The organism is Bacillus sp. HMSC036E02, from assembly GCF_001836235.1.
Taxonomy (GTDB): Bacteria; Bacillota; Bacilli; order Bacillales; family Bacillaceae_G; genus Bacillus_A; species Bacillus_A cereus.
The window spans coordinates 37,808-95,478 of the sequence record NZ_KV827874.1 but is presented as its reverse complement, the minus strand read 5'-3'; the positions used below and the strand labels follow the sequence as shown (position 1 = coordinate 95,478).

Genomic DNA, 57,671 nt, shown 5'->3' with positions numbered 1-57,671 from the left:
CTCTTCGTTGCGAGATTTAAAGTTAGCATTAGATGAGTCTTCAATTGTTGCAATTACAGACCGAGAAGGTCTTATTACATATGTAAATGATAAATTTTGTGAAATCTCTAAATACAAAAGGGAAGAATTAATTGGAAAAGATCACCGTATTTTAAATTCAGGTCATCATCCGAAAACCTTTTTTCAAAACTTATGGAAACGTATTTTGAATGGGAAAGTATGGACAGGTGAGATTCGGAATCGAGCGAAAGATGGTACATATTATTGGGTCAAAACAACAATTGTTCCATTTTTAAATGAAAAAGGAGAGCCTTACCAGTTTATCGCAATACGAAATGATATTAGTAGTAGAAAAGAAGCGGAACAGAGGTTGCGGCTAAGTGAAAGTCGTTATAGGGAACTTGCCTATCATGATGCTTTAACGAGTTTGCCGAACCGTTTGCAATTAATAACGACCGTTAATAAATTGATTGCAGATAAAAAAGAATTTGGTATGATTTACTTTGATTTGGACCGTTTTAAATTAGTAAATGATACGTTAGGTCATATGATAGGGGACTTACTTTTAAGCGAAGTCGCTTCAAGGTTGCATTATGTACTAGGAGAGAAAGATGTTCTGGCTAGGCTAGGTGGCGACGAATTTGTGCTGTTAACAAAAAATCATAGACAAGATGATATGAGGCAGTTAGCGACATCTGTGTTGTCATGTTTCCAGGCACCATTTATTCTTGAAGGCCATGAAGTATATATTTCAGCTAGTCTAGGACTTTGTTCTTATCCACAAGACGGACAAGACGTGGAAACATTATTGAAAAACTCCGACTTAGCTATGTATAGTGCAAAAGAACAGGGGAGAAATGCTGCATGTTTCTTTACAGATGAGCTACGCGCGAAAATAAATCGTAGAATGAAAGTTGAGTTTGCTTTGCAAAAGGCAATTCGTGATGAAGAGTTAGATGTAGTATTGCAGCCTATTATTGATTTGAAAACGAAGAGATATTCTGGTATAGAAGCTCTAGTACGCTGTATGACAGAAGACGGACCTATTTCACCAAACGAATTTATCCCGGTAGCTGAAGAGTCTGGACTTATTATAAAGCTAGGAGACTGGGTATTAGAAAAATCGTGCCGATTGTTTAAAACATTGCCCAATTATCAAGAAGGACTAAAGTTATCAGTGAATTTATCTATACAACAATTAATGCAGAAACGTTTTATTTTCTCTGTACGTAGCATTTTAAAGAGAACTGGTTTTCCTCCGAACCGTTTAATATTAGAAATAACGGAAAGCATAGCAGTCCGCCATTTTGATTATATTATTGCTACATTACAAGAATTAAGAAATATGGGTGTTTTAATTGCTTTGGATGATTTCGGAACTGGCTATTCTTCCTTATATTATTTAAAACAACTACCACTGGATATTGTAAAAATTGATCGTAATTTTATTCGTGAATTTCATTATGATCACGCACAACCAGAACGAACGATTGTAAAATCCGTTATTGAAATTGCTCATAGTTTAAATTTAGCAGTAGTTGCTGAAGGAGTAGAAACAGTAGAGCAAGAGAGTTTGTTACAATCAATGAGCTGTGATTATGTACAGGGATTTTATTATGCGAAACCTTTATCTGTAGGAGAGCTAAAAGAAAAGTTAATTACAGATTTTTAATAAAAAAGAGAAGCCAGCAGCTTCTCTTTATTTAATCCGTTTTTTGTGAGTCTTTCATTAGTACTGGATAAAGAATAAGACCTAATACGAACAATCCAATTCCTAAGAAGAATGTTTTTAAATCAGCAGTTCCCGTTTTGATAACCCAAATAGAGTATACCAACGCTAATGTCGTAATGATTCCATCTTTTACTCGAGATCCGGGCAGTATATCATACGTTTCTCCTGTAATAACTAATTTTAATTGGTACAAGGTAGAAACAAGGTATGGAATTAAATAGGCTAATGTTGCTACGACGATAGCGAAACTATACGCTTCTGAAACAGTACCAGAAATCGTTGAAAATAAGAAAATTTGCGTCATTATATTTGTAATCAATAGTGATTTTGAAGGACTACCTTTTTTATTTGTTTTCCCGAAAAACTTAGGGAAAAGTCCATTTTTTGCTGCCTGGTAAGGTACTTCTGAACTAACAACAATCCAGCCAACTGTAGATCCAAATAAAGATATAAGAGCGAGTAAGGCCATTATATATGCACCTTTATTTCCAATTGCTAAATTTAATGCATCTACTAACGGTTTTTGAGACTCCTTTAAAGCATCTTGCGGAAGAGCTCCCATTGTAAGTAAAGTAATTGACATGTAAATAAGAAGAGCGATAATTAATCCGAAAATCGTAGCTTTTTTTACATCGCGCTGTGATTTTGCACGGTTAGAAAGCATAACCGCTGATTCAATACCGATAAATGCCCAGAGTGTTGCAATAGCAGCTGAATTGATTTGGCCACCTAACGAGATAGATTGTCCTGCTTCATTCATAAAGGTTTGACCGTCTCCGAAATTAGAAGCATTGAAAATGAATAATGTAATTACAATAAACATTGTAAATCCGATAATTTTTGCAATAGTAGCAAGTAGATTCATATTTCCAGCTCGATCAATATTTTGAGAAAGAATATATTGAATTCCCCATAGCATAAGGCTACATACAAGGAAAGTTAACCCTTTTCCGAGTTCTAGTGAAAATCCGTTTATTGAAAAAAGAATTTGCTTACTTTGTAAAACTGGAAAGAATGTTGATAAATATCCAGCAAAGGAAATAATAACAGATGCTGTTGCAGCCCAGTTAGCAGCCCAATATCCCCATGCCATACTATATCCTGCAACTTTACCAGCTTTTTTTGAAGGAAACATCGCTTGAGCATAGCTTTGTGGTCCAGCTTTTAATTCTGGTTTACGAATCGCTAAATTTCCAAATACAAGTGCAATCATAAATACGCCAAGGCCTGTAATACTCCATGCGAGTGTAGAACCCATTGGACCTGATACTTGTGCTAAATTTGCTGGAAGCATAAATACGCCACCGCCAACCATATTCCCGATAACAAATGCTGTTAAAACCCATAATCCCCATTTTTTCGTTTCCATTTTTGTTAACTCCTTTGTAGTAAGTTTTGCTTAAACATCATTTTTTACTAGCTTTTTGACAATAAAAAAAGAGCCATGTAGATAAAAAAATACCTACATGGCTCTTTTGCCAAAGCGTAGGTACAACGGGAATAACCCTTGTACCTACGCGTAATTTTTCCGCTAGGTTTCAAGGGTTACGTATGATGATGATGATGTTTTTGTGCAAATGTAACTACAGTTGTTGTATAAGTAAGCATAGTTCTTTGCTCCCTTTCTCCTCTGATTTTGAAGTTAGTATACTACATGTTTTTTTGAATGAAAAGAAAAATATAAAAATTTTTATAAAAATACGTTTTAAAGATTAAATATTTACCTATATTTTTCTTGTACTGGAAAATAAGTGAGAGATTGGCAGAAGAGTGAAGCATGTTATAATACATATAGAATTAGAAGGTGACAAGGGGCTATTGTAGATGATGAGTAAGTATGAACAAATTTATACAGAAATCAGTAAATCTATTGATAATAAACAATTAAAAGAGGGATGCAAAATCCCATCAGAAACAGAATTAATGAAGCAGTATGAGGCAAGCCGAGGCACGGTGAGAAAAGCTGTAGATTTACTGCAAGAGCGTGGATATGTGCAAAAAATTCATGGAAAAGGTGTTTTTGTTTTAAAGCGAAAAAATATTGAATTTAATTTTGGCGGTATTGTAAGTTTTCAAGAAGAAAATGAACGTTTAGGACGTCATTGTATTACAGAAGTTGTGGAAATGGACAAAGAAAAAGCCACAAAAGAAATTGCAAAATTATTAAATGTAAAAGAAAAAACAGAGATTGACCATATTAAACGTGTACGAAATATTGATGGAGAAAAAGTAATTTTAGATATAAATCATTTTGTATCTGAGTTTGTTCCAGGATTAACGAAAGAAATTGCAACTGCATCGATTTATAAATACATCGAGAAAGAGCTTGGGCTACATATTAGTTATTCGCAGAGGGTAATTGAAGTACAGCCATGTACAGAGGATGACAGAAAGTATTTAGATTTAAATGGAACAGACTATGTTGTCGTTGTGAAAAACTTTACACATTTGTATGATGGAAGTCAGTTTGAATATACAGAATCACGCCACCGTTTAGATATTTTTCACTTTTCGGATGTGGCACGCAGGAAGTAAAGAGGTGGAACAAAATATTGTTTCATCTCTTTTTTTTATAAAAAAAACACAAACTCGTATATACGAGTGTTGACTAACTTATATATACGAGTTAATATGTAATTGTAAACGGTATCAAAAAAAGAAAAGAGGGACGGGAATATGGGGAAAGACTATCGTAAAACAGCAGAGGAAGTGTTGCAGTATATTGGTGGGAAAGACAATATTGAACAAGCTGCACATTGTGTGACGAGGCTCCGTATCGCTTTAAAAGATGAAAGTAAAATAGATAATGATAAATTACAGTCTGTTTCATTAGTGAAAGGAGCGTTTCATAACGCTGGTATATTTCAAGTTGTAATTGGTCCAGGAGATGTAGATCGTGTTTACGCTGAATTGATAACGCTTGCGGGTATGAAAGAATCGACTGTAGCTGACGTAAAAGACTCTGGAAATCAGAAGTTAAATCCAGCTCAAAAGTTTGTAAAAATATTTTCAGATGTATTTATGCCGATATTACCAGCGATCGTAACGGCTGGTTTACTAATGGGTATTAACAATCTATTAGGCGCAAAGGACTTATTTTTTGATGGGAAAAATTTATTAGATGTTTATCCGAACTTAGGCGGGCTTTGGGATTTAATTAATATGATGGCCAATACAGCATTCGTATTCTTACCAGCACTTGTCGGGTGGTCAGCAACGAAGCGTTTTGGTGGTAGTCCAATACTAGGGATTGTTATGGGATTAATGCTTGTGCACCCGGCCTTATTAAACGCTTGGGACTATGGAAAAGCAGCGACTGGTTTAGACGGACAAAAGATTGAGTACTTCGATATTTTAGGACTGTTCCAAATTGAAAAGGTAGGGTATCAAGGTCAAATCTTGCCGGTTTTAGTAGCTGCATTTGTGTTAAGTAAAGTAGAAATTTTCTTAAAGAAACATGTACCAAATGCAATTCAATTATTAGTTGTACCAATTACAACAATCGTTGTGACAGGTGTGTTAGCATTAGGAATTATTGGTCCGGTTACACGTCATATTGGAGATTTATTAACAGTAGGATTAGTAGGTGTATATGAAACAGTACCAGTAGTTGGAGCAGTATTATTTGGAGCGTTATATGCACCACTTGTAATTACAGGTATGCATCATATGTTTATTGCAATTGATTTACAATTGATTGCACAACATGGCGGTACATTTATTTGGCCGATGATTGCTCTTTCTAACATTGCGCAAGGTAGTGCGGCACTTGCGATGTTCTGGATTTCTAAAAATCAAAATGATAGAAGTATGGCATCAACATCAGCCATTTCAGCATACTTCGGTATTACAGAACCAGCGATGTTTGGTGTGAATTTACGAAATAAGTTCCCGTTTTATGCAGCGATTATAGGGTCTGCTGTGGCAGCGATATTCATTACATTAAATGGTGTATTAGCACCTGCTATCGGAATTGGGGGATTGCCAGCATTTATTTCTATCATTCCGAAATCGATTCCGATGTTTATTGTCGGAATGATTATTGCAGTTGTAATCCCATTTACTTTAACATGGTTATTTGCAAAAAGAGTGAAACAGAAGTAGGAGGAAGTTAAACATGAAGGATTGGCATAAAAGTGTAGTATATCAAATTTATCCGAAGAGCTTTAATAGTTATTACAATAGAGAAACCGGTGATATAAAAGGGGTTACAGAGAAACTAGATTATTTAAAAGAACTCGGAGTGGATTATATTTGGTTAACACCGATATACCAATCACCACAAAATGATAATGGATATGATGTAAGTGATTATTACAGCATTGATCCATCTTACGGAACGATGGAAGAGTTTGAAGAACTTTTAGCAGAAGCGAAAGTACGTAACATTGAAATTATGCTTGATATTGTTGTAAATCATAGTTCGACTGAACATAAGTGGTTTAAAGAAGCGAAGGAAGATAAAAATAGTCCATATCGTAATTACTATATTTGGCGTGATGAAAAAAATAATTGGCAGTCTAAGTTTGGTGGATCTGCTTGGAAATATGATGAGAAGACGGAGCAATATTATTTACATCTATTTGATGAAACACAAGCTGATTTAAATTGGGAAAATGAAAAACTGCGTGAAGAAGTATATGATATGATGCGCTTTTGGCTGGATAAAGGGGTAACGGGATTCCGATTAGATGTCATTAACTTAATTTCAAAAGACCAATGCTTTTTAAACGATGAAGGTAGTACTGCGACAAGTGATGGACGCAAGTATTATACAGATGGCCCGCGTGTTCATGAATATTTACAAGAGATGAACCGAAATGTTTTTGCAGGAAAAGATGTCATTACAGTTGGAGAAATGTCATCTACGACAATTGATAATTGTATTAAATATTCTAATCCTGAGCGTAATGAATTAAGCATGACGTTTAGTTTCCATCATTTAAAAGTAGATTATCCGAATGGTGATAAGTGGACGAAAGCAGAGTTTGATTTTATTAAATTAAAAAAGATTATGTCTAACTGGCAAATTGAAATGCAAAAGGGCGGAGGATGGAATGCGTTATTTTGGTGTAATCATGACCAGCCTCGCATCGTGTCACGCTTTGGTGATGATGGAAAGTACCGAAACAAATCTGCAAAAATGTTAGCGACAGCCATGCACATGCTGCAAGGAACGCCTTATATTTATCAAGGGGAAGAAATCGGTATGACGAATCCTAAATTTGAGTCCATCGAGCAATATCGTGATGTAGAATCGTTAAATATATACGATATAAAGCTAAAAGAAGGGCTATCAAAAGAAGAGATTATAGGGATTTTAAAGCAAAAATCTCGTGACAACTCTCGCACTCCGATGCAGTGGAATGAAGAGATGAACAGTGGTTTTACAACAAGTACACCTTGGATTTCAGCGGCTGAAAATTTTAAAGAAATAAACGTAGAGAAGGCATTAGAAGATAAAGAGTCCGTATTTTATTATTATAAAAAGTTAATAGAGCTTAGAAAAACGTATGATGTAATTACAGAAGGAGAATATGCTATTTTGGATAAAAATGATCCTAAAATTTGGGCATATACTCGTACTACAGAAAGTGAAGTACTACTTGTTATAAATAACTTCTATGGAGAAGAAATAACGTATTCAGTACCAGCGCACGTTCAGTTAGATGGAATGAAACAAGAAGTACTACTGTCGAATTATAAAGATGCCAGCAAGGATATTGCAAAACTTAACTTAAGACCATATGAATCAATTGTGTATCGATATACGAAATAAAAAGGTTGTATGCCCGAGCGGCATACAACCTTTTTATTTTAAGACACCACTATACAAAATGCTTACTTCTACTTCAGGTTTGAATTTTACTTTTGCATAATCTTTATTCCAATTTTTTTTCTTCCATAAGTTAGGATGATAAGCGATAAGATGTCTTCCAATACCGAAAGCATCACAATTTGCTTTTTGTAGTTTTCGTGTTATTTTTTTCGCTTCTTTCGTGAGTTGTTTAGAAAGTTCTTTATTTAGTTTTTCTCTATCGTCCATTGTATACATATTATCTCTCGGAGATTCAAGTGCTATAACTTTTAATTGGAGCTTAATGTGAGCATAAACATTTCCTTTTTTATCTGTTGTTATTTTTAAGTTGCGTTTTAATTTTCGATTACTAATTTCCATTGTTAAATAATCAGATGTCTTCTCAGATTCATCACTAGTCAGTTTTTGGGTTATACGGGCACTTGTTCCCATTTTTCCGGTTAATAATACGAATAAAACAGATTGTTGCAAAGGTAAATGCCCAGTTAATTTATCATTGTTAAATAAAGCTAACCCGTTTGTAACTACTTCTTTTCCTTTTATTTTTATAGAAGGAAGGGTAAAGTCTTTACCGGGATCTAACATTTTTGTAGCAGCTGTTTCTAAAGTTTCTTTTGGAAATACACTCATATCTTCTAAGCTTTTCACTTTTTTCTTTAGAAAATCTCCAATTAGTAAATTTCCTATTTTCTTTTTTTCGAGTATCTCCGATGATTCACCATCTACTGCAATAAGTTTTACTAAAGCAGTTGGGTTTGTTGGATCTCGAAAGCTGACATCTAAATAGGGGAGTATACCCTTTTTTAGAATTTTGGTTCCGAGTAATTGAACACCATATTTAAAATAGCGAATATTCCCAGTCACATTTTTTTTTAGGGCATCGCCTGTATCCATTATGTTATGCCCGGTTGCTGAATATATTTCATTCTCAAATGAAGATTGCTCTCCGCTTGAACTTTTTACGAGCTCGATTGTTTGCTGGAGTTTATTCTCTTCCGTAATATCAGCTCCAACGCTATAAGCTAAACTTGCCTCCCTTAATGGTTCTTGATCCCAACAGCCAGAAAGGAGGGAACTAGCACATAATATTAAAAGTAATTTAACTCTTTTTGGGAACATACTGTTCTCCTTTCTTCTTTCTTATTATTGAATAAAGTAGAAATAAAAGAGGGAGAACAACGATGAAAATATAGGTGAACTTATCAGTGAAAGTTGAAATTACTTTTAATTCTTCAGGTGTATCTATAAATAAGGCTACACTAAAAGCAATAATACCAACGATTGGAACAGCCTTTTTATGATTAGCAAGGTTGAATATATGTCCAATTCCGATTGAAGCAGCGCAGTAATAACTAGCAATAGAAGCGACAACTGTTATCATCCAAATTGGGATGAAGATTAGGTCCGTTCGATCTATAATTCCAATATGCAAGGAGCGTAATAAGTAAGCAACTGGCTCTGGAATAAGCTCAATTTGCTTTGGACTAAATACGATAAAGCAAATCCAAACGGTAAAAGTATAAAAAAGAGTTACAAATCCATTGGCGATAGAAATGGCCTTCAGTTTTGCAATAGAACTCCCATTTACTTTTGGAAAAGCGATAAGAATAATTTCAAAACCATACATGGCTGTAATTGTTTCCTTGGATGCTTGAATTATATTCCACCATCCGGCTTCTGTAATAGGAAAAATATAAGAGAAATCAGCTCGTGAAAGCCCTAGGGCAATTAAAAGGGCCATTGGAATAATGAGAATAGAGGCCATGACATAAAATCGTACGATGACTTTAAATGTGTTATAAGCTACATAACAACAAGTTACTGTACATAATATGAGAATTGCAGACCACGGAGTTGCGTGTAAAACCCATACTTTAATGACGTTACAAGCATTCAACATAACCGTCATACCGATAAGGGTAAAATAAAAAACATAAGAAAAGCCCAATAGTTTTCCTAACTTATTACCAAATAGCATACAAACACTTTTATACATATCTGCATCAGGAAATCGTTTTAAGAAAAGCCACATAAGTAAAATAATAAGTTGAATGGCAAGCCCCGCAATGAGCGCAGAAATCCAACCACCACCTTTTGCTATCGGATGAAGCCGGTTAGGTAGAGATAGTATACCGACCCCAATTTGGCATTGAATAACGAAAAAGGTAAATTGAACAAGTGAAATTTTACTTTGCGTGTTTGTCACCGTCCTCATCCTCTCTCGTTACATGTTGGCGCTGCATTTTTTTCGGTTTTGGATCATGTGGTCTTTCCCAAAATGACCAAATTGGTAGTCTTATGAAAGAATCTTTCATATCTTTAATCCGCATCGGGGCAACAGGAGAAAGATATGGTGTATGAAATGAATGAAGCTGACATAAGTGAACGAAAGTTATAATGAGACCGAATGATATTCCTACATATCCGAATATGGCAGCAAGGAGCATTAATGGAAAACGAAGAATCCGAACTGCTGAACTCATATCGTTTGATGGAACGAGAAAAGATGAGATTGCAGTTAAAGCTACAACGATGATCATTGTGTAAGAAACGAGTCCAGCTTTTACAATTGCATCCCCAATTACTAAACCACCTACAATACCGATTGTTTGTCCAACGCGGCTCGGCAAGCGAATACCAGCTTCTCGTAATAACTCGAAAATTAACTCCATTAAGAGAGCTTCAAAAATAGGAGGAAGCGGTACTTTCTCTAATGAAGCTTTAATCGTATACACAAGTTCGAGCGGTAACACATCAGGATGAAAAGCAACAGTTGCAATATATAAAGCTGGTAAGAGAAAGGCAATTAAAAAACTTACTAAGCGAATCATTCGGACGAAAGAACCGACAATCCAACGGTTATTATAATCATCTGGTGATTGATAGAAAGCAAATAACGTAACAGGAACGATGAGTGCTGTTGGATCTCCATCAGATAAAATAGCAACACGCCCTTCCATTAAATTAGCAACAGTTCTATCTGGACGCTCTGTATTTAATTGCTGTGGAAATGGGGAGAAAGACGTATCCTCTATAAATTCTTGTATGTATCCTGGTGGCATAAGTGCATCCGTTTTAATGGTTTCCAATCTTCTTTTCACTTCTATAACTAAATCGTCATTCGCTATATTTTGCATATAAGTAATTGCCACTTTCGTGTGCATTTCTTCACCGAGTGTAAAATACTTAACAACTAAATTTGGACTCTTAATGAGTTTACGAATAGAGGTTAAATTAGTTGCTAGATCCTCTACAAAACCAGTATGTGGACCGCGCACAACTCCTTCATTATCAGGCTCTGCTATATCTCTCTTTAAAGATAAGGTTGTTTCGAAAATACAAAAACTGTCGACGTGTTCATGAAAATATAAGGATTTACCTTGTAATAAAAGTTGTATTCCATAATTTAAATTCGTTTCTTTTTTCATATTTAACGTAGAAAAAGCTTTATCTAAAGATAAATCTGATCGCGTTAATAATGGCTCAAGGACTAACTGATGAATTAGATTTGGATCTGCTAAAGATTCGATATATAAGATTGCTCCTTTTCCGTTTTGAAAAGGGAGATCTAATTTTTTTATATCATCAGAATGAGAAAGTTTATTTTCAATGTAATTAATGTTCTCCGGAAGTGATGGAAACATATGCTTTTGTTTTTTACTCTCTTGTTGTTCTTTTTGCTCTGTCATAATTTCCACCTCTCTTAAAGTGCAATTGTTTCTGTTAATTTTTGTCGTTTGTGAGAAATTTATGCTTAAATTATTTTAAAAAAAGAGGATTGAAGGTTACGTTACATTGTCTTTTGTGCATTATTCAATTTCATAGCAGTACTTCTAACATTTGTGTCGAATTAAGAAGATATATAGGAGGGATATATATGGAAATAGCTGTAGAACGTGTTTTTACGAAAGAGATTTTAAAAAGAGCAGCGAATTTGTTTCATGTAACAGTGGAAGAAAAGCCACTTGGAGATTTTGAGAATTATATTTTTAAGGCGAAGGGTGATAATGATGAAGATTACGTATTACGTTTAACACATTCTTCTCATCGTTCTAAACAAGAGGTAGAGGCTGAACTAGATTTTTTACGATATGTTGCGGAGAATGGGGCAAAGGTAGCAGGACCTCTTTATTCAACGTCTCGAAATCTCGTAGAAGAAATCGTAGCAGAGGATGGAACGTTCTTTTCCGCTTCTTTATTTACATATGCAAAAGGTGAGCAAGTAAAAGGAGAGGAATCGCCTTATTGGGGCGAGCCTCTCTTTGAAGCATGGGGAAAAGCGATTGGGCAACTGCATCGCCTTACAATGGAATATCCTAAAACAGATTACCGTGATACGTGGGAAGAAGACGAAAGTGGAATTGTTAATGAATTAGAAGATGGTCAAGTGAAAAAGATTGCAGCGGTACTAATGGATGAAATTAAGGCCCTTCCAGTTGAAAGAGAAACGTTCGGTCTTATGCACGGTGATATCCATCAAGGTAATTTTCATTATGATGGTAAAGAGCTAACAATCTTTGATTTTGATGATGCGGCTTATAATTACTTTATACATGATTTAGCGATGGTTCTATACTACTCTGTTCTATTTACAACGTGGACAGCAGAAGAGAAGACAGATTTTGCTCGTAAACAGTTACAAGTGTTACGAAAAGGATATGAGTATGAGCACAGGCTGGCGGATAGTTGGTATGAATCGTTGCCACTATTTTTACGTTTACGTGATATAGGTTTATATGGAACGCTTCAGAAGAAGTTTAAAGGGAAAGATATGCCTGATAACTTCTTGAAATTATCAGAAGAGCTATACGAAAGAATTATTAAAAGAGAAGCAATTGTGAATATATAATACATTTAGTTCAAAACAAAGTATATAAAACAAATATATACTTTGTTTTTTTATACAAAAATATGTTTACTTTATTAAAATAATATTGTCCTAGATTCGTTATGCACTTATAATTTTATATATATTCTGAATATTCTTTATAAAGAAGGAGGGGGAATGTTGGAAACTTTCGTAAATTGGTTAAATAATATTGTTTGGAGTCCAGCACTTGTTTATTTATGTTTAGGAGTAGGTTTATATTTTTCTATTCGAACGAAGTTTTTACAAGTAAGGCACGTAGGAGAAATGGTGAAGCTGACATTTCAAGGAGAAAAATCAGAGGCTGGTGTTTCTTCATTCCAAGCGTTAGCACTTTCGTTATCAGGACGTGTTGGGACAGGGAATATCGCTGGGGTAGCAACAGCGGTTGCATTCGGTGGACCAGGAGCTGTATTTTGGATGTGGGCAGTAGCCTTTTTAGGGGCAGGATCAGCTTATGTTGAATCAACACTCGCGCAAATATATAAGACGAAACATCAAGGGCAGTTTCGTGGTGGACCTGCTTATTACATCGAAAAAGGTCTAGGAGTTAAATGGTATGCTTTAGTATTCGTTGCAGCGACAATTCTTGCAACAGGGCTTTTATTACCAGGTGTGCAAGCAAATAGTATTGCTGTAAGTTTAGAAACGGCTTTTGGTATTAATACTACCGTATCAGGGGCTATATTGGTTGTTGTATTAGCTCTTATCATTTTTGGTGGAGTAAAGCGAATTGTTAACGTAGCGCAAGTTGTCGTACCCTTTATGGCAATAGGCTATATTTTAGTAGCCTGCGTCATTGTTGCTATGAATATTGAAAAATTGCCAGAAGCATTTATGTTAATTATAAGAAGTGCTTTTGCATTAGAGGCGGCTTTCGGTGGTATTATCGGTTTGGCAATTTCTTGGGGAGTAAAACGTGGTATTTATTCCAATGAAGCAGGGCAAGGAACCGGACCACATGCAGCAGCAGCTGCTGAAGTATCACATCCAGCTAAACAAGGTTTAGTGCAAGCATTTTCCGTTTACATTGATACATTATTTGTTTGTTCAGCAACAGCATTTATGATGATTATTACAGGCATGTATAACGTATTTGATGCAAGCGGAAAAAACTTTATCGTAAATAAATTAAATGGTGCACAGCCAGGGCCGGGATATACACAGGCAGCAGTAGAATCTGTTTTCCCTGGATTTGGAAACGGTTTCGTTGCAATCTCGTTATTATTCTTCGCGTTTACAACAATTATGGCGTATTACTACATTGCAGAAACGAATATCGCGTACTTAAATCGTGATAAAGATCGCCCTTGGATGTCTATGGTACTAAAGTTTGTATTTTTAGGAGCTGTATTCTACGGCTGTATAAAAACAGCAGCAACGGCTTGGGCTTTAGGCGACATTGGGGTAGGAATTATGGCATGGGTAAATATCATTGCGATTTTACTATTACAAAAACCTGCATTAGTCGCATTAAAGGATTATGAAAAACAGAAAAAAGAAGGAAAAGATCCAGTATTCGATCCAGGGCCATTAGGAATTAAAAATGCTGATTTTTGGGAGCATGAATACGGGAAAGATAAGAAAGAAGAAGTATCTTAACAGAATAGAAATGAAGAAGCAAAGGGGAAACTCTTTGCTTTTTTTTATGGACAAATTGAAGCTAAAAGTTATTTTTGGGACTATTTTTGAATATAAAAAGAATGTACATGCATTGTTAGGGGAAGGGGGAGTATGTTGATAGAATTTCGTAATGTAAATAAATATTATGGTAACTTTCAAGTTTTGAAAAATATTAATGTGCAAGTGAAAAAAGGCGAAGTGGTAGTAGTTGTCGGGCCTTCAGGATCAGGAAAAAGTACATTGCTTCGATGTATAAATCAATTAGAGGCAATTACAGATGGAGAATTAATTGTACAAAATACAGAGGTACACAATAAAAAAACGGACATGAATGAATTGCGGCGAAATATTGGGATGGTCTTTCAACATTTTTATTTATATCCACATAAAACGGTTCTTCAAAATATTACATTAGCACCGATTAAAGTAAATAAAGTTTCCAAAGAAGAAGCAGAGAAAACAGCAATGCTTTATTTAGAGAAAGTAGGAATCCCAGAGAAGGCTAACGTATATCCACATCAATTATCCGGAGGACAACAGCAACGGGTGGCAATTGCTAGAGGACTTGCAATGCAGCCGGAAATTATGCTATTCGATGAGCCTACGTCTGCTCTTGATCCAGAGATGATTGGAGAGGTACTTGATGTTATGAAAGCACTGGCTAAAGAAGGGATGACAATGGTCGTTGTCACGCATGAAATGGGATTTGCTAGAGAGGTAGCAGATAGGATCTTATTTATGGATGATGGTCAAATTATTGAAGATACAACACCGGCGCACTTTTTTGCAAACCCTGAACAAGAAAGAGCTCGTTTATTTTTAAGTCGGGTGCTAAATCATTAGAGGAGGAATTTTATGCTTAAAATGAAAAAATTATTTACTTTAATCGTATTTTCATGTTTATTCGTGCTTGTTGTTGCTGGTTGCGGAAGTAAGAAAGATGAGGCAAAGGAAACAAATACGAAGCAAGGCGGGGCTGTTGAACAAATTAAGAAACGAGGGAAATTAGTAGTCGGGGTAAAGAATGATACGAATTTATTTGGATTAAAAAATCCTTCAACAGGGCAGGTAGAAGGATTCGATGTTGATGTCGCGAAGGCACTTGCGAAAAAGATTCTTGGAGATGAAAAGAAGCTAGAGCTGAAAGAAGTAACGTCTAAAACACGTATTCCAATGCTGAAAAATGGTGATATTGATGCAATTATTGCAACAATGACAATTACGGAAGAACGCAAAAAAGAAGTGGATTTTTCAGATGTATATTTTAAAGCAGGACAATCGTTACTTGTGAAAAAAGGAAGCAATATTAAGAGTGTCGATGATATAAAACAAGGCGTTAAAGTATTAGCTGTAAAAGGGTCAACATCTACAAATAACATTCGTCAAAAGTCACCAGAAGCGACTGTATTAGAGTTTGAAAATTATAGTGAGGCATTTACAGCGTTAAAGGCAGGTAAAGGTGATGTGTTAACGACAGATAATGCGATCCTTTACGGAATGGCAAAACAAGATTCTAATTATGAAGTAGTAGGAAAAATTTTCACAGATGAACCGTATGGAATTGCAGTGCAAAAAGGGGCAGATGATTTAACGAAAGAGATTAATACTTTAATTAAAGACATGAAAGCAAGCGGAGAGTATGACAAATTATATGAGAAATGGATTGGACAAAAACCAGAAAAGTAGATAGTAAAAGTGAGAGGATGAGAGTACTCATCCTCTTCTTGTAAAGAAAGAGGGGAGAATATGTGCCTGATTTTTCTATATTAACGAATAACATTGATATGTATTTAGAAGGATTTAAATATACAGTTATGTCTAGTGTAATTGCATTGATAGGTAGTTTTATTTTAGGAGTAATTTTGGCAGTAATGCGTATTGCACCTATTCGTATTTTAAATTGGATAGGATCAGCTTTTGTGGAGTTTGTAAGAAATATTCCACTCGTATTAATTGCATTTATATTCTATTTTGCTTTACCTGTAATAGGAATTACTTTAAATGGTTTTGTAGCAGGAACAGTTACGCTTACGGTATATACGGCAGCTTTTATTGCAGAAGTAATTCGCGCTGGTATTTTATCAGTTGCGAAAGGGCAAATGGAAGCTGCTCGCTCTTCAGGGCTAACGTATGTGCAGGCGATGTATTATGTTGTCTTACCACAAGCTGTGAAAATTGTAATTCCCCCTTTAGGAAACCAGTTTCTCAATTTAGTTAAAAACTCCTCAATACTTGGAATCATTGCTGGTGCTGATTTAATGTATCAAGGAGATTTAATTTCAACGAAGACGTTTGTTACGTTTGATGTTTATATATTTGTCGGGATGTTTTATTTAATATTAACAATTCCGCTCAGTATGCTAGTGCGTTATTTAGAAAAACGCTTAGCAAAGGAGGCGGTGTAAATGGATTTCAAGGGAGCAATTACAGGAGATCATATTCTATTTTTATTAAAAGGATTACTTATAACATTAGAGGTAGCGCTCATAGCAATTGTACTTAGTTTTATTATTGGAAGTGTAATCGGTATATTGCGCTACACGAAAATACCTGTCGTCTCACAAATATTAGGAGTTATAGTTGAAGTGATTCGAAACTTACCACTACTGTTAATTATATTTTTCACGTATTTTGCACTTCCAGAAGCAGGCTTGAAATTAGAAATTATAACAGCTGCAATTGTTGCTTTAACAATATTTGAGGCAGCAATGATATCTGAAATTGTTAGAAGTGGTTTATTGTCTATTGAAAAAGGGCAGGTTGAAGCCGCAAGATCTTCGGGATTAACTTATGTGCAAGCGCTGTGGCATATTATCTTGCCACAAGCATTAAGGAGAATGGTTCCGCCGCTTGTCAGTCAATTTATTTCATTGCTGAAGGATACGTCGCTAGCGGTTGTTATATCACTCCCTGAGCTTATGCATAATGCTCAAATTATTAGCGGGCAAAATGTGAATTACATGATTCCAACATTTATATTAGTAGCTTGTATGTACTTTATCGTAAATTATAGTTTATCAATTTTATCGAGAAGATTAGAACTTCGTTGACTCTTACAATATATGTAAGAGTTTTTTTCCTTGTTTCTCCTTATTTTCCTCTAAATAGAATCTAAATCTTGCAATAATTCGATTTTTATATTATTTTATCAGAAAAGTTTTAATTTTATATAGAAAATGTAATCGCTTTCGTGTATATTTTTATTATCAGAAAATTTTAACAAGATATAGGGGTATTGGTAGGGGGAGGATTTAGATGCAGCAACCAACGAATGAGAAATTACATCGCACGATGAAGAGTAGACATTTATTTATGATCGCACTTGGTGGTGTAATCGGAACTGGTTTTTTCTTAGGTTCAGGTTACACTATTAATCAGGCTGGACCAGGGGGAGCCATCCTTTCATATTTAGTAGGCGGATTTATTATGTATTTAACAATGCTTTGTCTTGGAGAGTTAACGGTAGCTATGCCGGTTTCAGGATCTTTCCAAAAGTATGCAACGAAGTTTATTGGACCAGGAACAGGCTTTATGATTGGCTGGTTATACTGGCTTGGCTGGGCAGTAACAGTGGGTCTAGAATTAACGTCAATCGGTTTAATGATGAAAAGATGGTTTCCAAATGTTGATGTTTGGGTATGGTGCCTTGTATTCGGTGTTATTTTATATGCTTCAAACGCAATTTCGGCAAAAAGTTATGCTGAATTAGAATTTTGGTTTTCTAGTATTAAAGTAATTACAATCCTTGCATTTGTTGTTCTTGGTGGTAGTGCATTATTAGGATTTATATCATATGACGGAAAAGAAGCAGCACCTCTTTTCTCTAACTTTGTAAGCGATGGTGGACTTTTCCCGAATGGACTAGCTGCCGTACTACTTACAATGATTACAGTTAACTTCTCATTTCAAGGAACAGAGTTAATCGGAATTGCAGCGGGAGAAAGTGAAAATCCAGAAAAAACAATTCCACGTGCGATCCGTAATACAGTATGGCGCATTATGTTATTCTTCATTTTAACAATGACAATTTTAGTAGGATTAATTTCTTGGAAAGAAGCAGGTGTAATTGAAAGTCCATTCGTAGTCGTATTTGATAAAATTGGTATTCCATACGCAGCTGATATTATGAACTTCGTTATTATTACTGCGTTATTATCTGTAGCGAACTCTGGATTATATGCAGCGACGCGTATACTATGGTCACTTGCAAATGAGGGAATGGCACCAACTTCCTTCCAGAAAGTAAATAAGCGTGGTATTCCAATTACAGCGCTAGTCGTAACGATTGCGGTAGCTGGATTATCTCTATTCACAAGTTTCCTTGCAGAAGATACAGTATACATGTATTTATTATCGATAGCTGGTTTATCGGCTGTTTCAAGTTGGATCATTATTGCTCTATCGCAACTTCGCTTTAGAAGTCAGTATATAAAAGGCGGAGGAAAGTTAGAGGACTTAAAGTATAGAACACCACTATACCCGATTGTTCCAATTTTAGCTTTAATTACAAATAGCATCGTTGTTATTAGTTTAGCGTTTATTCCTGAACAAAGAATGGCGTTATACTGTGGTATTCCATTTATCATTTTCTGCTATATATATTATTATATTAGTAAGAAACGGCAGAAACCGATGAAAGTGGAGATGGAAAAAACAAATGAAACTAACAATCAAACACGATGATATAGAAGCAGATTTATTGTATGGTCAATTAGCGATTGGAAAAGAAAACGGTTATTCACCGTTACAATTACTCGTTTCTTCTATCGCAGGGTGTAGTGCAATTGTCTTTCGAACGATTTTAGAAAAGAAACGTATTCCATACGATACGTTTACAATCGAAACTGAAATTGGTAGAAGTGAAGCGTTATCGAAGCCAGTTGAAAGTGTTCATTTGCACTATAAAATTAAAGCGCAAAATATTACAGAAGAGCAGCTGGACAAGGCGCTGCAACTTGCAGTGAAAAATTGTACGATTGTTCAATCTGTAAAAGATAGTATAAAGGTTACGGAAACAATTGAACTAATAAAATGAAACATAAAAACGTGAGAATACGGCTCTCACGTTTTTATGTTTTTAATAAAGGAAGAAAGTATGATGGAATGTTTAGGTTGTAAATTAGCAAACGAAGAGGAAAAAATATATAAAATATATAAAGATGACTATGTAACTTGCTTTTTAGATTATGCGCCTTTCTACCCAGGACATACTTTAATTGTGCCAAAGCAACATGTTGTAGAAGTAGATGAATTAAATGATGTTGTAGCAAAATCCGTTATGGATGCTTCTAAGCTTATTGCAAAAGCGATTAAGATAGTATATAAACCTGACGGAGTTACAGTTTGTCAAAATGGTGGAGTATTTAACGAGTTAACACATTATCATATGCATGTCGTACCAAGATATAAAGAGCGTTCGTTTGCTGAGTTTTATATGGTACAACCAGGAGAAAAGCAGAATCATAACTTGGAAGAGACACAGAATTTGTTAAAAGAAGCGATAGAGCATATGCTGCTTACTGAAAAGGCGTAGCGGTCAGGAAAATTCTAATATTAAAAAGCCCAATTTCTCAGTTAAAATAGAGAAATTGGGCTTTTGTTTATTCTATTATTAAATTTTATACATAAAAAGATTTTGCAGTGTCACAAAGTATAGCGCTTATTCGTTATATAGAGTGAGAGGAGGAATTATATGAAAGTTACAAACAACGATTATGAAAAGATGGAAGAGCTATATGAGTTGTATGAACAAAAGATTTATTATGTAGCGTATTCTATTTTAAATAATATTCAACAGGCTGAAGATGCGGTTCAAGAGACGTTTATTACTCTTTATAAGAACTTGGAAAAGCTCCATAGCTTGGCTACTCAAGAGCTTAAACGCTACATTTTGAGGGTCGCGAAAAACAAGGCGATTGATAGTTACCGGAAAAACAAACGACATGAAACATTTTTAGAAGAATATGAAAGAGAATCTGTAGAAGCAGTAGATGAAAATATTGAAGAGTGGGAAAAACGTAAAATGTCTGAGGTTCAAATTGATGCATTGCTAAAAGAGTTAAACGAATCTAATAGACAGGTGTTTAAGTACAAAGTTTTCTATAACTTAACGTATCAAGAAATTTCAAGTGTCATGGGGATAACCGAGGCAAATGTCCGCAAGCAGTTTGAACGCGCTCGAAAACGAGTCCAAAATATGATAGGAGGTATACAACATGACGAATTCAAAGAACTCCAAAGAAATATATGAACTTGCTGAAAAAATTGCTTTAGATGATTTTGATAAACTTGAAGAACAACATGAATTTTCACATACATATACGCGCAAAAAGAAATTGTTTATGGAGGAAATGAAGCCGCAAAATGGACAACCGCTGAAAAAGCGTAAAAGACATCGTATGTTAATCGCTGCTGCTTGCTTATTGATCGGCATGCCGACAACCGTTTTTGGAGCAGTAAAGGTCTATAATATGATCGTTCAAAAACAAAATTATGAAGTAAATGTTTCAGTAACAAATAAGGACTCGAAAAAGGCTGATAAGTGGTATAAGCTGAAAATCGATAAATTACCAGAAAATATGGAAGCAATTGATGACTCTGCTATGAAATATTCCTTTAAAGATAATGACGCAAAGGGGGGATTTTCATTCGCTCTTCGGAGAGTAGGGGAGAATACAGATTTTCAAACGCTGTACTCTAAAAGTTATGAAGAAAAAGAAATAAACGGTAGGAAAGCAGTAATTGTCCATAAAGAAACAGGAAACAACAATGTAATGTTTGACAGAAAGGTCTTTCTCTTTTTTGAGAAAGAAGGGATTATGTTAGAAAGTTATATTGGATCCGATGTAAACGAAGAACAAATGATGGATGTGTTAGGGAGTATTTCACTTGAGCCTACGTCAAAAGAAAAGGCATCATATATAGTAGATTATGATGAAAATCGTTTTAGCAAAGCAGATGAACCTAAAGAAACTAAGGTTATTCCTTTGAAAAAAGATAGTAAACGACTATTTCATATAGGACAAAAGGTTCCAGTAACGATATCTATGGATAACAGCCAAATTGAATATGTGATAGAAAAAGTTGAAGTTTTTGATTCAATCAAAGATTTTAAACAAGAGAACTTTAATGAACTTGGCCTAGAGATATTAAGCAAGAATAAGGCTTTAGATCAGACGGGAAAATTACTATCATACAGACGAGATGAATATAAATTAGGGAATGGTAAAGATTCAATTGATACATTAGTAGATTCGAAATTAGTTAATGTTAAATTTGTCTACTTAACAACAACAGTGAAAAATATTGGCAAAAAGTCGACAGAAGAAATCTATATGCATCCATCCATAAAACAGCTTAAATTTGAAGGGAATGCATGGAAATACGCTAAAGAAGAGGGAATGGATGCAACGCGTATTATGACGGGAGAAGTTGATTATTTAGAGCCTCACGGAGATGGGAAAAGCTTCTACAATATTGGCAGTATCCGACCAGGAGAAACGGTAAAAGTTAACTTAGGTTACTTTGTAGATGAAGATAAACTAGATTCAATCTTTTTGGATGCTTTCCATTACAGAGGGAATGGAAGTACTGAAAATATGAATGCGTCATATCGTTGGTGGATTGATATTCGTCAACAGTCAAAACGATAGGAACAAATACACAAAAAGCTGCTTATATTTAGCAGCTTTTTTCGTCTTCATACATATGTAAAACTTCTTTCGCACGCATACGTAAACCATCTATCAATTCTATCGGTTCTAAAACTTTTGCATCTTTTCCGAGTCTATAAAATAAAGGGGTAATAAAATTGATTTCTCCTTTATCAATTGTTGAATGTATATATCCTGTCCCGTTTTCGTTTGTTACAACGAATTCTTCAAGGTAAGGCACGCTTTTACATTGGCGTACGCCTTCTGTTGACAGTAAAACATGTAACTGAGTAGGATTATGTACTACGTGAGAGTTAGAGGCAAACCACTCTTCTAAATTCATGAATGTATCTTCATTTTCTTCCGTTGATAATATAGAAAGAATACGATCGACGCGATACAGTAATGTTTTTTCTACATTAAAATCATAAGCAGGTAAATACCATAAACCATCATGCGCATATACACCGATAGGATGAACGTGTTTTGTTTTGATCCTTGATTTAGATTCGTATTGAAAGTGTAAATTTTTATTTTCAATAGCCGCTGTTAACACTTCGTTTAAAAGTGGTGTCTCAATTGTTCTTTTCGGATTCCAAAAGGCGATATAAGAACGTATTTTGTCAACTTTAGCTTTCGCATCATGTTGTAGGGAGCTATATAGTTTATGTGTAACGGAATTTATTTCTGTGTTAAAAGGCAAGTCTCTGTAGTAGCTTAAAGATTGAAAGGCAAAAAAGATAGAGACTGCTTCTTCTTCGGTAAATAAAATAGGTGGAATTACTCTATTCGTTAATACTTTATATCCTCCGTTGCGACCTTGTTCAGCGTAAATGGGTAATCCCATATCACTTAAATCTAAAATGTATCTATGGACAGTACGAACAGAAATATTAAATTCATCGGCTATTTCTTGAGCTGTAAATGCTTTTTTCGCAGAAGCAAATATAAGAATATCTAATAAGCGTTTAGCTTTTGACAAATGTATCACCTTTTTTCTTTTTAAACATGACATAAATTGTCGTGTTTTATTGTTAGTATATTGTTTACATCATAATGTTATCAAGATGAGGTATAAGGAGGAAAAAATATGTCACGTGAAATAGTTTTATTTATTGCGGCGAGCTTAGATGGATATATTGCGAAAGAAGATGATGATTTACAGTGGTTAATGGAAACCGAAGGAGAGGGAGATAACGGTTATACAGAAATGTACGAAACTATTGATACAATAATTATGGGAAAAAGAACGTATGATTATGTAGTAGAGCATATAGAACCATTCCCGTATTTAGATAAAAAATGTTATGTTTTTTCTAACTCAGAAAAAGGTTCAAACGAACACGTGGAGTTTGTAAATGAAGATGTAGTGGAGTTTACAAAAAGGTTAAAAGCACAAGAAGGATCTAAAATATGGATGGTCGGTGGAGGGAGTCTCTTAAGAGAGTTCTTTAAGAATAATCTAATTGATGAATATGTTGTTACGATTACACCTCACATATTAGGTTCTGGAGTTCCGTTATTTCAAGACAAGAACCCGGAAATTAATTTAACTTTAACGGATACGAAACGTTTTGGGCAATTTGTAAATTTATATTATAAAGTAAAGTGATAAAAAACACGACTATTGATGATAGTCGTGTTTCTTTATGGATGGTAATGAAATTATAAAGCAAGACCCATAATCGACTTCGCTCGTTACAGTAATATTTCCGCCGTGTAGTTCTACAATTTCTTTTACGATAGATAGTCCTAAACCAGTTCCGCCTGTAGCTCGTGTTCTCGCTTTATCAACTCGATAAAAACGATCGAAAATGTGAGGGAGGTCTTCAGGCGGAATACCTTCGCCTTCATCTTCAATTGTAATGAAAATACGTCTATGTTCTTCTGTAACAGAAATGTTTATATGAGAATGTTCTTTTGAATGCCTATAAGCGTTATTTAAAATGTTTATTATAACTTGTTCAAATCGCTGTTCATCTAAGTTTACTACCAGTGTAGGAGGACAAGAGAAAGAAACTTTAATGTACCTTTCTTTATACATAGCGTTAACTTTTTCGGCTATGCGAGTAAGGAATGTGTGTAAATGTACTTCCTTTACTTGAATAGAAAAGTTATGTTGTTCCATTTGTGCAAGTGAAAATAAATCTTGAACTAAGTTTGTAATGTAATCAGACTCATCTTTTATAATAGATAAATATCGCAAACGTTGCTCAGGAAATGTGGTCTCTTTTAAAGCAATGTCAGCGTAACCTCTTACGTATGTTAATGGTGTTCGTAATTCGTGAGCAACACTTGCTAGAAATTCACTTCGCTCTGTTCTCATATAATGTAAATCATTTGCGAGCGTTTGAATAGATGATGCTAGTTCACCAATTTCATCATTTCGAGTAGTCGTTAATGAAACGGACAAATCGCCTTTACTCATTTTTTCAGTTGCATGTTTCATGTGTAACAATGGTTTTGTTAATAAACGTGATAATAGGAAAATTGTGATGACTGTGAGTAGAAACGTGATGGCGCCAGCAATAATGAATTGTTTCGTTAATCCATTTACCAACTTTTCAATGGATTTTGTTCCAAGAAACATATACACATACCCTTCATGTTTTCCAGCTACTATGATAGGACTAACTGTACATATATAATTAGATGTTTTCCAATGATTTTCTATAATCGCTCCGTTATGGTCTGTTCGAGTCTGCATGCTACTAATGTGATTTTTTATAGTCGTGTTTATTTCGTTAGATTTAGCTAGCACTTCTTTATTTGTATTTGTAATAACGACAGTTGTTTCAGCTTCAGATTCCATTAATGCTACGTGAGAGATGGTTTGCTCATCGTAATATTTTTCAAGTACATCTCGATGACTATTTCCTCGCTTTAATAAAGCTGTCATTTCTTCATTTACTCTAGTGTTTACGAGACTATAATAGAGCAAAATAAAGAGAACACTTTCAATTAAAAGTGTAACAATTAAAAAATAAAATCCGAATTGAATTGAAATTCGTTTCATCGTTTTGCCCCTTACTGTTCAGTATCAACCCATCGATAACCTACTCCATACACGGTTTTTAAATGATGATCAATAGGGAAATTTGCTTTTCGCAATTTATCACGTAAATTACGAATATGCGAATCGACTGTGCGATCTTCTGTATTTGTGTTTAATCCCCAAATTCGTTCGATGAGCTGATCACGGTTTAATACGTAGTTCACATGGCGTAAAAATAATCCGAGTAAAGAAAATTCAATTGGTGTGAGAAGGAGTTCTTCACTATGGACAGAAACGAAGTGTTGTGTTTCATCCCATACAATACCGTGATATTGGATTTGTTTATGTTCATTTGTACGTCTTAAAACGGCTTCAATTCTTGCGAAAAGTTCTTCTTCATGGAAAGGTTTCGTTACGTAATCATCGGCTCCAAGTTTTAATCCTTGAACGACATCTACTGTTTGATCACGAGCTGTAACCATAATAATAGGAATGTTACTAAAAGATCGGATTTTTTTGCACGTTTCCCATCCGTCCATCTTTGGCATCATAATATCGAGTAAAACAAATTTAAAGTTTCGATTTTCTATATGTAAAATAGCTTCTTCTCCTGAAGTCGCACATACGCAGTTATATCCAATTGGGGTAAGATAAAGCGTTAATAATTCAAGCATTCTCGGTTCATCGTCTACGAGCAGTATATCAATCATAGAGAGCCCTCCATATTTATAATCGTTACTTAAAGTGTAATGCAAAATCATGAAGAAATGGTGCAGATTATGATGCGTCTGCATAATTTCTTCAGAATTGCTTGTTATTGTGGAGTTGAAATTACATTTTAGGTAATCATATTGGCTCAAAAATGATTAATACGGAGGCGGTATAGTGAAAAAAATGACCCGAATTTTTGGGATAACAATAATTACAGCAGTTGGTCTTGCTGCATGCGGACAAACGAATACAGACCATAAAAACCATGAATCTACAAAAGAGAAGAAAACAGAGCAAAAGGAAATGAAAATGAATCAGGAGGTAACGGCGCCAAAAGAAATGAACGAAGGTGCATCTAATGATTTATTAACGACAAGTCTAAAAAATGTGACGAGGTTAAATACAAATGACCCCCTAAAAATGGCAGTATTAACTTCGCAAACGATATGGCCAGCAACTCATAAGGAGAACCAGCCAGGTGCTGTTATTTTAGTACCAGCAAGCGAGTGGCAATTAGGTATTGCGAGTGCAGACCTTATTCATCATCCGAATAACGGGCCGATTTTATTTATAGAAAAAGAAAAGATACCGGAAATGACGTTAAAAGAAATAAAACGATTAAATCCAATCGGAACGAAAGACGGAAAACAAATTATGGTGATGGGAGATGTAGGTACTAGCGCGCTTGAACAATTAAAAGGTTATAAAGTAAAACAAATAAAAGAAACGGACCCAGCTATATTTGCGAAGGATGTTGATAAGGAGTATGCCGATATAACAGGAAGCTACCCAAATAGTGTTATTATTGGTTCGTCTGCAGAAGAAGGCCGTTTATATACAACACCCGCTGTAAATTGGATTTCTCATATGCCGGAACCACTACTCTATACAGAAAAGAATAAAGTGCCAGAAGCGACAATAGAGGCATTAAAAATGAGAAAAGACAAAGCAAATATATATGTATTAGGGCCAGAAAAAATTGTTTCAAAAGAAGTGGAAAAAGAGCTGAGCAAATACGGGAAAGTAACGCGTATTAGTGGAGAGACTCCAACAGAAAATTCGGTTGCGTTTGCGAAATTTAAAGATGAAAAAACAAAATTTGGCTGGGGATTCACAAAACCTGGTCACGGTTTATCATTTGTTTCAAGCAAAACACCAGATTTAGCAGTTGCTGGGGCACCTTTTTCACATATGGGTAAACACGCACCTGTTGTCTTGTTAGAAGAAGGGAAAGCTTCACAACCAGTGTATGACTTCCTTGCAAGCATTCAGCCGAAGTTTAAAGATAATCCAACACTTGGACCATATAATCATGGCTTCTTATTAGGAAGTACGAGTGATATTTCATTTGAAACACAAGGAATACTAGATGAGAGGTTAGAAATTGTTCAAGAAAGTGGTCAAGGACACGGTGGACATTAATGAAATGAGCAAAGACGCTACTGATATAGCGTCTTTTTCTTTAGGAAACTTTTACATAGTAAAAAATCTTCTACTCGTTATATAATAGCTTTCGTGCAGTCGGCTGATTTTCTTATGGAGAAAATCAAATGATAAAGGAGTAGAGGAGTGGTATTTTGTTTCAAACGATAAAAAATGATTGGTTTTCTAATGTGAGAGGGGACGTGTTATCAGGAATTGTCGTTGCTTTAGCATTAATTCCTGAAGCGATAGCCTTCTCTGTTATCGCTGGTGTGGATCCGACCGTTGGGTTATACGCAGCCTTTTGTATTGCAGTTACCATTTCATTTGTTGGCGGAAGAACTGGGATGATTTCAGCTGCAACAGGTGCAATGGCATTATTAATGGTGACGCTCGTTAAAGATCATGGTTTGCAATATTTATTTGCTACAACAATATTAACAGGTATTGTCCAAATTATTTTTGGCGTGTTCAAACTGAGCTCATTTATGAAGTTTGTTCCGAAATCTGTTATGAGTGGTTTTTTAAATTCACTTGGAATTTTAGTTTTTACAGCGCAATTACCGCATTTTAAAAATGCAAATTGGCAAATGTATGCACTTGTCGCATTAGGTCTTGTAATTATATATGTATTTCCACGTGTTACGACGGCTGTCCCGTCTACACTGATTTCCATTATTATTGTGACGAGTATTGCACTTATGAGCGGATTACAGTTGAAAACAGTAGGGGATATGGGAAGCTTGCCGAAAGAATTACCATTATTTAGCATTCCTGACGTGCCTTTTACAGTTGAGACATTAGGGATTATTTTACCGTATGCAGTTATGCTTGCAATTATCGGTTTACTAGAATCATTATTAACAGCTTCAGTTTTAGATGATATGACGCATACGGAAAGTAATAAGCATAAAGAGGCACGCGGTCAAGGGATCGCAAACATTGTTGCTGGTTTCTTCGGAGGAATGGCAGGTTGTGCAATGATCGGTCAATCTGTTATTAATATTAAATCAGGTGGACGAGGTCGCCTATCAACATTTGTAGCGGGCGGATTTTTAATCGTATTACTATTTGTTTTAGGAGATTATGTCGTTCATATTCCGATGGCAGCTTTAGTTGCAGTTATGATTATGGTTTCAATCGGAACGTTTGATTGGAACTCTGTAACAACAATTCATAAAGTACCAAAAGGAAACGCATTTGTTATGATCGTAACAGTTGTGATTGTCCTAATTACACATAATTTAGCATTAGGTGTAATTATCGGAACAGTAATTAGTGCGGTTTTATTTGCATTCAATATGGCAAAGATTCACGTGAAACATTTATATATTGAAAATAAGAAAATATACGAAATTCACGGTCAACTTTTTTTTGCATCTACAGCCGACTTTATAAATAATTTTTCATTTAATGAAGATGTAAAAGAAATCGAAATGAACTTTACTCATGCGCACGTATGGGATGATTCGGCAGTGGCATCAATTGATAAAGTTATCATGAAGTATGAACAAAGTGGTGTGAAAGTAACTATAACAGGATTAAATGAACGTAGTTCAAAACTTGTTGCAAATTTAGCTACTTATAATAAAAGAATTGCTAGTTAAAAGCCTCCTTTTTAGGGGGCTTTATTATATAATACGAATAGGATAACGAAAAGGGGATTCAGCATATGTACAAACAAATTATATTAGCATGTGACGGTTCTGAACATGCACTTCGAGCAGCGGAGCATGCAACCTATATTGCGAAATGTAGCGAAGAAACAAATGTTGAAGTTGTGTACGTAGTAGATAATAGAACGGCAAAATCAGATATTATACAAGGTCAAACAGATTTAGAAACAATATCGGCTAGTCGAAAAGATAAATTAAAAGAGATTGAAGGTTTATTAAAGAAAGAGAACATTTCTTATACAATTACGATATTACATGGTGATCCTGGAGATACAATTGTTCAATATGTAAATACAGGAGATATAGATCTTGTCATTGCTGGAAGTAGAGGGCTCAATACACTGCAAGAAATGGTGCTGGGAAGTGTAAGTCATAAAATAGCAAAGCGTGTGAAATGTCCAGTGATGATTGTAAAATGAAATAGAATGTAACGAAGACCTTAGTATAACTGAGGTCTTTTTTTATGTATAAATGACTCTTATTTGTGGAAATACTAGATATATAAGTTGAAAAGATGTTAACTTACAAATTTGTAAGTTAGTTGTTAGAGAAATCGATGTTATGAAATTTTTCCCATTGGTAAAATAAAAGTATCAAAGGGGAGATAGGGAGGATGGAAGCAATGAAATCATTTCAAAATTTGTCATATAGCCAAGGTGTCAGTCTTATTTGTTTAGGGGGATTTGCTGCATCTGTTACGTTAGCTGTTTTAATAAAGGTGTTTCATCAAATCTTTTAATCTTATAGTAGGGAAGGAATTGGTTGTTATCATTAGTAGGAACAGCAATGAAAATAAAAAATAGCTCTTAGCATGTATGTAAATGCTAAGAGCTATTTTTATGCTTGTTATATATTATTTAAGCTTGCTTTTGTTTTACTGACCCTGTATTTAAAGTAAGAGCAAGGAAGAACATTGCAAGTACACAAGATACAAGTAATAAGATGAATCCGCCATCCCATCCGAATGCATCCACGATAAAGCCCATAGCTGCACTAGCGAAAGCGGCTCCGCCTAAGTAACCGAAGAATCCAGTTAAGCCTGCTGCAGTTCCAGCAGCTTTCTTTGGTGCTAAATCTAGAGCGTGTAGACCAATTAACATAACCGGTCCGTAAATTAAAAATCCAATTGCGACAAGTGCGATACTATCAACCATTGGATTACCAGGAGGGTTTAACCAGTAAACAAGAACTGCGATAAATACACCGACCATAAATAAAATACCAGCAGGTGCACGACGTCCTTTAAATAGTTTATCACTCATCCATCCGCAAAGAAGTGTACCTGGAATACCAGCCCATTCATATAGAGCGTAAGCAGTACGTGAGCTACTATGAGTAAAGCTTTTTTCTTCTACTAAATAAGTAGGAGCCCAGTCTACAACTCCGTAACGTACGAAATATACGAAAACGTTCGCAATAGCGATGTACCATAAAAACTTATTGTTTAATACGTATTTAAATAAAATTTCCTTTACTGAAAGCTCGCGTTCGCGATCTTTTACTTTTTCATCTGGTGGATATTCCCCAGTATGTTCTTCAATAGAAGGTAACCCACAAGATTGAGGCGTATCTTTCATCGTAATTAATACATAAATACCAACTAAAATTGAAAGAATACCTGGGAAGTAAAAAATACTTTTCCAGTCATCTGCGAAGAAGTATAAGCCTAATGTTACAAGTGAAGGCATAAGCGCTCCGCCAACATTATGAGCGACGTTCCAAATAGACATTTTTGTACCACGTTCGCTAATAGAGAACCAGTGAACCATCGTACGACCACAAGGAGGCCATCCCATACCTTGTACCCATCCATTTAAAAACTGAAGTACAAACATAAGTATAATGCTCGTTGTAATGAAAGAAAATGAGCCGAAAATAATATTAATGATACCTGATAAAAATAGCCCAGCTGCTAAAAAGTAGCGAGGATTACAACGATCGGATACGATACCCATAAGAAATTTACTTAATCCGTAAGCGATAGAAACTGCTGAAAGGATAACCCCAAGTTCCCCTTTACTAAAGCCTTGCTCGATTAAGTATGGCATTGCTAGTGAAAAGTTTTTTCGAACAAAATAGTAACCTGCATAACCGATGAAGATACCTAAGAATACTTGTAAACGTAATTTACGGTATTCGCTATCAACGCGATCAGCTGGTAAGCGTTCCGCGTGGGGCGCAGGTTTAAATAATTGTGTGAAAAACATAAAATGAAAATCCTCCCCTAATTAATTCGAAGCGTTTTAAGACAGAGAACATAAAAAGGCCATGAAATATAAAAAAGTTTCCTTTTTTATGATTCATAGCCGTGTACTCCGTTTCTCCGTGACTGTCAATATTAACTTCGTCGAAAATTATACAACTTTGTGACAAAAATGTAAACGTTTTTATGAATAAAAGTATTGACGGATTTTGTTCGTGGGATTAATATTTAAATACATTAAATATTTTATTGTTTAAATAAGAGGTGGATAACATGCCAAATGATATGACGCATATCGATAAAATTCAAGCTCTTGCCTTTTCGATTGGAAAGAAAATGCAGACGGAGTTATTAGAACAAATGCAAGCGACAGGACTTACACCACCGCAGTTTTATATTTTAAAGATTTTAGATCATTATGGGGCTTCAAGAGCGACAACATTAGCGAAAAAGATGTATGTGAAGCCTAGCGCGATTACAGTGATGATTGATCGTCTAATCGATCAAGAACTTGTAGAACGCTATCACGACAAAGATGACCGTCGCGTTGTCATCATCGAGTTAACAAAAAAGGGGAAAGCTAGAGTAGAAGAGGCAATGACAGCTCGTAACGAGCATATTGCAAAATACTTTTCACATTTAGAGTTGCAAGAAAGAGAAGATTTATTACGTCTCTTTGAGAAGTTAGAAACCATTATTTGCGGGACACAAGAGAAAAAAGAGAATAACTAAGAGGAATTGAGGAGATTACATGGAGCAACAAGAAAATCAAAATAGAAAGTTGTTGTTAATCGGTTTAGTAATCGCGATGCTATTTGCTGCATTAGATGGAACAATTGTTGGTACAGCAATGCCACGTATCGTCGGTGACCTAGGCGGATTAAGTTTAATGACATGGTTAACGACAGCTTATATGTTAACATCAACGACAGTTGTACCAATTGCAGGTAAATTAGCGGATTTACTTGGTCGTCGTAACGTATATATAACAGGGCTAGTTATTTTCATGATTGGTTCGGCGTTATGTGGTATGGCGAATGGTATGACAGAATTAATTATTTTCCGTGGTATTCAAGGTCTTGGTGGCGGTATTATGATGCCAATGGCTATGATTATTATTGGAGATATGTTCACGGGAAAAGAACGTGCGAAATGGCAAGGTATTTTTGGTGCGTTATACGGTCTTGCTTCTGTAATTGGACCGCAAGTTGGTGGTTGGATTGTAGATGCAGTGAACTGGAGATGGGTATTCTACATTAACTTACCGGTTGGTATTTTAGCGACAATCTTTATTGCAATGGGATTAAAATCGCATAAACAAACAGGACCAATTAAAATTGATATCGCTGGAATCTTTACGATGATTCTCGGTGTTGTAAGTTTATTACTTGCGCTAACGTTTGGCGGAAAAGATTATGCATGGGATTCTTGGCAAATTATCGGTTTATTTGCACTAGCTGTAATTGGTATCGTTAGCTTTGTTATCGTTGAAACGAAAGCTGAAGAGCCAATTTTACCAATGCATTTCTTTAAAAATCGTACATTTACAATACTGAATGCGATTGGATTCTTTATGAGTATTGGAATGTTCGGCGCGATTATGTTCGTACCATTCTTCATGCAAGGTATTGTAGGAGTAAGTGCTGCTGAATCAGGAACAATTATGACTCCAATGATGATTACAATGATTGTGATGAGTATTATCGGTGGGCAACTTGTATTAAAAGTTGGTGTAAAACCACAAATTATCGCAGGTATGCTTATTATGGCCGGTGGTTTTTGGTTATTAACAACGATGGATATGCACACAACGAAGCTTACAGCTACTTCTTATATGATGGTTATCGGTTTAGGAATGGGTCTTGTAATGCCGACATTAACATTAGCGTTACAAGAAAGCTTCCCGAAAAAAGACCTTGGTGTTGTAACATCATCAAGTCAGTTCTTCCGACAAATCGGTGGTACATTTGGTATTACAATTTTAGGATCAATTATGAATAACACTTCAGGTACGACATTAACAAAGAATTTAGTACCTGTATTAGATACATTCCCGAAAGAAGCGGGACAAATGGTAACGAAATTTAAAGATATGATTCACACAGATCCACAAGGTTTATATTCAATGCTATTTAGCCCAGAGGCATTAAAACAAATGCCAGAAGCGTTCGCTAACAGTATTGTACCTATTTTGAAAAACTCTTTAGTAGACTCGCTTCATACTGTATTCTTAACAGGATTAGTATTTATCGTAGTAGGTGCTATCTTTACGATTTTCTTACAAAAAATTAAATTATCAGATCGTAAAAAAGATGCTAAAGAGCCTGTTGTAGAAGAAAAAGAAAAAACTGTATCATACTCGTAATGAAGAAGCATCGCCTTATGGCGGTGCTTTTTTGAGTATAACCTTAAAAGCTTTTTAGTGAGAAATGATTGACGTATTTTTAGAAATACGTTATATTATTTTCTGTAAACGGTTACATGAAATGAGGAGAAAAGAGAATGAGTACGATCAAAGACGTTGCGAAATTAGCGGGAGTATCTGTTGCGACCGTTTCCAGAGTTCTAAATAAAAATGGATATGTTCACGAAGATACATTAAAAAAGGTAGAACGTGCAATTGAGATGTTAGATTATAAGCCTAGTACAGTAGCGCGTTCACTGTATAATAAAAAGTCTCGTTTAATTGGCTTAGTTGTTCCAAATATCGTGAATCCATTCTTTCCGGAAGTTGCACGTGCCGTAGAAGATGTAGCACATAAACAAGGTTACACAGTTGTCCTTTGTAACTCTGATGAAAGTTTAGAAAAAGAGAAACAATATATTGATGTGCTTAGACAAAATAATGTAGATGGATTTATTGTAGCAACGAATCCACAAAATAGTGTTAATTACATGAATGTATCTGTTCCAGTTGTTGCGATTGACCGTATGTTTAATGAGCGTATTTCTACTGTATATGCAGATAACTATGCAGGAAGTCAGGCTGCGACAAAGTTGTTACTAGATAAAGGATGTAAACATATTGCACATATTCGCGGTCCACGTGATGTGAGTACTGCAAATGAACGCTTTGAAGGTTTTGTAGACGTTATTACGCAAAATAATCTTTCGTATATGATTGCAGAGAGTACGTTTGATCCAGCAAATAGTGAGCTTGTAGCGATGGAATTATTAGAAGAATACCCGCATATTGATGGTATTGTTGCTGGGAATGATTTAATTGCGATCGGTATTGTAAAGGCTGCACTTCAAAAGGGGATTGTCATTCCAAATGATTTACAAATTATCGGATTTGATGGCATTTCTTTAACGGAAATGATGTATCCATCTATTACAACAGTTGCACAACCGATATATGAAATGGGGAAAATTGCAACAGAGTTGTTGTTAGAGCAAATGGAAGGAAATACATTAGAAGAGAAACATTATCGTTTGCCGATTGAAATTATAGAACGAAATACAACGAAGTAAGGAGATGAAACAGATGCCAAATATTGCAGTAGTAGGGAGCATTTCAATGGACTTAGTGGCTGTTTCAAAAAAACGGCCGAAAGCAGGAGAAACAGTAATTGGTGAAGCGTTTCATACAATTCCAGGAGGGAAAGGAGCAAACCAAGCAGTTGCTGCAGCTAGATTAGGAGCAAATGTAGCAATGGTTGGAGCGGTAGGAAATGATGATTATGGAACAGTAGTTAGAAAAAATCTAGAGAACGAACGCATTTTTATCGATTATGTGGTACCGGTTACAGATAGAACGACAGGAATTGCTCATATCGTTTTAGCAGAAGAAGATAACAGTATTGTTGTCGTACAAGGGGCAAATGCTCTTGTAAATAAGTCAGTTGTAGATCGCTCCAAAGACCTTCTTGTAAAAGCGGATATGGTTGTTCTTCAACTAGAAATTCCACTTGAAACAGTAAAATATGTATTGGCTATTTGTGAGGAACATAATATTCCTGTTATGTTAAATCCAGCGCCAGCACAAGTTTTATCAGAAGACATTTTAGAAAAGGCAACTTATATTACGCCAAATGAACATGAGTGCCGCATCGTATTAGATGATTTCATCTCACCAATTGAAGATTTATTGGCGAAGTATCCAAATAAATTATTGATGACAGAAGGTTCTAACGGTGTTCGTTTCCATAATGGTACGGAGATTGTGCATGTTCCTAGCATTGCTGTTGATGTAGTGGATACAACTGGAGCTGGTGATACATTTAATGGTGCGTTAGCAGTTGCACTTTCTGAAGGAGAGACACTTCAAAAAGCAATTCGTTTCGCGAATATTGCCGGTGGTCTTTCTGTAACGAAACTTGGGGCGCAAGGCGGCATGCCAACGAGAGATAAAGTACGTGAAGTGCAGGTGATTGTTGGATGAAGAAGCACGGCGTATTAAACAGTGAGATTGCATCAATCCTTGCTTTACTTGGGCATACGGATACGATTGTAATTGCTGATTGCGGTTTACCAATTCCTGACGGAGTAAAAAGAATTGATTTAGCTGTTGAAATTGGAAAACCTAGCTTTTTAGATGTATTGCAAGTGGTAGCTGATGATATGGCAATCGAAAAAGTGACGTTAGCAGAAGAAGTCATTATAAATAATGCGGAAGTAAATAAAGAAATAGAGCAGAAATTAATAGAGCCAGCATTTGAGTATGTATCTCATGAGCAATTTAAAGAGCATACAAAGAAAGCGAAGGCGATTATTCGTACAGGCGAGGCTACGCCTTATGCAAATGTAATTTTACATGCGGGCGTGATTTTTTAATAAAGGGAAGTGATGGGAATGCATATTGAAATGAAAAACATTTCAAAGGCGTTCAATGGAAATCCTGTTTTGAAGAATGCACAGTTTATGATTGAAACAGGAGAAGTCCATGCATTGATGGGGGAAAATGGAGCGGGTAAATCAACGCTCATGAAGATTTTAACAGGTGTATACAAAAAAGATGGTGGGACAATCACAATTGATGGGCAAGAGCGCACCTTTAAAAATGCGAAAGAAGCTGAAGAGTACGGCATCGCATTTATACATCAAGAACTAAACATATTGCCGAATTTAACAGTAGCTGAAAATATGTTTCTCGGTAAAGAGTTAATGTATGGGAAAACAGGTATTTTACGCACTCGACAAATGAATGCGATTGCGCAGCAGCAACTAGCGGAGTTAGGGTTGCATGTAAGAGGCGCTATGTTAGCAGAGGAATTATCGGTTGGACAACAGCAAATTATCGAAATTGCGAAAGCATTAATGACAAACGCGAGCGTTATTATTATGGATGAGCCTACTGCGGCACTGACGGATCGTGAAATCGAAACGCTCTTTACAGTAATCAATAAGTTACGTAAAGAAGGTGTTTCATTCGTGTACATTTCGCATCGTATGGAAGAGATTTTCTCAATATGTGATGCTATTACGATTTTGCGTGATGGAGAATACGTCGGAAAGAGATTAATTCCAGAAACATCATTTGATGAAGTAGTGAGTATGATGGTGGGGCGCAGCATTGGTGAACGTTATCCAGAGCGAAATAGTCAAATTGGTGATGTCATTTTTGAAATGCGTAACGGAACGAAGAAAGGGAAATTTGAAAATGTTTCGTTTCAAGTGAGGAAAGGTGAAATCCTTGGTGTAGCTGGTTTGATGGGGGCTGGTCGCACTGATATTATGAAAGCGATATTTGGTTATGAACCTTTAGACTCTGGACAAATTTTTATAAATGGACAAGAAGTAAAGATTGATAGTCCAATAGATGCAATTAGACAAAGAATTGCTTTTATTACAGAAGATAGAAAGTCTGAAGGATTAGTGTTAGATTTTTCAATTCGAGAAAATTTAGCTTTACCGAATTTAGAAAGTCTTTCAAAGGGAAGTATTCTAAGCAACGAGCTAGAACAACAGTTTACAGAGGATATGATGAAGCTTCTTAATGTGAAAGCATCTAGCGGAGAGCAGGCAGTGAAATCTCTTTCTGGTGGAAATCAGCAAAAGATTGTAATCGCAAAATGGCTAGGCATTCATCCGCAATTACTCATTTTAGATGAGCCAACAAGAGGTGTTGATGTTGGAGCGAAAAAAGAAATTTACTCTATTATGAATAAGCTTACAGAGCAAGGCGATGCCGTTATTATGGTATCATCTGAGCTTCCGGAAGTTTTAGGGATGAGTGATCGAGTTCTTGTTATTCATGAAGGAAAAGTCGGCGGAATTTTAGGGAAAGATGAGGCATCACAAGAGTCTATTATGGCACTAGCTACAGGGGGAGAGTAAGGATGGCTAAGAAGGGGAATGTATTACAACAACTCGGTTCTTTAATCGGTTTAGTATTAATTATCGTCGTAATTACAGCTTTAAATCCAGCGTTTATTGAAATTCCAAATTTATTTAATATACTGCGTCAAGTATCGATTAATGCGCTTATTGCATTCGGAATGACCTTCGTAATTTTAACAGGGGGTATTGACTTATCGGTAGGTTCTATTTTAGCATTATCAAGTGCACTTGTTGCTGGAATGATGGCAAGTGGCATGGATCCGTTCCTTGCAATGGCAGTTGGATTATTAGCAGGTCTTGTAATGGGAATTGTAAACGGTATCATCATTGCGAAAGGAAAAGTAGCTCCATTTATTGCAACTTTGGCAACAATGACTATTTTTCGTGGGTTGACGCTTGTTTATATGGACGGACGTCCGATCACTGGTCTTGGTGATCATTTAATGTTCCAAATGTTTGGCCGCGGTTATTTTCTTGGTATTCCGGTACCAGCTGTTACAATGATGATCGCTTTCGCAGTACTGTACTTCATTTTGAAGAAAACGACATTTGGTCGCCGTACATTTGCAATTGGTGGAAATGAAGAAGCAGCAGCACTATCAGGTATTAATGTTACGAGAATTAAAGTAATGATTTACGGTCTTTCCGGAATTTTGGCAGCGCTTGCAGGTATTGTCTTAACATCACGATTAGATTCTGCACAGCCGACTGCAGGTACTTCTTATGAATTAGATGCAATTGCAGCAGTTGTATTAGGTGGAACAAGTCTTTCTGGGGGAAGAGGATGGATTGTTGGTACATTCATCGGTGTACTTATTATCGGTGTATTAAATAACGGTTTAAATTTATTAGGTGTATCTTCTTTCTTCCAACAAGTTGTAAAAGGACTTGTAATCTTACTAGCTGTATTAATTGATCGCAGAAAAGAAGCGTAATGGAGGGACAGTTCATGAAGAAATGGTTACTTATACTCGTTGCATGTATTATGGTCATTACTGCTGGTTGTTCAATGGAACCGCCAGAATGGGCAAAGGATTCTAGCGATAAAGGTCGAAATAAAACTATTAAAGTTGGATTCTCTGTTTCAACTTTAAATAATCCCTTTTTTGTAACTTTGAAAAAGGGTGCAGAAAAGAAAGCGAAAGATAGTGGCATTGAATTAATTGCTGTTGATGCACAAAATGATGCAGCAAAGCAAACGAACGATGTTGAAGATTTAATTCAAAAGGGTGTCGATGTAGTTGTTATTAATCCGACCGATTCAGATGCTGTTGCTTCAGCAGTAAGTGGGGCAAATGCAGCAAATGTTCCTGTTATTACAGTAGACCGCGTTGCGAATTCAGGTAAGGTTGTTTCTCACATTGCTTCTAACAATATCGAAGGTGGTCAAATGGCTAGTGATTACATTCGTGAATTAGTTGGCGAAGGAGCAAACGTTGCTGAGTTAGAAGGAATCCCTGGATCTTCCGCTGCTCGTGAACGTGGGAAAGGATTCCATAACGTAGCCGATAAGTCTTTAAAAGTAGTTGCAAAACAAGCAGCTGATTTTGATAGAGCGAAAGGATTATCTGTTATGGAAAACATTTTGCAAGCAAATGGTGATATTAAAGCCGTGTTTGCGCATAACGATGAGATGGCATTAGGTGCACTTGAAGCATTGAAGTCTGCTGGAAAAACAGATGTAGTCGTTGTTGGATTTGATGCAACAGACGATGCAGTGAAAGCGGTTAACGATGGGCGTATGGCTGCAACAGTTGCTCAAAAACCGGAATTAATCGGGGAGAAGGCGATGCAAACAGCAAAAGAGATAACACAAGGTAAAAAAGTGGACAAATCTATTCCGATTGAATTAGAGCTTATTAAGAAAAATAAATAAATATAAAATGAAAATTAGGAAGGAAGAACAACAAATGAAATTCTTTATTGATACAGCAAACGTTAACGAAATTAAAGAGGCAAATGAATTAGGTGTATTAGCTGGAGTAACGACAAATCCATCACTTGTAGCAAAAGAAGGCGTAGACTTCCACGAACGCATTCGTGAAATTTGCAACGTTGTAGAAGGACCTGTAAGTGCAGAAGTAATTAGCTTAGAAGCTGATAAGATGATTGAAGAAGGAAAAGAACTAGCGAAGATTGCTCCAAACGTTGTAGTAAAAGTTCCAATGACAACAGAAGGTTTAAAAGCAGTAAAAGCGTTCTCTGATTTAGGAATTCGTACAAACGTTACATTAGTGTTCTCAGCAGTTCAAGCATTACTTGCAGCTCGTGCTGGTGCAACATACGTTTCACCATTCTTAGGTCGCTTAGACGATATCGGTCATAACGGTATGGACTTAATTCGTCAAATCGCAGAAATCTTTGCAATTCATGGCATCGAAACAGAAATCATTGCAGCATCTGTACGTCACAGTGTTCACGTAACTGACGCAGCATTAAACGGTGCACATATTGCAACAATCCCAGCAAACGTAATTGCTTCATTAGTGAAGCACCCATTAACAGATCAAGGAATTGAGAAATTCTTAGCTGATTGGGAAAAAACACAAGAGAAATAATAGAAAAGCAAGAATCCTAGTTTAATTGACTAGGATTCTTTTTTTTATTTAAAAGAATTTTCATGCAATTTTGCATATTGTCTTTTAAATTTGTTATATAAGATATTTAATATATATCACATAACTCTTTATTTTTCATATTTCGACATAAAGTGAAACTTTAATCAGTGGGGGCTTTGTTCATCCCCCCACTGATTATTAATTGAACCAAGGGATAAAAAGATAGAGGGTCTGACCAGAAAACTGGAGGGCATGATTCTATAACAAAAAGCTTAATGTTTATAGAATTATGTCTTTTTATATAGGGAGGGTAGTAAACAGAGATTTCGACAAAAACGCACCAATTTATCTGAATTTTAAGTTTTATAAAAGGGGAGAAATGGAATGAGAAGAAAAGCACCATTTAAAGTGTTGTCATCATTAGCAATTGCGGCAATTATCGGATGTACATCTGTAATGAGTGCTCCGTTAGCATATGCAGAAACGGCAGCAAAAAAGAAAGATAATGTATCTACAACACCAATTGATTACAATTTAATTCAAGAAGATCGTTTAGCGGAAGCACTGAAAGAAAGAGGAACAATTAATCCATCATCTTCTAAAGAAGAGACGAAAAAAGCTGTTGAGCAATATATTGAAAAGAAACAAGGAGATCAGGCGAATAAAGAAATTCTTCCAGATGCTCACTCACAAGAAACGTCTGATTTCACAAAAAAAGTAAAAGAGAAAAAGATGGAAGAAAAGGAAAATGTAAAAAAGGCTGAAAAAAATGTTAGCCTTGAGCAAAAGCCAGAACCAAATAAAAATCAATTGAATGGGCAAGTTCCAACTTCAAAAGCAAAGCAAGCTCCATATAAGGGATCTGTTCGATCAGATAAAGTATTAGTGCTACTCGTTGAATTTAGTGATTATAAACATAATAATATTGATCAAACACCAGGTTATATGTATTCGAAAGACTTTAGTAGAGAACATTATCAAAAGATGTTGTTCGGTAATGAGCCGTATACTTTATTTGATGGTTCAAAAGTAAAAACGTTTAAACAATACTATGAAGAGCAGTCTGGTGGTAGTTATACGACAGATGGATATGTAACGGAGTGGCTAACTGTTCCAGGAAAAGCATCTGATTATGGAGCTGATGGTAGCAGTGGGCACGATAATAAAGGTCCGAAAGGTGCACGTGATTTAGTGAAAGAAGCTTTGCATGCAGCTGCTGAGAAAGGACTAGATTTATCCCAGTTTGATCAATTTGATAGATATGATACAAACGGGGACGGGAATCAAAATGAACCTGACGGTGTAATTGATCATTTAATGGTAATCCATGCTGGTGTTGGTCAAGAAGCTGGTGGCGGTAAATTAGGTGATGATGCGATCTGGTCACATCGTTCAAAATTAGCAGTAGATCCAGTAGCGATTGAAGGTACGAAATCAAAGGTAGATTACTTTGGTGGTAAAGTAGCAGCACATGATTACACAATTGAACCAGAAGATGGAGCTGTAGGTGTGTTTGCACATGAATTTGGACATGATCTTGGATTACCAGATGAATATGACACGAAATATACTGGAAATGGTTCACCAGTCGAAGCTTGGTCATTAATGAGTGGAGGTAGTTGGACAGGGAAAATCGCAGGAACAGAGCCGACTAGTTTTTCACCACAAAATAAAGACTTCTTACAAAAGAATATGGGTGGCAACTGGGCAAAAATATTAGAAGTAGATTACGATAAAATTAAGAGTGGTGTGGGAGTTCCTACCTATATTGATCAAAGTGTTACGAAATCAAATCGTCCAGGCGTTGTACGTGTTAACTTACCAGGTAAAAGTGTTGAAACGATTAAACCGGAGTTTGGAAAGCATGCATATTATAGTACAAGAGGCGATGATATGCATACAACGTTAGAGACACCATTCTTTGATTTAACAAAGGGAACAAATGCAAAATTCGATTATAAAGCAAATTATGAGTTAGAAGCAGAGTGCGATTTCGTCGAAGTACATGCAGTAACAGAAGATGGAACGAAGACGTTAATTGATAGACTTGGAGAAAAAGTAGTCCAAGGAGATAAAGATACAACAGATGGGAAATGGATTGATAAATCATATGATTTAAGTCAATTTAAAGGCAAAAAAGTGAAACTACAATTCGACTATATTACAGATCCGGCTGTAACATATAAAGGTTTTGCGATGGATAATGTAAATGTAACTGTTGATGGACAAGTTGTATTTTCTGATGATGCAGAAGGAAATTCTAAAATGAATTTAAATGGTTTTGTTGTTTCTGATGGGACAGAGAAGAAAGCTCATTATTACTACTTAGAATGGAGAAACTATGCGGGATCAGATAATGGATTAAAAGCAGGAAAAGGTCCAGTGTACAATACAGGTCTTGTCGTTTGGTATGCAGATGATAGCTTTAAAGATAACTGGGTTGGGATGCATCCAGGTGAAGGATTCCTTGGTGTTGTTGACTCTCATCCAGAAGCGCTAGTTGGTAATTTAAACGGGAAACCAGCATACGGTAATACGGGCATGCAAATTGCAGATGCTGCATTTTCATTTGATAAAACACCAGCATGGAGTGTAAATTCATTAACACGTGGTCAGTTTAACTATTCTGGATTACAAGGTGTTACAACTTTTGATGATTCAAAAGTATATAGTAACAAGCAAATTGCAGACGCAGGAAGAAAAGTTCCAAACCTTGGACTTAAATTCCAAGTTGTTGGACAGGCAGAAGATAAATCGGCAGGCGCTGTTTGGATTAAACGCTAATAACATAAAAGCACATTCTTCATATGAAGAGTGTGCTTTTTAATTTGTACAGTAAGTTATTATTTTAGCTTATGTAATACAAGTTTTTATTCATGTGTAGTGTATCAAATTATGTGGGGAAAGGAAATATTTCCGAGGAAATTGTCGAAGTATCGTCGGTATGTATACACCTTTTTTGTAAAAGAAGAAATGTAGTATTGCCTTTACAGTTTAATTTATTTACATTGTTATTTGGTTATACACAAAAGTAATATATTGGGCAAAAAGAGTTCTATTCGATAGGGCTCTTTGGTTTTGTATTTGATATACAAATATTAACCTCAATTGTTTGGAAATGTATCTTCTTGTTTAGCGTCATTTGGACTTTAACTGCAGTTTTTGTTTTTCGTTTATATGAAGAGCGAGATGAGCCGTTACCTTTTATATTTAAATTAATTGGCATTATTCCAACGCTTCCATTATATTACGGATTATATCAATATGCATTTTAAAAAAGACAATGATGGATTATCCCATCATTGTCTTTTTTACTTTGCTTCTTACATAAATCATCCCAGCAAATGTTAATAAAAATGCTGTCCCGATAATGAAGCTGATGCTAGGTGATGCTCCGATTGCGCCGACTGTAAAGGAGCCAGCAACAACTCCTAATGAGAAGAAGGCATAAAATAATCCGAATGCCTTTCCGCGATTATCGTCTGTAGTATTTTCAACAAGTAAAGCGTTAATAGACGGGAAGAGGATTGCGAATCCAATTCCATAAATCATCATTACGATAAAGAGCATACCTTTTGTAGCAAATAATCCGAGTAAAGATAATGCGAATGCCATAACTGCAATTCCGATTAGCATTAGTTTCGAACGATTAAATCGATCGTAAATACGATTTGTTGGAAGCAAGAAGAAGAGGATAGCAGTTATACCAAATACACTTAACATCATGCCTGTTGTGGATGCTTTAAGCGCTAATGCCTCAACTTTTACTGGTAACATATAAGTGACAATTCCTTGTGAAAACATTAATGTGAAAGCACCAATATATGCTTGTAATAACGGTTCTGATTTTAAAAGTTCAACCATATCTTCTTTGTTCATTATTTGCGTTCTTGATGTATCTTTTCTTGATACGTTATTTGGTAAGAAGAATAGAGATACGATCGTACCAAGAGCCATTAAAATAGAAATAGTAATGAAGACCCATTCTACGCCAGCTGTTGCTTTCATAATACCGCTGAAAGCCGGTCCTACGATTGCGGCTGTTCCAACAGCAGCACCAGACAGAGCCATTGCTTTTCCTTGTCTTTTTGCATTTGTTTGTTTTGATAAAAATGTAAAGGCAGCAGGAATTAAAAAGCCATCACTAAATCCATGCATAAAGCGAACAACTAATAGTTGTTCACTACTTTGAACAACGGTGTATAACAAGACTATGAAACTCGTAATTCCCATGCTTATATAAAGGATTTTTTTTGCACCAAATTTATCGACAGCTGCTCCAGCAATAATATTACCGATCATATTAGCGAATGAGTACATACCGACAACTAGCCCGATAATAAGAGGGGTTCCTCCAAGGCTTTGAGCGAAAGTACTCATAATAGGTAATTGTGAAAATGTATCTAAAAATGCCACGATAACGATAAAGTAAATAAAATATTTCAAGCGATATTCACCTCTCCTATGCTATTATGGCACAATGCTAATTTCACCTGCAATGAAATTGAATTAACAGATGTGGAAAAAAGTACAAAGTGACAAAATATTGAACGTTATTTGTAAAAAATTAGTAGAGATGCGATTGTTTTTTTGAAATATATGGATAGAAGTATTATAATAGAATTGTAAACTTCACCAGGTTAAGTATATACATAGAGAGGGATGTATAAAATGAAAGCACTACTTTGGCATAATCAACGTGATGTACGAGTAGAAGAAGTACCAGAACCAACAGTAAAACCAGGAACAGTGAAAATCAAAGTTAAATGGTGTGGTATTTGTGGGACAGACTTGCATGAATATTTAGCAGGGCCTATTTTTATTCCAACAGAAGAACATCCATTAACACATGTGAAAGCACCTGTTATTTTAGGTCATGAGTTTAGTGGTGAGGTAATAGAGATTGGTGAAGGAGTTACATCTCATAAAGTGGGAGACCGCGTTGTTGTAGAACCAATTTATTCTTGTGGTAAATGTGAAGCTTGTAAACATGGACATTACAATGTTTGTGAACAACTTGTTTTCCACGGTCTTGGCGGAGAAGGCGGCGGTTTCTCTGAATATACAGTAGTACCAGAAGATATGGTTCATCACATTCCAGATGAAATGACGTATGAACAAGGTGCGCTTGTAGAACCAGCAGCAGTAGCAGTTCATGCAGTACGTCAAAGTAAATTAAAAGAAGGGGAAGCTGTAGCAGTATTTGGTTGCGGTCCAATTGGACTTCTTGTTATCCAAGCAGCTAAAGCAGCAGGAGCAACTCCTGTTATTGCAGTTGAACTTTCTAAAGAACGTCAAGAGTTAGCGAAATTAGCAGGTGCGGATTATGTATTAAATCCAGCAACTCAAGATGTGTTAGCTGAAATTCGTAACTTAACAAATGGTTTAGGTGTAAATGTTAGCTTTGAAGTAACAGGTGTTGAAGTTGTACTACGCCAAGCGATTGAAAGTACAAGCTTCGAAGGACAAACTGTAATTGTTAGTGTATGGGAAAAAGACGCAACAATTACTCCAAATAACTTAGTATTAAAAGAAAAAGAAGTTATTGGTATTTTAGGATACCGTCACATCTTCCCAGCTGTTATTAAATTAATTAGCTCTGGTCAAATTCAAGCAGAGAAATTAATTACGAAAAAAATTACAGTCGATCAAGTTGTTGAAGAAGGATTTGAAGCACTTGTAAAAGATAAAACACAAGTGAAAATTCTTGTTTCACCTAAATAAGATAGAATTGAATAGAGTAGCCCTTTTCTAGAAATAGAAGAGGGCTACTTTTTTTCTATACTGAAAGGTGATAGACTTTCCTTTGACTAAATGTATTTTTGTTTGGAAGGGAGAATCTAATGCTTTCATTTTTGTTAACTTTAAAGCGAATGTTAAGAGCCTGTTTACGAGCGTGGAAAGATAAAGAATTTCAAGTATTATTCGTATTAACAATTTTGACTTTAATATCGGGTACGATTTTTTATAGTACAGTTGAAGAATTACGTCCTATTGACGCTTTATATTTTAGTGTGGTCACGTTGACGACTGTCGGTGATGGGAATTTTAGTCCGCAAACTGATTTCGGAAAGATATTTACAATCTTATACATATTTATTGGGATTGGATTAGTGTTTGGATTTATTCATAAGTTAGCAGTTAATGTACAATTGCCAAGTATATTATCGAATAGAAAAAAAGAGTAAAGCATTCAGATGCTTTACTCTTTTTTTACATTAGTTTAGACAAGCCTTAATAATAGTTTATTAAAATGAAAGTGTATTCATTCATTATATTCACTGTGTATAAAGTTATAATGATATGAACATTTGCATATTTTAATTTATTGATAGAAATTTCGTGAAAGGTGGGATATTCTAGTCATAGGTTAACCGGACGACATCATAGGATCCTAACAAAATGTTTACAATAATTCAATTATAAAATGGAGGATTTTATATGAAAAAGAAAGTACTTGCTTTAGCGGCAGCTATTACATTAGTTGCTCCATTACAAAGTGTTGCATTTGCTCATGAAAATGATGGGGGACAGAGATTTGGAGTTATTCCGCGCTGGTCTGCTGAAGATAAACATAAAGAAGGCGTGAATTCTCATTTATGGATTGTAAACCGTGCAATTGATATTATGTCTCGTAATACAACACTTGTAAAACAAGATCGAGTTGCACTATTAAATGAATGGCGTACGGAGTTAGAGAACGGTATTTATGCTGCTGACTATGAAAATCCTTACTATGATAATAGCACATTTGCTTCACATTTCTATGACCCTGACAATGGGAAAACTTATATTCCGTATGCAAAGCAGGCAAAGGAAACTGGAGCTAAGTATTTTAAATTAGCTGGTGAGTCTTACAAAAATAAAGATATGAAACAAGCATTCTTCTATTTAGGATTATCTCTTCATTATCTAGGGGATGTAAACCAACCGATGCATGCAGCAAACTTTACGAACCTTTCGTATCCACAAGGGTTCCATTCTAAATATGAAAACTTTGTAGATACGATAAAAGATAACTATAAAGTAACGGATGGAAATGGATATTGGAACTGGAAAGGTACGAATCCAGAAGATTGGATTCATGGAGCGGCAGTAGTTGCGAAACAAGATTACGCTGGCATTGTAAATGATAATACGAAAGATTGGTTCGTGAGAGCTGCTGTATCACAAGAATATGCAGATAAATGGCGCGCTGAAGTTACACCAATGACAGGTAAGCGTTTAATGGATGCACAACGTGTTACTGCTGGATATATTCAGCTTTGGTTTGATACGTACGGAAATCGTTAAGTATTTAAAAAAGGTCAAATCTCAGAATAGAGTATTTGGCCTTTTTATCACTATACAATACATGGAGGTATGAAACGTGAAAGGTAAATTGCTAAAAGGTGTACTTAGCTTAGGTGTTGGTCTAGGAGCTTTATATAGCGGAACGTCAGCTCAAGCAGAAGCGTCTACAAATCAAAACGATACATTAAAAGTGATGACGCATAATGTATATATGCTATCAACAAACTTATATCCGAACTGGGGACAAACTGAGCGTGCTGATTTAATCGGGGCGGCAGATTATATAAAGAATCAAGACGTAGTTATATTAAATGAAGTGTTTGATAATAGCGCATCAGATCGTTTATTAGGGAATTTGAAGAAAGAATATCCAAATCAAACAGCAGTATTAGGTCGTAGTAGTGGAAGTGAATGGGATAAAACGTTAGGAAACTATTCATCTTCAACTCCTGAAGATGGTGGCGTTGCGATTGTGAGCAAATGGCCAATCGCTGAAAAGATTCAATATGTATTTGCAAAAGGATGCGGGCCAGATAATTTATCGAATAAAGGATTTGTATACACGAAAATTAAGAAAAATGATCACTTTGTTCATGTAATTGGTACGCATTTGCAAGCGGAAGATAGTATGTGCGGAAAAACTTCACCTGCATCTGTACGTACAGACCAATTAAAAGAAATTCAAGACTTTATTAAAAATAAAAATATACCAAATAATGAGTATGTGTTAATTGGTGGTGATATGAACGTAAATAAAATAAATGCAGAGAACAAGAATGACTCAGAGTATGCATCTATGTTTAAAACATTGAACGCTTCTGTACCATCTTATACTGGACATACAGCGACTTGGGACGCAACGACAAACAGTATTGCAAAATATAATTTCCCTGATAGTCCTGCTGAGTATTTAGATTATATTATTGCAAGTAAAGACCATGCGAACCCATCGTATATAGAGAATAAGGTGTTACAGCCGCAATCTCCACAATGGACTGTTACATCATGGTTCCAGAAATATACGTATAATGATTACTCTGATCATTATCCAGTAGAGGCGACTATTTCTATGAAGTAGTTTCAAAAAGTTTCTTCGTAAAGAAGAAACTTTTTTTATTTGCAAACAGGAAAATCACACTTTCTTTCCAATATGTATAAGACATATTGAGAAGAGGAGAGAAAAATGTGGATCGAGGAATTTTTAAAGAAGTTCCATTACCGTGTGCATTTTTGGATGAAGTGGCTTTAGATAGAAATATTCAATCGATTATAGAGTTAAGTGGAAATAAAAAGATTCGTATAGCGAGTAAATCGTTACGCTCTGTTCCGATTATGCAAAAGATACTAGCTGCAAATGATCGATTTCAAGGTATTATGTGCTTTTCACCTAGAGAGATTTTATTTTTAATAGAACAAGGATTTAATGATTTATTGCTTGGATATCCTGCTTACGATGAAAGAGCTCTGTATGAAATTAGTTTGTTAACAAAGAAAGGTTTCATTATAACTTGTATGGTGGATTGTGAAGAGCATATTGTGTATTTAGAAAACATTGCTGAGCAATCTAAAGGATGTTTTCGTGTTTGTTTGGATATTGATATGAGTAGTCGCTTCTTTCAATTTCATTTTGGTGTACAAAGGTCCCCAGTAAAAAATGTGCAGGATGCGTTGAAAGTAGTAGAAAAGGTGAGAAGGTCATCATATTTAATGTTAGATGGTGTAATGGGATATGAAGCTCAAATTGCCGGGGTGGGCGATTATATACCGAATCAATGGTTGAAAAGTAAATTGATTTCGTATTTAAAGCAGAAATCAGTGCTAGAAGTTAAAGAAAGAAGAGAACATATTGTAAAAGCAATACAAAACATTGGTATTGAGCTAAGGTTTGTAAATGGAGGCGGAACAGGAAGCATAAAAACAACCGAGAAAGATAATTCAGTTTCAGAGATTACAATAGGTTCTGCTTTTTATTCTCCGAAGCTGTTTGATTATTATAAAGAGGTGAAATTTCATCCAGCGGTCGGATTTGCCTTACCAGTTGTTCGTAAACCAGTCCCGTTTATTTACACTTGCCTAGGTGGTGGATATATTGCTTCAGGAGCAGTTGGAAAAGATAAAGAGCCTGAAGTTTGGAGACCGAAGGGTGCAAAATTATTAGCTTTAGAAGGTGCTGGCGAGGTACAAACGCCAATTTTTTATAACGGCGAGGAACGAGTGGATATAGGAGAGACCATTTTGTTTCGTCATAGTAAGGCTGGTGAATTATGTGAACGCTTTCCTTTTTTATATCGTGTTAAAAAAGGAGAGATTGTCGGGGAGTATTCAACATATCGGGGGGATGGCCAATGCTTTCTATAAAGGGACAAAAGTGGAGAAATTGGACAGGGAATGTAGAAGGAACGCCGCATTATACGATGTATCCAGAAAGTATACAAGATGTAGTAGAAGTTGTGGGGCTTGCGCGAAAAAAGGGAAAGAAAATTCGTGTTGTCGGTTCAGGACACTCGTTTACCCCCCTTGTGCAAACGGAAGAAGTTTTAGTTTCTTTAGATGAATTGAAGGGTATTGTGAATATTGATGCAGAGAAGATGGTTGCTGAAGTATGGGCAGGAACAAAGTTATATGATTTAGGGAAGTTACTTGAGGAAAAAGGTTATGCGCAAGAAAATTTAGGGGATATTGATTCGCAATCTATTGCAGGAGCGATTAGTACGGGGACTCATGGAACGGGTATTACCTTTGGGAGTTTATCAACACAAGTTATAGAGATTACGGCAGTTCTATCTAATGGTGAGAGTATAGTTTGTTCGGAAGCTGAGAACGTAGAATATTGGAGAGCGTTTCAGTTGTCACTTGGAATGTTAGGTATCATTGTAAAGATAAAATTGAAGGTTATTCCAGCGTATTCACTCGTTTATGAAAGTGAAAAACAGTCATTATCCACTGTAATGAACAAACTAGAAGAATATAAGAAGCATCGTCATTTTGAATTTTTCGTTTTTCCTTATTCTGATGAAGTACAAGTGAAACTTACGAACGAAACAACGAATAAAGGCAGTGATTTGAAATGGCATAAACTAAAGGTGGAGTTACTTGAAAATAGGATGTTCTCTTTACTATCTAAAGGATGTAAATGGTTTCCTTCTATAAGTAAAGGCGTGAGTCGGTTATCAGCTAAAGCTGTACCAAACACAAAAATAATTGGCCCGAGCTATGAAGTATTTGCTACATCACGTACGGTGCCATTTTATGAAATGGAGTATAGCATTCCTTCAAAGTATATGAGGACGGTTGTAGAAGAAATCTCAAATCTTATTGAAAAGAAAAAGTATAAGGTGCACTTCCCAATCGAATGCCGCTATGTGAAAGGGGATGATATATGGCTTAGTCCGGCCTATGGAAGAGATTCAGCATATATCGCTGTTCATATGTATAAAGGTATGAAATATGCTGCTTACTTTGGCGAAGTGGAAAAGATTTTTCTGAAGTATGAAGGGCGTCCACATTGGGGGAAAATGCATACATTATCGTATGAACAATTACAATATATATATCCAGAGTTTCATTCGTTTTTACAGGTGAGGAAATCTCTAGATGAACTTGGAATGTTTTTTAATCCTTATGCGGAGAAGTTATTTATCCCGCTATTTGTCAGGCAGTAAGACCCCTACCTCAAAATTCAGTGGAAGCAAAGAAGTTAGGTGAGGGCTAATTAAAGTTTCACATTATGTATATGAAAAAGCTGACAAATAATTATTTGTCAGCTTTTTTTAGTGTAATTGCATTTCTTGTATGACTAATATGTTCATAAAATAGTAGTTTATCCCGGCTAAATACATGTAGTAAAACATGAATAATAAATAGGCCGTTAATGATGAATAGGAATAACAATGTAACGAGTAATATTAGAGGCTCTGTGTGATTTAAAATAGAGCTACTAGAAAGAATATAATTGATTCCACCTAACGCAAAATAAAATATACCGTAGCGAATAAATAGTTCTTTTAATGTAATACGATTTGATTTTCCTTTCACGTGAATGCGAAGCAATGCTTTCCCAATTGTTTTTCCGTTAGTAAAGTATGGAATAATAATAAAGTAAATAAGGATTGAACACGTAATGAAAATGAGTTCATACATATTGGTGTAAGATTGCATATTAGAAACGAAGAAAGAATTTCCTTTGTTTTTAACGACAGGTACGACGATAGATAAGAAAATCCAATCAATTTGCATCGCGATAAGGCGACGAATGAATCCGACTGGTTTCGTTTCCAAATCAATATGACTATCTAACTCGTTTGTCTTCGGAAGGAAGTACGTAAATATTGGTGCAATGATAAAACCAATTACGCCACCTAATGTATTTAAAAACAAATCATCGATATCAAATAATCGGTATGCACAATTGTATATACCGTATAATCCAGTCACTTGTGTTAGCTCGAAAAATAGTGAAAGGAAAAAGGAAATGCAAATTGTTTGTAAGAAACTACGTCGGAAATAATAACGTAAGTAAATACCGAATGGAACAGTTAATAGAACGTTAAAGGCAACTTGTAAAAACGCAGACTCTTTTAATAAGTAGAAATAAGTAGCTGGTTTCGTTAAAACTGCCGATGTATGACTACTAATCTCTTGTATGAAATAAAATGGTGCGAGTTGCATGTGTTGTGTATTAGCCGGTTGTAGGCTACAAGTATCAAACGTTTGTGGCAACGGCAAAATAACAAGAAAATAGGCATTTAATAAGTAAAGTAATAGTGAGTATAAAATAAATGAGCGCCATTTATTTAAATAACCGTATTTTCGATAATTAAATATTAAAAAAGGGATTAAAAGAAACATTGCTAAAAAAGGAAATAAAATAAATGCTGTTTTCACTGGAAATAAATATGCAGTCAAAGTAAAACTCCTTTCAATAAAAATTCGTTTATCATTATAGCGCTAAAAATATTTAAATACAAAGTTAAAACCTTTCGAAATAGAAAAGATTACTAATTTGATAGGGATTAAGTTATAATAAATTTAATATAAGGATATTGTGATTATATAAGTTGAGAGAGGGTACAAGAGATGCGATATGAACTTTTTTCTGTAAGTGGGGATCATATTACGACTTTTGAAAGTGCATGGCGTTTTCAGGAGGGAGAACAGATTTTTGTTCATGATGATCAAACAAAACGAAACTTTATTATTATTCGGCTGACGCATGATGTATTTCAACAAAATAAACATGTTATTCGTTTGTATTGTCAAGAGAAGAAAGTGTATGCATAAGAGAAGCCCTCTTACAGTATGAAAAGTAAGAGGGTCCTTATCTCGTTATTTGTGAACAGCCCAATTGATGAGGGCTGATTAATTTAACTTTATCATTTTGGCCCTCGTAAGGAATAAAAAGAGAAGGATTAATGCACATAGGTAGCATTTGATTTGGAAGAAAGGATATAGCCTTGTATTTTGTGCTTCAAAGTTTCATTGCCTTCTTTTTGAGAAAGCCATGTATGGTAATCTTGTTGTGTTTTCCATAACATACGAATCATATACTCTGCCTTATCATTTGTACGATGAACAGGTGAAAACTCTATGTTAATACAACCGTTCGTTCCGGGGGAAGGATAATATTGTCTAAGCCCATAAAGTAGCTCATTTTCATATTCGTACTTAATGTGAATGAGTTTTGTAACTATAAACATATAAACACCTCTTTTACGATAATAGTAGGAAAGATAGAATTACTGTAATAGTGAACTTGATAAATATTATACTATTCTGAAAATTGTAAGTAAATAATAGGTTTTAACTTAATAAAGGTATAAAAAAGCGAGTCATTCTATTACACTAGATGACTCGCTTTTAATTTGTAAGTTTTACTTTATAAGAAAATAAGAGTAAGTACACCTACGATAATACAATAGAAAGAGAAATATTTTAAATTTCCTTTTGCCATAATGTTCATAAACCATTTTAGTGAAATATACGTCATGATAAATGTTGCGATGAATGCAACGACATATGGTACGAATAATGTGTCTAGATTTGGGTCATTTGCAATGTCTGTAATGCTTAACAATAAGCCACCTAAGCTAACAGGAATGTATAGTAAGAATGAGAAGCGAAGAGCTGTTTCTTGCTTCATACCAAGTAACATTGCTGCTACGATTGTGGCACCAGATCGGCTTATTCCGGGAATCAGTGCACAAGCTTGTGCTAATCCGACGATGATTGCATCTTTCATAGAAAGGTCGCCATCATTTTTACGACCGCGTAAATTTCTAATAATCCAAAGGCCGACAGCAGTAATAAGAAGGGAAACCCCAACCATCTTCACACCTTTTAAGTACTGATCGATGTAATCTTTAAATAAAACACCAATAACACCTGCTGGAATGGTTGCAATAACAAGATAAATAATAAAGAAGAAATCTGATTTTGCGTCTTCTGCTCTTGTAAATATATAAGAGAGACCATTCTTCGTTAGACGAATTAAATCATTTCTATAAATAAGTAATACAGCTAATAATGAAGCTGAATTAACAAGTAGTTCGAAGCTAAACCCTTCTATTTTTAGTCCTAGCAAATGTTGTGCTAAAACGAGATGACCACTTGAAGAAATCGGAATTGGTTCTGTTAGTCCTTGGAACAGACCGAGAATTAAATATTTTAAAACGTAGTAAAATTGTTCCATAATAACCTCCTTGTTTATTAGTTGAAAGAAACAACTTTTCCATTATAACAAAGATATGGATGAATATTGAAAAGAAATAAATATTCAAAATAAAATAAAAATCCCTTATAGCAGTATAAGGGATTCTTAATTTTAATTAAGAAGTCACTGTTCCTTGAAGACTTTTAGATAATTGAACATCGACTTTTTCAGCATCATGAATATGATTCATAATAGTAGTATTTAATTTTTGGAACATTTGTTGTGTGTTAGCGAATTCTCGTAATATGTCATCATTACAAGACTTTTGGTTTTCGATAGCCTTAATAACATTTGTAGCACCATTTTGTAACGTTTGAATCATAACTAAAATATTTTCAATTCTAGCATTTGTATCGGCGCTCATTTCTACACCTTCATCGACTAAATGTAAATTATCTTTTGTGTTATCATATGCTTTTTCAATTTCTTCTTGTATTTTTTTCGTTAAGTTGCCGATGTTTTTTGTACTTTCTGCTGTACTTTCCGCTAGTTTTCTTACTTCATTGGCAACGACGGCGAATCCTTTACCGTGCTCTCCAGCACGTGCGGCTTCAATACTCGCATTTAATGCAAGTAAATTTGTTTGTGCTGCAATGTTTTGAATGACTTCTACAATTTGCTCGATTTCCTTTGAGCGTTCGCTTAGATGATTCATACTATTAGACGTGCGTTGAGATTGTTCACCTAATTTATTAATTACAATAAGTAAACGGTGAACGGATTCTTTTCCTTCATTAGAGCAGTCAATAATTTCTGCAATAGACTGAATTAAGCTTTGTTCCTTTTGTAACATTTCATTATTTAACTCATTGGAATGTGACGTACGTGTTGAAACATTTTCGAAACATGAACTTAACTGTTGAACTAAATTTTGAAGTGTATTATGTTGGTTATTTACAAGTTGATGCTCTTGGATAACGCTTTGTACACGATCGTGGATAGTAGAAATAGTCTCTTGCTTTTCGATATCTTTTTGTTTTAATTCTGCTTCTAATTCTTGTATACGCTCTTCTAATTGAGCAATTGTATGTTGGAGTGATTTTTTTTGAGTAAACATGTATTTATTTCAACCGCCTTTGAAAGTTATATTTTCTCTATATTTGGATTTTAGCATCTTTTGTATTTTTTAAATATAGGAATTGTTAAATATTTAAGAATCTATTACATTTTATTCATAATTCTCTTTTTTTCGTCACGAAAAATAAACTGTATTTAATCGTTTTGTAAACAAACTGTAAAATAAATCATGTATAACTGTATAAGAAGGGAGTCGGATTATGAACTATTTTAAGCGAATCAGCTGTCTAGTATTAGCAGGAATTATCGGTCTTTCTAGTACAGTCGCTGTTAAAGCAGAGTCAAACGACGAGAAACTTAACAACATGCAACAGCAATTGCAACAAAACGATGCAGAAATGCAAAAGAAAGAGCAAGAGAAGCAAGCTGTTAGTAAAGAAATTAAAGGTATCGAAAACGAACTACATAATTTAAATAATACAATTGCAAAAAATAAAGAGGATCAAGCTGCTATTCAACGTAAAATCGATGAAACACATAAGCAGATTGAGCAAAAAAAGCAAGAAATTGTCGTTTTGGAGGATAAAGTCCTTGCTCGTAAAGATATTATGAGAAAACGTATGGTTTCTGTTCAAAACAGTTCAAATACAAGTTTAGTAGTAGAAGTTGTAGTAGAGTCAAAAAACTTTGCAGACTTCTTACAACGTATGAACGCAGTTTCTACTATTCTAGAAGCTGATAAAGAAATTTTACGTCTACAAGAACAAGATCTTCGTCAAATTGAAGAGGACAAGAAAACAATTGACGAAAAAGAAGCATCTTTAGTAGTAGACAAACAAAAATTAGCAAAAGCGCAAGCTGAACTGCAAGATAACTTGAAAAAACGTCAAGATAACTTACAAACAGTTCAAGCTAAATATAATGAAGTTGCAAGTCAACTTAATTTAGCAGCGGAAGAAAAAGCTAAAATTGAATCAAATATGAAGACAGTACAAGAAACGATTGCTCGTGAGCAAGAAGCAGCAAGAATCGCAGCGGAAGAGCGTGCAAAAGCAGAAGCGGCTGCAAAAGCAGAGCAAGAAGCTTTAGCGAAAGCACAAGCAGAAATTGCTGAAAAGCAAAAGCAGGAAAAAGCTAGTAAACCAGCTGAACCAGTTGCTAATAATAATTCGAAGGTAGAACCTACCAAACCTGCACAACCTGAACCACCTTCTAAGCCAACTGCTGGTGGGAAAGAAATTTATGTAGAAGCTACAGCTTATACAGCTGATCCAGCGGAAAATGGTTATGCACCAGGTCAACAAGTATTTTCTGCATGGGGACACTATAACTTAACTGCAAACCCAGGAATGAAATTAATTGCTGTAGATCCAAATGTTATTCCATTAGGTAAGACTGTAAATGTTGAAGGTTATGGAGTAGCAATTGCAGCCGATACTGGTGGAGCTATTAAGGGGCATAGAATTGATGTTTTAATGCCAGATAAAGGTTCATCAAGTAGTTGGGGCAGAAGAACAGTTAAAGTTACAATTTTAAACTAACACGTAATCCAACTTTACAATACGTAGAGTTGGATTTTTTTATAATAATAATGTTAAGTTGAGTTTACATTTTGTTAAGGATAGCATACAATAATGGTGAGAGGTGGTAAATTTGACCATTTTAAACAGAGTAAAAGAATTAAGAGCTCGTTTTAACTTTACGCAAAGCGTATTAGCAGAAAAGGTTGGAGTAACGAGACAAACAATTGCAGCAATTGAAAAAGGGGATTACGTTCCTTCGTTGTTATTGGCACTTACGATTTGTGATGTGTTTCAGTTAAAGATGGAAGATGTGTTTGTTTTAAATAAGGAGGGGGAAAAGGATGAATAGAATTGTTTCTTCTTATATTATAAATGTACTCTATACTGCACTAGCATGTTGGACATTTGTTGAATTTTATAGTGTTATTACAGAGTTAGCAGATATAATTAAAAACGAGAAATTCCCGTTTGAAGTATGGTTTAATGGAGTACCATTCATTTTATTATTTATTGGAGCAATTATAGTTACAATTTTTTATAGAATTCAAAAGAAAAAATATAAGAATTTATCTTTTTGGATGTATCCATTATTATTTCCACTAGAAGATGAACGTGAAAAAGCGATTACGGATAAAGCTTGTAGAACAACATTTGTATCGTTATGGTTTGTGTTACCTTGTGCAGTTGGATTTTTAACTTTTTCGCCTATTATTAATGAATATCTTCCTGGATACCCATTATATATTCTATTTTCTATTTTCTTTATTCAAATGACAGTATTTCACGTATCACTATACAGAAATAAATTAGCTTAAAAAGAAACCTTCTTGCACCGGCAAGAAGGTTTCTTTTTAAGCTAATACTTGTACATATAGCGATATTATTTTATCATTTTATATAGAGTAAGATTTTGTAAGGGAAAGGAACTGTGTATGAATAAGCAAAGAATTTATAGTATAGTAGCAATTCTGCTATTTGTTGTAGGTGGCGTGTTAATTGGAAAGCCATTTTATGATGGATATCAGGCTGAAAAGAAACAGACTGAAAATGTGCAGGCTGTTCAAAAGATGGATTATGAAAAGCATGAGACGGAATTTGTAGATGCTTCCAAAATTAATCAACCAGACTTGGCGGAAGTAGCGAATGCATCATTAGATAAGAAACAAGTAATTGGTCGTATTTCGATTCCAAGTGTTTCAGTAGAACTGCCTGTTTTAAAAGCTTCTACTGAAAAAAACTTATTATCAGGTGCAGCGACAGTAAAAGAGAATCAAGTTATGGGAAAAGGAAATTACGCATTAGCAGGACATAATATGTCTAAAAAAGGTGTTTTATTTAGTGATATAGCTTCTTTGAAAAAAGGCGATAAAATTTATTTGTATGACAATGAAAATGAATATGAGTATGCGGTTACTGGTGTATCTGAAGTGACCCCTGATAAGTGGGAAGTTGTAGAGGATCATGGGAAAGATGAGATAACGCTTATTACATGTGTATCTGTAAAGGACAATTCTAAGCGTTATGTTGTTGCTGGTGATTTAGTAGGAACGAAGGCGAAGAAGTAAAAAAGAAGGGGAACTCTTTAAAGAG

Annotated in this window: 53 protein-coding genes and 2 pseudogenes (1 of these 55 cut by a window edge); 42 read left to right on the top strand and 13 right to left on the bottom strand. The window is 35.3% G+C overall.

The features are described from left to right. A protein-coding gene (locus tag HMPREF2590_RS25530; protein ID WP_000893342.1) for a putative bifunctional diguanylate cyclase/phosphodiesterase crosses the window boundary here: on the top strand, window positions 1-1,672 show its 3' portion. 32 nt of this gene lie to the left of the window's left edge; only the last 1,672 of its 1,704 coding nucleotides appear in the window; its start codon lies off the left edge, out of view; its stop codon occupies window positions 1,670-1,672. 31 nt (window positions 1,673-1,703) lie between these two features. On the opposite strand, the gene HMPREF2590_RS25525 is transcribed toward HMPREF2590_RS25530, so the two are convergent. After that, on the bottom strand, window positions 1,704-3,101 hold the full coding sequence (locus tag HMPREF2590_RS25525; protein ID WP_000448444.1) for an amino acid permease: 1,398 nt from the start codon (window positions 3,099-3,101) through the stop codon (window positions 1,704-1,706). Between the two features lie 455 nt (window positions 3,102-3,556). Here HMPREF2590_RS25525 and treR point away from each other — a divergent pair, with 455 nt between their 5' ends. From treR to treC, 3 genes are all read left to right on the top strand, one after another. Continuing rightward, the gene (treR, locus tag HMPREF2590_RS25520) at window positions 3,557-4,267 is read left to right on the top strand and encodes a trehalose operon repressor (protein WP_000987244.1); all 711 of its coding nucleotides are present in this window, start codon (window positions 3,557-3,559) and stop codon (window positions 4,265-4,267) included. A 141-nt stretch (window positions 4,268-4,408) separates the two neighbouring features. Then, on the top strand, window positions 4,409-5,836 hold the full coding sequence (gene treP / locus HMPREF2590_RS25515; protein WP_044584129.1) for a PTS system trehalose-specific EIIBC component: 1,428 nt from the start codon (window positions 4,409-4,411) through the stop codon (window positions 5,834-5,836). Between the two features lie 13 nt (window positions 5,837-5,849). Then, a complete protein-coding gene (treC, locus tag HMPREF2590_RS25510; protein WP_050821600.1) occupies window positions 5,850-7,511 on the top strand; it encodes an alpha,alpha-phosphotrehalase in 1,662 nt (553 codons plus the stop codon). 33 nt (window positions 7,512-7,544) lie between these two features. Here the strand turns inward: treC and HMPREF2590_RS25505 are convergent, their stop codons facing one another. Genes HMPREF2590_RS25505 through gerKA form a run of 3 tightly spaced genes read right to left on the bottom strand, consistent with a single transcriptional unit; the run spans window position 7,545 to window position 11,239 of the window. After that, a complete protein-coding gene (locus HMPREF2590_RS25505; protein WP_030023079.1) occupies window positions 7,545-8,669 on the bottom strand; it encodes a Ger(x)C family spore germination protein in 1,125 nt (374 codons plus the stop codon). Then, window positions 8,650-9,756, bottom strand: coding sequence for a GerAB/ArcD/ProY family transporter (locus HMPREF2590_RS25500; protein WP_050821601.1), 1,107 nt, complete (start codon window positions 9,754-9,756; stop codon window positions 8,650-8,652). The genes HMPREF2590_RS25505 and HMPREF2590_RS25500 overlap by 20 nt, the downstream gene beginning before the upstream one ends. Continuing rightward, on the bottom strand, window positions 9,737-11,239 hold the full coding sequence (gene gerKA / locus HMPREF2590_RS25495) for a spore germination protein GerKA (protein WP_000139243.1): 1,503 nt from the start codon (window positions 11,237-11,239) through the stop codon (window positions 9,737-9,739). The genes HMPREF2590_RS25500 and gerKA overlap by 20 nt, the downstream gene beginning before the upstream one ends. Window positions 11,240-11,427: 188 nt before the next feature. Here gerKA and HMPREF2590_RS25490 point away from each other — a divergent pair, with 188 nt between their 5' ends. The 11 genes from HMPREF2590_RS25490 (at window position 11,428) to HMPREF2590_RS25435 (ending at window position 21,692) form a co-directional block, all read left to right on the top strand. Beyond that, a complete protein-coding gene (locus HMPREF2590_RS25490; RefSeq protein ID WP_000401648.1) occupies window positions 11,428-12,399 on the top strand; it encodes a phosphotransferase enzyme family protein in 972 nt (323 codons plus the stop codon). Between the two features lie 159 nt (window positions 12,400-12,558). After that, complete coding sequence (locus HMPREF2590_RS25485; protein WP_033689169.1) at window positions 12,559-14,019, top strand: alanine/glycine:cation symporter family protein; 1,461 nt, start codon at window positions 12,559-12,561, stop codon at window positions 14,017-14,019. A gap of 132 nt (window positions 14,020-14,151) precedes the next feature. Continuing rightward, on the top strand, window positions 14,152-14,883 hold the full coding sequence (locus tag HMPREF2590_RS25475; protein ID WP_044584131.1) for an amino acid ABC transporter ATP-binding protein: 732 nt from the start codon (window positions 14,152-14,154) through the stop codon (window positions 14,881-14,883). Between the two features lie 12 nt (window positions 14,884-14,895). Beyond that, window positions 14,896-15,726 (top strand): glutamine ABC transporter substrate-binding protein GlnH, encoded by an 831-nt coding sequence (glnH, locus tag HMPREF2590_RS25470; protein WP_000916491.1) that lies wholly within the window; start codon window positions 14,896-14,898, stop codon window positions 15,724-15,726. Between the two features lie 62 nt (window positions 15,727-15,788). Next, entirely contained in the window at window positions 15,789-16,445 is a 657-nt protein-coding gene (locus tag HMPREF2590_RS25465) for an amino acid ABC transporter permease (protein ID WP_001112667.1), read from the top strand. Next, on the top strand, window positions 16,446-17,090 hold the full coding sequence (locus tag HMPREF2590_RS25460; protein WP_000345955.1) for an amino acid ABC transporter permease: 645 nt from the start codon (window positions 16,446-16,448) through the stop codon (window positions 17,088-17,090). Window positions 17,091-17,295: 205 nt separating this feature from the next. Continuing rightward, the gene (locus HMPREF2590_RS25455; protein ID WP_001187097.1) at window positions 17,296-18,723 is read left to right on the top strand and encodes an amino acid permease; all 1,428 of its coding nucleotides are present in this window, start codon (window positions 17,296-17,298) and stop codon (window positions 18,721-18,723) included. Continuing rightward, complete coding sequence (locus tag HMPREF2590_RS25450) at window positions 18,698-19,075, top strand: OsmC family protein (RefSeq protein ID WP_000778818.1); 378 nt, start codon at window positions 18,698-18,700, stop codon at window positions 19,073-19,075. Before HMPREF2590_RS25455 ends, HMPREF2590_RS25450 begins: the two co-directional genes overlap by 26 nt. A 63-nt stretch (window positions 19,076-19,138) precedes the next feature. Then, window positions 19,139-19,573 (top strand): HIT family protein, encoded by a 435-nt coding sequence (locus HMPREF2590_RS25445; protein ID WP_050821603.1) that lies wholly within the window; start codon window positions 19,139-19,141, stop codon window positions 19,571-19,573. Between the two features lie 159 nt (window positions 19,574-19,732). Further along, window positions 19,733-20,290: an RNA polymerase sigma factor gene (locus tag HMPREF2590_RS25440; protein WP_000869272.1), complete on the top strand. Its 558-nt coding sequence runs from the start codon at window positions 19,733-19,735 to the stop codon at window positions 20,288-20,290. Next, on the top strand, window positions 20,256-21,692 hold the full coding sequence (locus HMPREF2590_RS25435) for a DUF4367 domain-containing protein (RefSeq protein ID WP_050821605.1): 1,437 nt from the start codon (window positions 20,256-20,258) through the stop codon (window positions 21,690-21,692). Before HMPREF2590_RS25440 ends, HMPREF2590_RS25435 begins: the two co-directional genes overlap by 35 nt. A 28-nt stretch (window positions 21,693-21,720) precedes the next feature. Here the strand turns inward: HMPREF2590_RS25435 and HMPREF2590_RS25430 are convergent, their stop codons facing one another. Continuing rightward, complete coding sequence (locus HMPREF2590_RS25430; RefSeq protein ID WP_119781844.1) at window positions 21,721-22,707, bottom strand: helix-turn-helix transcriptional regulator; 987 nt, start codon at window positions 22,705-22,707, stop codon at window positions 21,721-21,723. 75 nt (window positions 22,708-22,782) lie between these two features. On the opposite strand from HMPREF2590_RS25430, the gene HMPREF2590_RS25425 reads away from it, so the two are divergent. Beyond that, complete coding sequence (locus tag HMPREF2590_RS25425; RefSeq protein ID WP_000085764.1) at window positions 22,783-23,304, top strand: dihydrofolate reductase family protein; 522 nt, start codon at window positions 22,783-22,785, stop codon at window positions 23,302-23,304. 12 nt (window positions 23,305-23,316) lie between these two features. Here HMPREF2590_RS25425 and HMPREF2590_RS25420 read toward each other — a convergent pair whose 3' ends face one another. Both HMPREF2590_RS25420 and HMPREF2590_RS25415 read right to left on the bottom strand, forming a co-directional pair. Continuing rightward, window positions 23,317-24,708, bottom strand: coding sequence for a sensor histidine kinase (locus HMPREF2590_RS25420; RefSeq protein ID WP_050821607.1), 1,392 nt, complete (start codon window positions 24,706-24,708; stop codon window positions 23,317-23,319). 11 nt (window positions 24,709-24,719) lie between these two features. Next, window positions 24,720-25,397 carry a response regulator transcription factor gene (locus HMPREF2590_RS25415; protein ID WP_050821609.1) on the bottom strand — a complete coding sequence of 226 codons (678 nt, stop codon included), beginning with the start codon at window positions 25,395-25,397 and terminating at the stop codon, window positions 24,720-24,722. 175 nt (window positions 25,398-25,572) lie between these two features. Here HMPREF2590_RS25415 and HMPREF2590_RS25410 point away from each other — a divergent pair, with 175 nt between their 5' ends. The 4 genes from HMPREF2590_RS25410 to HMPREF2590_RS25395 all read left to right on the top strand — a co-directional run bounded on the left by HMPREF2590_RS25410 (window position 25,573) and on the right by HMPREF2590_RS25395 (window position 29,235). Next, window positions 25,573-26,820 (top strand): ArsR family transcriptional regulator, encoded by a 1,248-nt coding sequence (locus HMPREF2590_RS25410; protein ID WP_050821611.1) that lies wholly within the window; start codon window positions 25,573-25,575, stop codon window positions 26,818-26,820. Window positions 26,821-26,975: 155 nt separating this feature from the next. Then, the gene (locus tag HMPREF2590_RS25405) at window positions 26,976-28,427 is read left to right on the top strand and encodes a SulP family inorganic anion transporter (protein WP_050821613.1); all 1,452 of its coding nucleotides are present in this window, start codon (window positions 26,976-26,978) and stop codon (window positions 28,425-28,427) included. A 65-nt stretch (window positions 28,428-28,492) separates the two neighbouring features. Then, window positions 28,493-28,915, top strand: coding sequence for a universal stress protein (locus tag HMPREF2590_RS25400; protein ID WP_000277999.1), 423 nt, complete (start codon window positions 28,493-28,495; stop codon window positions 28,913-28,915). A 203-nt stretch (window positions 28,916-29,118) separates the two neighbouring features. Beyond that, on the top strand, window positions 29,119-29,235 hold the full coding sequence (locus HMPREF2590_RS25395; RefSeq protein ID WP_000834733.1) for a DUF4027 family protein: 117 nt from the start codon (window positions 29,119-29,121) through the stop codon (window positions 29,233-29,235). 118 nt (window positions 29,236-29,353) lie between these two features. On the opposite strand, the gene glpT is transcribed toward HMPREF2590_RS25395, so the two are convergent. Continuing rightward, window positions 29,354-30,703: a glycerol-3-phosphate transporter gene (glpT, locus tag HMPREF2590_RS25390; RefSeq protein ID WP_070861614.1), complete on the bottom strand. Its 1,350-nt coding sequence runs from the start codon at window positions 30,701-30,703 to the stop codon at window positions 29,354-29,356. A 269-nt stretch (window positions 30,704-30,972) separates the two neighbouring features. Between glpT and HMPREF2590_RS25385 the strand changes: the two genes are divergently transcribed. From HMPREF2590_RS25385 to HMPREF2590_RS30520, 11 genes and pseudogenes are all read left to right on the top strand, one after another. Continuing rightward, window positions 30,973-31,431 carry a MarR family winged helix-turn-helix transcriptional regulator gene (locus HMPREF2590_RS25385; RefSeq protein ID WP_001132365.1) on the top strand — a complete coding sequence of 153 codons (459 nt, stop codon included), beginning with the start codon at window positions 30,973-30,975 and terminating at the stop codon, window positions 31,429-31,431. Window positions 31,432-31,450: 19 nt separating this feature from the next. Further along, window positions 31,451-33,064: an MDR family MFS transporter gene (locus tag HMPREF2590_RS25380; RefSeq protein WP_000437646.1), complete on the top strand. Its 1,614-nt coding sequence runs from the start codon at window positions 31,451-31,453 to the stop codon at window positions 33,062-33,064. Between the two features lie 137 nt (window positions 33,065-33,201). Continuing rightward, window positions 33,202-34,173 (top strand): ribose operon transcriptional repressor RbsR, encoded by a 972-nt coding sequence (rbsR, locus tag HMPREF2590_RS25375; RefSeq protein WP_050821615.1) that lies wholly within the window; start codon window positions 33,202-33,204, stop codon window positions 34,171-34,173. 13 nt (window positions 34,174-34,186) lie between these two features. Next, the gene (gene rbsK / locus HMPREF2590_RS25370) at window positions 34,187-35,083 is read left to right on the top strand and encodes a ribokinase (RefSeq protein WP_001132861.1); all 897 of its coding nucleotides are present in this window, start codon (window positions 34,187-34,189) and stop codon (window positions 35,081-35,083) included. Next, entirely contained in the window at window positions 35,080-35,475 is a 396-nt protein-coding gene (rbsD, locus tag HMPREF2590_RS25365; protein ID WP_000716154.1) for a D-ribose pyranase, read from the top strand. Before rbsK ends, rbsD begins: the two co-directional genes overlap by 4 nt. Window positions 35,476-35,493: 18 nt before the next feature. Next, window positions 35,494-36,978, top strand: coding sequence for a ribose ABC transporter ATP-binding protein RbsA (gene rbsA / locus HMPREF2590_RS25360; RefSeq protein WP_001986250.1), 1,485 nt, complete (start codon window positions 35,494-35,496; stop codon window positions 36,976-36,978). Between the two features lie 2 nt (window positions 36,979-36,980). Further along, entirely contained in the window at window positions 36,981-37,916 is a 936-nt protein-coding gene (locus tag HMPREF2590_RS25355; RefSeq protein ID WP_001074641.1) for an ABC transporter permease subunit, read from the top strand. Between the two features lie 14 nt (window positions 37,917-37,930). Beyond that, a complete protein-coding gene (gene rbsB, locus HMPREF2590_RS25350; protein WP_070861612.1) occupies window positions 37,931-38,857 on the top strand; it encodes a ribose ABC transporter substrate-binding protein RbsB in 927 nt (308 codons plus the stop codon). A gap of 34 nt (window positions 38,858-38,891) precedes the next feature. Beyond that, window positions 38,892-39,539, top strand: coding sequence for a fructose-6-phosphate aldolase (gene fsa / locus HMPREF2590_RS25345; RefSeq protein ID WP_000667698.1), 648 nt, complete (start codon window positions 38,892-38,894; stop codon window positions 39,537-39,539). Between the two features lie 384 nt (window positions 39,540-39,923). Further along, entirely contained in the window at window positions 39,924-42,323 is a 2,400-nt protein-coding gene (gene inhA2 / locus HMPREF2590_RS25340) for a M6 family metalloprotease immune inhibitor InhA2 (protein ID WP_001252961.1), read from the top strand. 278 nt (window positions 42,324-42,601) lie between these two features. Further along, window positions 42,602-42,814: pseudogene (locus HMPREF2590_RS30520) on the top strand (hypothetical protein); the annotation flags it as partial. 16 nt (window positions 42,815-42,830) lie between these two features. Here the strand turns inward: HMPREF2590_RS30520 and HMPREF2590_RS25330 are convergent. After that, on the bottom strand, window positions 42,831-43,985 hold the full coding sequence (locus HMPREF2590_RS25330) for an MFS transporter (protein WP_050821617.1): 1,155 nt from the start codon (window positions 43,983-43,985) through the stop codon (window positions 42,831-42,833). A gap of 225 nt (window positions 43,986-44,210) precedes the next feature. Here HMPREF2590_RS25330 and bdhA point away from each other — a divergent pair, with 225 nt between their 5' ends. From bdhA to HMPREF2590_RS25300, 6 genes are all read left to right on the top strand, one after another. After that, window positions 44,211-45,263, top strand: coding sequence for a (R,R)-butanediol dehydrogenase (gene bdhA, locus HMPREF2590_RS25325; protein ID WP_000645827.1), 1,053 nt, complete (start codon window positions 44,211-44,213; stop codon window positions 45,261-45,263). A 119-nt stretch (window positions 45,264-45,382) separates the two neighbouring features. Continuing rightward, on the top strand, window positions 45,383-45,727 hold the full coding sequence (locus HMPREF2590_RS25320; RefSeq protein ID WP_000948209.1) for a potassium channel family protein: 345 nt from the start codon (window positions 45,383-45,385) through the stop codon (window positions 45,725-45,727). Between the two features lie 253 nt (window positions 45,728-45,980). Beyond that, the gene (cerA, locus tag HMPREF2590_RS25315; protein WP_000730997.1) at window positions 45,981-46,832 is read left to right on the top strand and encodes a phospholipase CerA; all 852 of its coding nucleotides are present in this window, start codon (window positions 45,981-45,983) and stop codon (window positions 46,830-46,832) included. Between the two features lie 76 nt (window positions 46,833-46,908). Continuing rightward, a complete protein-coding gene (sph, locus tag HMPREF2590_RS25310; protein ID WP_000676789.1) occupies window positions 46,909-47,910 on the top strand; it encodes a sphingomyelinase C in 1,002 nt (333 codons plus the stop codon). A 107-nt stretch (window positions 47,911-48,017) separates the two neighbouring features. Next, window positions 48,018-49,190 carry an amino acid deaminase/aldolase gene (locus tag HMPREF2590_RS25305; RefSeq protein WP_050821620.1) on the top strand — a complete coding sequence of 391 codons (1,173 nt, stop codon included), beginning with the start codon at window positions 48,018-48,020 and terminating at the stop codon, window positions 49,188-49,190. Then, on the top strand, window positions 49,178-50,494 hold the full coding sequence (locus tag HMPREF2590_RS25300) for a D-arabinono-1,4-lactone oxidase (RefSeq protein WP_000948950.1): 1,317 nt from the start codon (window positions 49,178-49,180) through the stop codon (window positions 50,492-50,494). The genes HMPREF2590_RS25305 and HMPREF2590_RS25300 overlap by 13 nt, the downstream gene beginning before the upstream one ends. Window positions 50,495-50,585: 91 nt before the next feature. Here the strand turns inward: HMPREF2590_RS25300 and HMPREF2590_RS25295 are convergent, their stop codons facing one another. Continuing rightward, window positions 50,586-51,737: a VanZ family protein gene (locus tag HMPREF2590_RS25295; RefSeq protein WP_000128012.1), complete on the bottom strand. Its 1,152-nt coding sequence runs from the start codon at window positions 51,735-51,737 to the stop codon at window positions 50,586-50,588. Window positions 51,738-51,908: 171 nt separating this feature from the next. Between HMPREF2590_RS25295 and HMPREF2590_RS25290 the strand changes: the two genes are divergently transcribed. Next, a complete protein-coding gene (locus tag HMPREF2590_RS25290; protein ID WP_001268332.1) occupies window positions 51,909-52,112 on the top strand; it encodes a hypothetical protein in 204 nt (67 codons plus the stop codon). Between the two features lie 128 nt (window positions 52,113-52,240). On the opposite strand, the gene HMPREF2590_RS25285 is transcribed toward HMPREF2590_RS25290, so the two are convergent. From HMPREF2590_RS25285 to HMPREF2590_RS31300, 3 genes and pseudogenes are all read right to left on the bottom strand, one after another. After that, window positions 52,241-52,528: a hypothetical protein gene (locus HMPREF2590_RS25285; RefSeq protein ID WP_025966743.1), complete on the bottom strand. Its 288-nt coding sequence runs from the start codon at window positions 52,526-52,528 to the stop codon at window positions 52,241-52,243. 179 nt (window positions 52,529-52,707) lie between these two features. Next, complete coding sequence (locus HMPREF2590_RS25280; RefSeq protein WP_000434796.1) at window positions 52,708-53,520, bottom strand: undecaprenyl-diphosphate phosphatase; 813 nt, start codon at window positions 53,518-53,520, stop codon at window positions 52,708-52,710. 136 nt (window positions 53,521-53,656) lie between these two features. Then, window positions 53,657-54,187: pseudogene (locus HMPREF2590_RS31300) on the bottom strand (methyl-accepting chemotaxis protein); the annotation flags it as partial. 631 nt (window positions 54,188-54,818) lie between these two features. Here HMPREF2590_RS31300 and HMPREF2590_RS25270 point away from each other — a divergent pair. The 4 genes from HMPREF2590_RS25270 to HMPREF2590_RS25255 all read left to right on the top strand — a co-directional run bounded on the left by HMPREF2590_RS25270 (window position 54,819) and on the right by HMPREF2590_RS25255 (window position 57,646). After that, window positions 54,819-56,099: a 3D domain-containing protein gene (locus HMPREF2590_RS25270; protein ID WP_001105789.1), complete on the top strand. Its 1,281-nt coding sequence runs from the start codon at window positions 54,819-54,821 to the stop codon at window positions 56,097-56,099. 112 nt (window positions 56,100-56,211) lie between these two features. After that, window positions 56,212-56,430, top strand: a complete 219-nt coding sequence (locus tag HMPREF2590_RS25265) for a helix-turn-helix transcriptional regulator (protein ID WP_000154020.1) — start codon at window positions 56,212-56,214, stop codon at window positions 56,428-56,430. Continuing rightward, window positions 56,423-56,896 (top strand): DUF2178 domain-containing protein, encoded by a 474-nt coding sequence (locus HMPREF2590_RS25260; RefSeq protein ID WP_050821625.1) that lies wholly within the window; start codon window positions 56,423-56,425, stop codon window positions 56,894-56,896. Before HMPREF2590_RS25265 ends, HMPREF2590_RS25260 begins: the two co-directional genes overlap by 8 nt. Window positions 56,897-57,013: 117 nt before the next feature. Continuing rightward, window positions 57,014-57,646: a class A sortase gene (locus HMPREF2590_RS25255; protein WP_001041724.1), complete on the top strand. Its 633-nt coding sequence runs from the start codon at window positions 57,014-57,016 to the stop codon at window positions 57,644-57,646. Window positions 57,647-57,671 lie beyond the last annotated feature (25 nt).

Coding starts and splice junctions, on each gene's coding strand:
- gerKA (WP_000139243.1), bottom strand. CDS start 11,239: ATGACAGAGCAAAAAGAACAACAAGAGAGTAAAAAACAAAAGCATATG.
- HMPREF2590_RS25400 (WP_000277999.1), top strand. CDS start 28,493: ATGTACAAACAAATTATATTAGCATGTGACGGTTCTGAACATGCACTT.
- glnH (WP_000916491.1), top strand. CDS start 14,896: ATGCTTAAAATGAAAAAATTATTTACTTTAATCGTATTTTCATGTTTA.
- rbsK (WP_001132861.1), top strand. CDS start 34,187: ATGCCAAATATTGCAGTAGTAGGGAGCATTTCAATGGACTTAGTGGCT.
- fsa (WP_000667698.1), top strand. CDS start 38,892: ATGAAATTCTTTATTGATACAGCAAACGTTAACGAAATTAAAGAGGCA.
- HMPREF2590_RS25280 (WP_000434796.1), bottom strand. CDS start 53,520: ATGGAACAATTTTACTACGTTTTAAAATATTTAATTCTCGGTCTGTTC.
- HMPREF2590_RS25505 (WP_030023079.1), bottom strand. CDS start 8,669: ATGTTCCCAAAAAGAGTTAAATTACTTTTAATATTATGTGCTAGTTCC.
- treR (WP_000987244.1), top strand. CDS start 3,557: ATGATGAGTAAGTATGAACAAATTTATACAGAAATCAGTAAATCTATT.
- HMPREF2590_RS25270 (WP_001105789.1), top strand. CDS start 54,819: ATGAACTATTTTAAGCGAATCAGCTGTCTAGTATTAGCAGGAATTATC.
- HMPREF2590_RS25300 (WP_000948950.1), top strand. CDS start 49,178: ATGCTTTCTATAAAGGGACAAAAGTGGAGAAATTGGACAGGGAATGTA.
- HMPREF2590_RS25255 (WP_001041724.1), top strand. CDS start 57,014: ATGAATAAGCAAAGAATTTATAGTATAGTAGCAATTCTGCTATTTGTT.
- HMPREF2590_RS25380 (WP_000437646.1), top strand. CDS start 31,451: ATGGAGCAACAAGAAAATCAAAATAGAAAGTTGTTGTTAATCGGTTTA.
- rbsA (WP_001986250.1), top strand. CDS start 35,494: ATGCATATTGAAATGAAAAACATTTCAAAGGCGTTCAATGGAAATCCT.
- treC (WP_050821600.1), top strand. CDS start 5,850: ATGAAGGATTGGCATAAAAGTGTAGTATATCAAATTTATCCGAAGAGC.
- HMPREF2590_RS25430 (WP_119781844.1), bottom strand. CDS start 22,707: ATGTCATGTTTAAAAAGAAAAAAGGTGATACATTTGTCAAAAGCTAAA.
- HMPREF2590_RS25435 (WP_050821605.1), top strand. CDS start 20,256: ATGACGAATTCAAAGAACTCCAAAGAAATATATGAACTTGCTGAAAAA.
- HMPREF2590_RS25490 (WP_000401648.1), top strand. CDS start 11,428: ATGGAAATAGCTGTAGAACGTGTTTTTACGAAAGAGATTTTAAAAAGA.
- rbsD (WP_000716154.1), top strand. CDS start 35,080: ATGAAGAAGCACGGCGTATTAAACAGTGAGATTGCATCAATCCTTGCT.
- treP (WP_044584129.1), top strand. CDS start 4,409: ATGGGGAAAGACTATCGTAAAACAGCAGAGGAAGTGTTGCAGTATATT.
- HMPREF2590_RS25455 (WP_001187097.1), top strand. CDS start 17,296: ATGCAGCAACCAACGAATGAGAAATTACATCGCACGATGAAGAGTAGA.
- rbsB (WP_070861612.1), top strand. CDS start 37,931: ATGAAGAAATGGTTACTTATACTCGTTGCATGTATTATGGTCATTACT.
- HMPREF2590_RS25385 (WP_001132365.1), top strand. CDS start 30,973: ATGCCAAATGATATGACGCATATCGATAAAATTCAAGCTCTTGCCTTT.
- cerA (WP_000730997.1), top strand. CDS start 45,981: ATGAAAAAGAAAGTACTTGCTTTAGCGGCAGCTATTACATTAGTTGCT.
- HMPREF2590_RS25450 (WP_000778818.1), top strand. CDS start 18,698: ATGAAACTAACAATCAAACACGATGATATAGAAGCAGATTTATTGTAT.
- HMPREF2590_RS25290 (WP_001268332.1), top strand. CDS start 51,909: ATGCGATATGAACTTTTTTCTGTAAGTGGGGATCATATTACGACTTTT.
- bdhA (WP_000645827.1), top strand. CDS start 44,211: ATGAAAGCACTACTTTGGCATAATCAACGTGATGTACGAGTAGAAGAA.
- HMPREF2590_RS25475 (WP_044584131.1), top strand. CDS start 14,152: ATGTTGATAGAATTTCGTAATGTAAATAAATATTATGGTAACTTTCAA.
- HMPREF2590_RS25440 (WP_000869272.1), top strand. CDS start 19,733: ATGAAAGTTACAAACAACGATTATGAAAAGATGGAAGAGCTATATGAG.
- HMPREF2590_RS25260 (WP_050821625.1), top strand. CDS start 56,423: ATGAATAGAATTGTTTCTTCTTATATTATAAATGTACTCTATACTGCA.
- HMPREF2590_RS25415 (WP_050821609.1), bottom strand. CDS start 25,397: ATGATTGATATACTGCTCGTAGACGATGAACCGAGAATGCTTGAATTA.
- HMPREF2590_RS25460 (WP_000345955.1), top strand. CDS start 16,446: ATGGATTTCAAGGGAGCAATTACAGGAGATCATATTCTATTTTTATTA.
- inhA2 (WP_001252961.1), top strand. CDS start 39,924: ATGAGAAGAAAAGCACCATTTAAAGTGTTGTCATCATTAGCAATTGCG.
- HMPREF2590_RS25525 (WP_000448444.1), bottom strand. CDS start 3,101: ATGGAAACGAAAAAATGGGGATTATGGGTTTTAACAGCATTTGTTATC.
- HMPREF2590_RS25425 (WP_000085764.1), top strand. CDS start 22,783: ATGTCACGTGAAATAGTTTTATTTATTGCGGCGAGCTTAGATGGATAT.
- HMPREF2590_RS25355 (WP_001074641.1), top strand. CDS start 36,981: ATGGCTAAGAAGGGGAATGTATTACAACAACTCGGTTCTTTAATCGGT.
- glpT (WP_070861614.1), bottom strand. CDS start 30,703: ATGTTTTTCACACAATTATTTAAACCTGCGCCCCACGCGGAACGCTTA.
- rbsR (WP_050821615.1), top strand. CDS start 33,202: ATGAGTACGATCAAAGACGTTGCGAAATTAGCGGGAGTATCTGTTGCG.
- HMPREF2590_RS25320 (WP_000948209.1), top strand. CDS start 45,383: ATGCTTTCATTTTTGTTAACTTTAAAGCGAATGTTAAGAGCCTGTTTA.
- HMPREF2590_RS25445 (WP_050821603.1), top strand. CDS start 19,139: ATGGAATGTTTAGGTTGTAAATTAGCAAACGAAGAGGAAAAAATATAT.
- HMPREF2590_RS25420 (WP_050821607.1), bottom strand. CDS start 24,708: ATGAAACGAATTTCAATTCAATTCGGATTTTATTTTTTAATTGTTACA.
- HMPREF2590_RS25395 (WP_000834733.1), top strand. CDS start 29,119: ATGAAATCATTTCAAAATTTGTCATATAGCCAAGGTGTCAGTCTTATT.
- HMPREF2590_RS25285 (WP_025966743.1), bottom strand. CDS start 52,528: ATGTTTATAGTTACAAAACTCATTCACATTAAGTACGAATATGAAAAT.